At 55.4% G+C, this 57,671-nt stretch carries 52 protein-coding genes and 1 pseudogene (2 of these 53 cut by a window edge); 18 read left to right on the top strand and 35 right to left on the bottom strand.

Translation table 11 applies throughout. The annotated features are described in order from the left end of the window. A protein-coding gene (gene dsbA, locus CSK29544_RS04825) for a thiol:disulfide interchange protein DsbA (protein ID WP_004387681.1) crosses the window boundary here: on the top strand, positions 1-503 show its 3' portion. 121 nt of this gene lie to the left of the window's left edge; 503 of the gene's 624 nt are visible here — the last part of the coding sequence; the start codon falls outside the window, past its left edge; its stop codon occupies positions 501-503. 26 nt (positions 504-529) lie between these two features. Here dsbA and yihG read toward each other — a convergent pair whose 3' ends face one another. Continuing rightward, positions 530-1,438 (bottom strand): 1-acylglycerol-3-phosphate O-acyltransferase, YihG family, encoded by a 909-nt coding sequence (yihG, locus tag CSK29544_RS04830; protein WP_029039546.1) that lies wholly within the window; start codon positions 1,436-1,438, stop codon positions 530-532. Between the two features lie 429 nt (positions 1,439-1,867). On the opposite strand from yihG, the gene polA reads away from it, so the two are divergent. Both polA and spfP read left to right on the top strand, forming a co-directional pair. After that, complete coding sequence (gene polA, locus CSK29544_RS04835) at positions 1,868-4,651, top strand: DNA polymerase I (protein WP_029039547.1); 2,784 nt, start codon at positions 1,868-1,870, stop codon at positions 4,649-4,651. A gap of 164 nt (positions 4,652-4,815) precedes the next feature. Then, positions 4,816-4,863, top strand: coding sequence for a small protein SpfP (gene spfP / locus CSK29544_RS25210; RefSeq protein WP_071892919.1), 48 nt, complete (start codon positions 4,816-4,818; stop codon positions 4,861-4,863). Between the two features lie 90 nt (positions 4,864-4,953). Here spfP and yihA read toward each other — a convergent pair whose 3' ends face one another. After that, positions 4,954-5,589: a ribosome biogenesis GTP-binding protein YihA/YsxC gene (yihA, locus tag CSK29544_RS04840; protein WP_004387684.1), complete on the bottom strand. Its 636-nt coding sequence runs from the start codon at positions 5,587-5,589 to the stop codon at positions 4,954-4,956. A 590-nt stretch (positions 5,590-6,179) separates the two neighbouring features. Between yihA and yihI the strand changes: the two genes are divergently transcribed. Together yihI and hemN are read left to right on the top strand one after the other, a co-directional pair. Continuing rightward, positions 6,180-6,710, top strand: a complete 531-nt coding sequence (gene yihI, locus CSK29544_RS04845) for a Der GTPase-activating protein YihI (protein WP_012126211.1) — start codon at positions 6,180-6,182, stop codon at positions 6,708-6,710. Between the two features lie 184 nt (positions 6,711-6,894). Then, positions 6,895-8,268, top strand: coding sequence for an oxygen-independent coproporphyrinogen III oxidase (gene hemN / locus CSK29544_RS04850; RefSeq protein ID WP_007887582.1), 1,374 nt, complete (start codon positions 6,895-6,897; stop codon positions 8,266-8,268). Between the two features lie 27 nt (positions 8,269-8,295). Here hemN and CSK29544_RS24170 read toward each other — a convergent pair whose 3' ends face one another. From CSK29544_RS24170 to glnA, 4 genes are all read right to left on the bottom strand, one after another. Then, complete coding sequence (locus tag CSK29544_RS24170; RefSeq protein ID WP_004387688.1) at positions 8,296-8,418, bottom strand: YshB family small membrane protein; 123 nt, start codon at positions 8,416-8,418, stop codon at positions 8,296-8,298. A gap of 110 nt (positions 8,419-8,528) precedes the next feature. After that, positions 8,529-9,938, bottom strand: a complete 1,410-nt coding sequence (gene glnG / locus CSK29544_RS04855; RefSeq protein WP_004387689.1) for a nitrogen regulation protein NR(I) — start codon at positions 9,936-9,938, stop codon at positions 8,529-8,531. 8 nt (positions 9,939-9,946) lie between these two features. Beyond that, positions 9,947-10,996: a nitrogen regulation protein NR(II) gene (gene glnL, locus CSK29544_RS04860; protein WP_007797649.1), complete on the bottom strand. Its 1,050-nt coding sequence runs from the start codon at positions 10,994-10,996 to the stop codon at positions 9,947-9,949. A gap of 199 nt (positions 10,997-11,195) precedes the next feature. Beyond that, positions 11,196-12,605: a glutamate--ammonia ligase gene (gene glnA, locus CSK29544_RS04865; protein WP_004387691.1), complete on the bottom strand. Its 1,410-nt coding sequence runs from the start codon at positions 12,603-12,605 to the stop codon at positions 11,196-11,198. 378 nt (positions 12,606-12,983) lie between these two features. Between glnA and typA the strand changes: the two genes are divergently transcribed. Further along, positions 12,984-14,807 (top strand): ribosome-dependent GTPase TypA, encoded by a 1,824-nt coding sequence (typA, locus tag CSK29544_RS04870; RefSeq protein ID WP_004387692.1) that lies wholly within the window; start codon positions 12,984-12,986, stop codon positions 14,805-14,807. Positions 14,808-14,891: 84 nt separating this feature from the next. Here the strand turns inward: typA and ompL are convergent, their stop codons facing one another. From ompL to yihU, 9 genes and pseudogenes are all read right to left on the bottom strand, one after another. Further along, positions 14,892-15,578: a porin OmpL gene (ompL, locus tag CSK29544_RS04875; RefSeq protein WP_007872040.1), complete on the bottom strand. Its 687-nt coding sequence runs from the start codon at positions 15,576-15,578 to the stop codon at positions 14,892-14,894. Positions 15,579-15,652: 74 nt separating this feature from the next. Next, positions 15,653-17,083, bottom strand: a complete 1,431-nt coding sequence (locus CSK29544_RS04880) for an MFS transporter (protein ID WP_007887580.1) — start codon at positions 17,081-17,083, stop codon at positions 15,653-15,655. Between the two features lie 48 nt (positions 17,084-17,131). Beyond that, positions 17,132-18,538: an MFS transporter gene (locus tag CSK29544_RS04885; protein WP_029039548.1), complete on the bottom strand. Its 1,407-nt coding sequence runs from the start codon at positions 18,536-18,538 to the stop codon at positions 17,132-17,134. Positions 18,539-18,570: 32 nt separating this feature from the next. Then, positions 18,571-19,443 (bottom strand): sulfite exporter TauE/SafE family protein, encoded by an 873-nt coding sequence (locus tag CSK29544_RS04890; RefSeq protein WP_007777238.1) that lies wholly within the window; start codon positions 19,441-19,443, stop codon positions 18,571-18,573. Positions 19,444-19,455: 12 nt separating this feature from the next. Then, complete coding sequence (locus CSK29544_RS04895; RefSeq protein WP_007887576.1) at positions 19,456-21,486, bottom strand: alpha-glucosidase; 2,031 nt, start codon at positions 21,484-21,486, stop codon at positions 19,456-19,458. A gap of 49 nt (positions 21,487-21,535) precedes the next feature. Continuing rightward, on the bottom strand, positions 21,536-22,402 hold the full coding sequence (locus CSK29544_RS04900; protein ID WP_007887575.1) for an aldose-1-epimerase: 867 nt from the start codon (positions 22,400-22,402) through the stop codon (positions 21,536-21,538). Between the two features lie 28 nt (positions 22,403-22,430). After that, positions 22,431-23,672, bottom strand: a pseudogene (gene yihS, locus CSK29544_RS04905) (sulfoquinovose isomerase). A gap of 14 nt (positions 23,673-23,686) precedes the next feature. Further along, the gene (gene yihT, locus CSK29544_RS04910) at positions 23,687-24,511 is read right to left on the bottom strand and encodes a sulfofructosephosphate aldolase (protein ID WP_042391562.1); all 825 of its coding nucleotides are present in this window, start codon (positions 24,509-24,511) and stop codon (positions 23,687-23,689) included. Positions 24,512-24,585: 74 nt separating this feature from the next. Beyond that, positions 24,586-25,485 carry a sulfolactaldehyde 3-reductase gene (gene yihU, locus CSK29544_RS04915; RefSeq protein ID WP_007887569.1) on the bottom strand — a complete coding sequence of 300 codons (900 nt, stop codon included), beginning with the start codon at positions 25,483-25,485 and terminating at the stop codon, positions 24,586-24,588. Between the two features lie 211 nt (positions 25,486-25,696). On the opposite strand from yihU, the gene CSK29544_RS04920 reads away from it, so the two are divergent. From CSK29544_RS04920 to fabY, 6 genes are all read left to right on the top strand, one after another. After that, complete coding sequence (locus CSK29544_RS04920; protein ID WP_007887567.1) at positions 25,697-26,596, top strand: sugar kinase; 900 nt, start codon at positions 25,697-25,699, stop codon at positions 26,594-26,596. A gap of 36 nt (positions 26,597-26,632) precedes the next feature. Then, a complete protein-coding gene (locus CSK29544_RS04925; RefSeq protein ID WP_007887565.1) occupies positions 26,633-27,439 on the top strand; it encodes a DeoR/GlpR family DNA-binding transcription regulator in 807 nt (268 codons plus the stop codon). A 109-nt stretch (positions 27,440-27,548) separates the two neighbouring features. Next, positions 27,549-28,148: a glucose-1-phosphatase gene (yihX, locus tag CSK29544_RS04930; protein WP_004387703.1), complete on the top strand. Its 600-nt coding sequence runs from the start codon at positions 27,549-27,551 to the stop codon at positions 28,146-28,148. Next, entirely contained in the window at positions 28,142-29,011 is an 870-nt protein-coding gene (locus tag CSK29544_RS04935; RefSeq protein ID WP_007887563.1) for a virulence factor BrkB family protein, read from the top strand. Before yihX ends, CSK29544_RS04935 begins: the two co-directional genes overlap by 7 nt. After that, complete coding sequence (dtd, locus tag CSK29544_RS04940) at positions 29,008-29,445, top strand: D-aminoacyl-tRNA deacylase (protein WP_004387705.1); 438 nt, start codon at positions 29,008-29,010, stop codon at positions 29,443-29,445. The genes CSK29544_RS04935 and dtd overlap by 4 nt, the downstream gene beginning before the upstream one ends. 44 nt (positions 29,446-29,489) lie before the next feature. After that, the gene (fabY, locus tag CSK29544_RS04945; RefSeq protein ID WP_007853129.1) at positions 29,490-30,431 is read left to right on the top strand and encodes a fatty acid biosynthesis protein FabY; all 942 of its coding nucleotides are present in this window, start codon (positions 29,490-29,492) and stop codon (positions 30,429-30,431) included. Positions 30,432-30,624: 193 nt separating this feature from the next. On the opposite strand, the gene CSK29544_RS04950 is transcribed toward fabY, so the two are convergent. The 15 genes from CSK29544_RS04950 to gmk all read right to left on the bottom strand — a co-directional run bounded on the left by CSK29544_RS04950 (position 30,625) and on the right by gmk (position 48,670). After that, positions 30,625-32,307 carry an AsmA family protein gene (locus tag CSK29544_RS04950; protein ID WP_007887561.1) on the bottom strand — a complete coding sequence of 561 codons (1,683 nt, stop codon included), beginning with the start codon at positions 32,305-32,307 and terminating at the stop codon, positions 30,625-30,627. Positions 32,308-32,428: 121 nt separating this feature from the next. Then, positions 32,429-33,829 (bottom strand): nucleobase:cation symporter-2 family protein, encoded by a 1,401-nt coding sequence (locus tag CSK29544_RS04955; RefSeq protein ID WP_004387709.1) that lies wholly within the window; start codon positions 33,827-33,829, stop codon positions 32,429-32,431. A 270-nt stretch (positions 33,830-34,099) separates the two neighbouring features. Further along, on the bottom strand, positions 34,100-34,675 hold the full coding sequence (locus CSK29544_RS04960; protein ID WP_004387710.1) for a fimbrial protein: 576 nt from the start codon (positions 34,673-34,675) through the stop codon (positions 34,100-34,102). A gap of 57 nt (positions 34,676-34,732) precedes the next feature. Continuing rightward, entirely contained in the window at positions 34,733-35,293 is a 561-nt protein-coding gene (locus tag CSK29544_RS04965) for a fimbrial protein (RefSeq protein ID WP_029039550.1), read from the bottom strand. Positions 35,294-35,685: 392 nt separating this feature from the next. Then, positions 35,686-36,383, bottom strand: a protein-coding gene (locus CSK29544_RS04970; RefSeq protein ID WP_095033700.1) for an IS1-like element IS1B family transposase whose coding sequence is annotated in 2 segments (ribosomal slippage) — positions 35,686-36,134 and positions 36,134-36,383 — 699 coding nt in all. Because the reading frame shifts where the segments join, the coding sequence is not laid out codon by codon here. 385 nt (positions 36,384-36,768) lie between these two features. Further along, complete coding sequence (locus CSK29544_RS04975) at positions 36,769-37,332, bottom strand: fimbrial protein (protein WP_007894852.1); 564 nt, start codon at positions 37,330-37,332, stop codon at positions 36,769-36,771. Between the two features lie 118 nt (positions 37,333-37,450). Continuing rightward, entirely contained in the window at positions 37,451-38,425 is a 975-nt protein-coding gene (locus CSK29544_RS04980) for a fimbrial protein (RefSeq protein ID WP_007894849.1), read from the bottom strand. Between the two features lie 5 nt (positions 38,426-38,430). Continuing rightward, positions 38,431-40,893, bottom strand: a complete 2,463-nt coding sequence (locus tag CSK29544_RS04985; RefSeq protein ID WP_029039177.1) for a fimbria/pilus outer membrane usher protein — start codon at positions 40,891-40,893, stop codon at positions 38,431-38,433. A gap of 13 nt (positions 40,894-40,906) precedes the next feature. Beyond that, on the bottom strand, positions 40,907-41,614 hold the full coding sequence (locus CSK29544_RS04990) for a fimbrial biogenesis chaperone (protein ID WP_029039178.1): 708 nt from the start codon (positions 41,612-41,614) through the stop codon (positions 40,907-40,909). A gap of 84 nt (positions 41,615-41,698) precedes the next feature. Continuing rightward, positions 41,699-42,238, bottom strand: coding sequence for a fimbrial protein (locus tag CSK29544_RS04995; RefSeq protein ID WP_007871942.1), 540 nt, complete (start codon positions 42,236-42,238; stop codon positions 41,699-41,701). A gap of 559 nt (positions 42,239-42,797) precedes the next feature. Next, positions 42,798-44,879, bottom strand: coding sequence for an ATP-dependent DNA helicase RecG (gene recG, locus CSK29544_RS05000; protein ID WP_007894837.1), 2,082 nt, complete (start codon positions 44,877-44,879; stop codon positions 42,798-42,800). Positions 44,880-44,882: 3 nt separating this feature from the next. Further along, the gene (trmH, locus tag CSK29544_RS05005) at positions 44,883-45,572 is read right to left on the bottom strand and encodes a tRNA (guanosine(18)-2'-O)-methyltransferase TrmH (protein ID WP_007894836.1); all 690 of its coding nucleotides are present in this window, start codon (positions 45,570-45,572) and stop codon (positions 44,883-44,885) included. Between the two features lie 4 nt (positions 45,573-45,576). Continuing rightward, positions 45,577-47,697, bottom strand: a complete 2,121-nt coding sequence (gene spoT / locus CSK29544_RS05010) for a bifunctional GTP diphosphokinase/guanosine-3',5'-bis pyrophosphate 3'-pyrophosphohydrolase (RefSeq protein ID WP_007894835.1) — start codon at positions 47,695-47,697, stop codon at positions 45,577-45,579. Between the two features lie 19 nt (positions 47,698-47,716). After that, complete coding sequence (gene rpoZ, locus CSK29544_RS05015; protein ID WP_000135058.1) at positions 47,717-47,992, bottom strand: DNA-directed RNA polymerase subunit omega; 276 nt, start codon at positions 47,990-47,992, stop codon at positions 47,717-47,719. A gap of 54 nt (positions 47,993-48,046) precedes the next feature. Next, entirely contained in the window at positions 48,047-48,670 is a 624-nt protein-coding gene (gene gmk / locus CSK29544_RS05020) for a guanylate kinase (RefSeq protein ID WP_004387719.1), read from the bottom strand. A gap of 257 nt (positions 48,671-48,927) precedes the next feature. Here gmk and ligB point away from each other — a divergent pair, with 257 nt between their 5' ends. Continuing rightward, positions 48,928-50,613, top strand: a complete 1,686-nt coding sequence (ligB, locus tag CSK29544_RS05025; RefSeq protein ID WP_007894834.1) for an NAD-dependent DNA ligase LigB — start codon at positions 48,928-48,930, stop codon at positions 50,611-50,613. Positions 50,614-50,642: 29 nt separating this feature from the next. Here ligB and CSK29544_RS05030 read toward each other — a convergent pair whose 3' ends face one another. Then, positions 50,643-51,260, bottom strand: a complete 618-nt coding sequence (locus CSK29544_RS05030) for a trimeric intracellular cation channel family protein (protein WP_004387721.1) — start codon at positions 51,258-51,260, stop codon at positions 50,643-50,645. Between the two features lie 172 nt (positions 51,261-51,432). Next, positions 51,433-52,296, bottom strand: coding sequence for a YicC/YloC family endoribonuclease (locus tag CSK29544_RS05035; RefSeq protein ID WP_004388465.1), 864 nt, complete (start codon positions 52,294-52,296; stop codon positions 51,433-51,435). 125 nt (positions 52,297-52,421) lie between these two features. Here CSK29544_RS05035 and rph point away from each other — a divergent pair, with 125 nt between their 5' ends. Together rph and pyrE are read left to right on the top strand one after the other, a co-directional pair. Next, positions 52,422-53,138: a ribonuclease PH gene (gene rph, locus CSK29544_RS05040; protein WP_029039179.1), complete on the top strand. Its 717-nt coding sequence runs from the start codon at positions 52,422-52,424 to the stop codon at positions 53,136-53,138. A 64-nt stretch (positions 53,139-53,202) separates the two neighbouring features. Continuing rightward, positions 53,203-53,844, top strand: coding sequence for an orotate phosphoribosyltransferase (pyrE, locus tag CSK29544_RS05045; RefSeq protein ID WP_007894831.1), 642 nt, complete (start codon positions 53,203-53,205; stop codon positions 53,842-53,844). Between the two features lie 50 nt (positions 53,845-53,894). Here pyrE and slmA read toward each other — a convergent pair whose 3' ends face one another. The 3 genes from slmA to coaBC all read right to left on the bottom strand — a co-directional run bounded on the left by slmA (position 53,895) and on the right by coaBC (position 56,264). Beyond that, positions 53,895-54,491, bottom strand: a complete 597-nt coding sequence (gene slmA / locus CSK29544_RS05050; RefSeq protein WP_007894827.1) for a nucleoid occlusion factor SlmA — start codon at positions 54,489-54,491, stop codon at positions 53,895-53,897. Positions 54,492-54,616: 125 nt separating this feature from the next. Beyond that, positions 54,617-55,075, bottom strand: a complete 459-nt coding sequence (gene dut / locus CSK29544_RS05055; RefSeq protein WP_014727790.1) for a dUTP diphosphatase — start codon at positions 55,073-55,075, stop codon at positions 54,617-54,619. Beyond that, positions 55,053-56,264, bottom strand: a complete 1,212-nt coding sequence (gene coaBC / locus CSK29544_RS05060) for a bifunctional phosphopantothenoylcysteine decarboxylase/phosphopantothenate--cysteine ligase CoaBC (protein WP_029039180.1) — start codon at positions 56,262-56,264, stop codon at positions 55,053-55,055. Before coaBC ends, dut begins: the two co-directional genes overlap by 23 nt. A 182-nt stretch (positions 56,265-56,446) precedes the next feature. Here coaBC and radC point away from each other — a divergent pair, with 182 nt between their 5' ends. From radC to rpmG, 3 genes are all read left to right on the top strand, one after another. After that, positions 56,447-57,100: a RadC family protein gene (gene radC / locus CSK29544_RS05065; protein WP_029039181.1), complete on the top strand. Its 654-nt coding sequence runs from the start codon at positions 56,447-56,449 to the stop codon at positions 57,098-57,100. 214 nt (positions 57,101-57,314) lie between these two features. Further along, positions 57,315-57,551, top strand: a complete 237-nt coding sequence (rpmB, locus tag CSK29544_RS05070; RefSeq protein WP_004388471.1) for a 50S ribosomal protein L28 — start codon at positions 57,315-57,317, stop codon at positions 57,549-57,551. Between the two features lie 20 nt (positions 57,552-57,571). Beyond that, on the top strand, positions 57,572-57,671 hold the 5' portion of the coding sequence (gene rpmG / locus CSK29544_RS05075) for a 50S ribosomal protein L33 (protein ID WP_003024094.1). The gene runs 68 nt beyond the window's last position; 100 of the gene's 168 nt are visible here — the first part of the coding sequence; it begins with the start codon at positions 57,572-57,574; its stop codon lies beyond the right edge, outside the window.

Genomic DNA, 57,671 nt, shown 5'->3' on the forward strand with positions numbered 1-57,671 from the left:
TAATGGAGTTCTTCTCCTTCTACTGCCCGCACTGCTACCAGTTTGAAGAAGTGCTGCACGTTTCTGACAGCGTGAAGAAAAAACTGCCGGCTGGCACCAAAATGACCAAATACCACGTTGAGTTCCTGGGCCCGTTGGGTAAAGACCTGACGCAGGCGTGGGCGGTTGCGATGGCGATGGGCATCGAAGATAAAATTACGGCCCCGATGTTTGAAGCGGTGCAGAAAACCCAGACCGTACAGACACCTGCTGATATCCGCAAAGTCTTTATCGACGCGGGCGTGAAGCCGGAAGAGTATGACGCTGCCTGGAACAGCTTCGTGGTGAAATCGCTCGTCGCGCAGCAGGAAAAAGCGGCGGCTGATGTTGGCCTGCAGGGCGTGCCTGCCATGTACGTTAACGGCAAATACCAGCTGAACCCGCAGGGCATGGATACCAGCAATATGGACGTCTTCGTCCAGCAATATGCGGATACCGTTAACTACCTGCTCGGTAAAAAATAATCGAATGCGTTAAATGAAAAAGCCGGTCACTGACCGGCTTTTTTATATTGCTGATAAATGACCTCAAGCCTGGCGTCTTTCTCGCTCCACAGCCCGTTCAGCCACTGCTGGAAACCACGTTTAAAGTTTTTATCGTTAATGTAATCACCGTGCAGCGATGCCTCCACCGGCAATAAATCGATCTGCACCACAATACGCGTTAACTTTCCTGTGAGCATATCGTAAAACGGTGTGCGGTTATTTTCCGGGTAGCAGAGCGTCACATTCAGCATCTTATCGAATTGTTTTCCCAGCACATTCAACGCCATTGCAATGCCCGCCGCTTTCGGCGGTAGTAAATGCCGGAACGGTGAACGCAACTGGCGCTGTTTTTCTACGGTAAACCGAGAGCCTTCGACGAAATTCACAATCGTTGTCGGGTGATGGCGAAACTTTTCACAGGAACGACGCGTCGTTTCCACATCTTTGCCGCGTCGTTCCGGGTGACGCAGCAAATAGCTGCGGGAATAGCGGCGCATAAACGGCATATCCAGCGCCCAACAGGCGAGCCCAATAAAAGGCACCCATGCAAGCTGCTGTTTCAGAAAATATTTATTCATCGGAATATGCTTACGAAACAGCACGCACAGCACCACAATATCTGCCCAGCTATGGTGATTGCAGATAAGTAAATACCAGCTCTTTTTATTTAGCCCCTGGAGCCCCTGTACTTCCCATTTAAGATGCGGATTCAGGTGCAGCAGCAATGCCAGTCCTTCGCACCAGCAATACATCATAAAATTGCAGAAGCGGGACACCGTGCGCCATACCGCTGGTACAGGCAGCACCAGTTTAATTATTCCGGCAAGGATAATCGGCACGGAGCATAAAATAGTCACCAGAATAGTAAGCACGATGCTGAGCATAAGCGTCAGCGCAGCGAGTAATCTCGACATAATAATTTTCAGGCGGTTAGATAAAATGCCAGTGACGGCAGAGGGCGCAGATTCTAACAGAAAACATTCCGGCGTAATGAGCCGAAACGTAACGTGCGATGAATAACCGCCTGGTTTTAAGCGTGGCGTAAGCCAGACGGCAAAAGCCATTTTTTATATCCACAATAAAACTTTTCCGCTAAAAAATAATTAGCGGCGTCAGGGTTTTTATAAGCCACTGATTTTTTGGATTATTTACAGCGCTTCGCTCCTTTTTTATCTCACGTTATTAATAGCTTAGGTTTTTGTGCACAAAGTTATCCACAAGCAGCATTGCGAGCGATCGCGCGGATCGACAAAACTTTCCATGCGATCGGCCCTTTGGGTTTCATGTTTTGCGCCAGGCTATGGCATCCTTTATCCATAACTTCATTATCAGGCACGGACATTATGGTTCAGATCCCAGAAAATCCCCTTATTCTCGTCGATGGCTCTTCTTACCTGTATCGGGCGTATCACGCGTTTCCGCCGCTCACTAACAGTGCCGGCGAGCCCACGGGCGCGATGTATGGCGTGCTGAATATGCTGCGCAGCCTGATACTGCAGTACCAGCCGACCCACGCGGCTGTTGTGTTCGACGCGAAAGGCAAAACCTTCCGTGATGAACTGTTCGAGCACTACAAATCCCACCGCCCGCCCATGCCTGACGATCTGCGTGCGCAAATAGAGCCACTGCATGCGATGGTTAAAGCGATGGGCCTGCCGCTTCTGGCGGTCTCCGGCGTGGAAGCGGACGACGTTATCGGTACGCTCGCCAAAGAAGCCGCCGCAGCGGGCCGCGCGGTGCTTATCAGCACCGGCGATAAAGACATGGCGCAGCTCGTCACGCCAGACGTCACGCTTATCAACACCATGACCAATACCGTGCTGGGGCCGGAAGAAGTGTGCGCGAAGTATGGCGTGCCGCCGGAGCTTATCATCGACTTCCTGGCGCTGATGGGCGACTCGTCCGATAACATTCCGGGCGTGCCGGGCGTCGGCGAGAAAACTGCTCAGGCGCTGTTGCAGGGGCTTGGCGGTCTGGACGCGCTCTACGCCAACCCGGAGAAAATCGCTGAGCTCTCCTTCCGCGGTGCTAAAACCATGGCGGCGAAGCTTGAGCAGAATAAAGAGGTGGCGTATCTCTCCTATCAGCTGGCGACCATTAAAACCGATGTGGAGCTGGAGCTGAGCCACGATCGTCTGGAGGTGCAGCAACCGCAGGCTGATGAATTGCTGGCGCTTTTCCGGCAGTACGAATTCAAGCGCTGGACGTCCGATCTCGAAGCCGGGAAATGGCTTCAGTCCCGCGGCAAACCCGCCGCGAAGCCGACAGAAACGATTGTCGTCGAAGCCGAGCCGGAAGAAGAAGCCGTCGCGCTTTCGGCGGAGCGCTATGTAACTATCCTTGACGAAGAGACGCTTCAGGCGTGGATCGAGCGTATTAAAAACGCGCCGGTGGTGGCTGTGGATACCGAAACGGACAGCCTCGATAACCTGACAGCCAACCTCGTTGGCATCTCGTTCGCCACTGAGCCAGGCCTTGCGGCGTATATCCCGGTCGCGCATGATTACCTCGATGCGCCGGATCAGCTTTCCCGCGATCGCGTGCTGGAACTATTAAAACCGTTGCTGGAAGACGAATCGCTGGTGAAAGTGGGCCAGAACCTGAAATTCGACCGCGGCATTTTGCAGAATTACGGCATCGAACTGCGCGGCATCGCTTTCGATACCATGCTGGAGTCGTACATTCTGGACAGCGTCTCAGGCCGCCACGATATGGACAGCCTCTCCAGCCGCTGGCTTAAACACACCACCATCACGTTTGAGCAGATCGCCGGTAAAGGCAAAAATCAGCTTACGTTTAACCAGATCGATCTCGAACAGGCCGGGCGCTACGCGGCGGAAGACGCCGATGTGACGCTCCAGCTGCACCTGAAGATGTGGCCAAAACTGCAGCAGCATAAAGGCCCGCTGAATATCTTTGAACATATTGAGATGCCGCTGGTGCCGGTGCTGTCGCGCATCGAGCGCAACGGCGTGAAAATCGATCCGGCAGTGCTGCACGCGCACTCGCAGGAGATTGCCCTTAAGCTCGCCGAGCTTGAGCAAAAAGCGCATGAGATCGCGGGCGAGCCGTTTAACCTCTCCTCCACCAAACAGCTGCAGACTATTCTGTTTGAAAAGCAGGGCATCAAGCCACTGAAGAAAACGCCGGGCGGCGCGCCATCAACCTCAGAAGAGGTGCTGGAAGAGCTGGCGCTCGACTACCCGCTGCCGAAAGTCATTCTGCAATACCGCGGCCTTGCGAAGCTGAAATCGACTTACACCGATAAACTGCCGCAGATGATTAACCCGAAAACCGGCCGCGTGCATACCTCTTACCATCAGGCGGTTACGGCTACCGGACGTCTGTCGTCCACCGATCCGAACCTGCAAAACATTCCGGTGCGTAACGACGAAGGCCGCCGTATCCGCCAGGCGTTTATCGCGCCGGAGGATTATGTCATTGTCTCGGCGGACTACTCGCAGATTGAGCTGCGCATCATGGCGCATCTGTCGCGCGATAAAGGGCTGCTCAGCGCGTTTGCGGAAGGCAAAGATATCCACCGCGCAACGGCGGCGGAAGTATTTGGCCTGCCGCTGGAGAGCGTCTCTAACGAACAGCGCCGCAGCGCCAAAGCGATTAACTTCGGTCTTATTTACGGCATGAGCGCGTTTGGCCTGTCGCGCCAGCTCAATATCCCGCGTAAAGAGTCGCAGAAGTATATGGATCTCTACTTCGAGCGTTACCCTGGCGTGCTGGAATATATGGAGCGCACCCGTAAGCAGGCGAAAGAACAGGGCTATGTCGAAACGCTGGACGGGCGTCGTCTCTATCTGCCGGATATCAACGCCAGCAACGCGGCGCGGCGTGCAGGCGCTGAGCGTGCGGCGATCAATGCCCCGATGCAGGGAACGGCCGCAGACATCATCAAACGTGCCATGATCGCGGTCGATGGCTGGCTGCAGAAAGAGCAGCCGCGCGTGAAAATGATCATGCAGGTGCACGATGAACTGGTGTTTGAAGTGCATAAAGATGACGTGGAAGCCGTGTCGCAGAAAATCCATGAACTCATGGAGAACAGCATGCAGCTTGACGTGCCGTTGCTGGTGGAAGTCGGCAGCGGTGTGAACTGGGATGAAGCGCACTGATGCCCAAACACGCGTAGTCGCTTTTGTAACTTAGCAACATAACTAATAGATTTTTGTGATAGTCATTAGAAATTGCTATGTAAACTATGAAAAGAAATTACAAAAAGTGCTTTTTCCCGTCATAAAAAAAGGGTAGAGTTATCGACGTAGGGTACAGAGGTAAGATGTTCTATCTTTCAGACCTTTTACTTCACGTAATCGGATTTGGCTGAATATTTTAGCCGCCCCAGTCAGAAATGACTGGGGCGTTTTTTATTGCGTCGGAAAGTCAGACGCGCGAGCCAGGCCCGCGCCGGGGAGGATTACGCTTGCGGGGCGGCGTCTTCGGCCGCAGGCGGCAGATCGTTAAACCAGCTGTCCAGCTTGATGCGCAGCTTATCCACGCCGGTTTTCTTCAGGGAAGAAAACGCTTCAACCTGTACGTCGCCATTAAAGGCAATCACCGCTTCACGCACCATATTCAGCTGCGCTTTACGCGCACCGCTCGCCAGTTTGTCGGCTTTGGTCAGCAGCACCAGAACAGGAATACCGCTGTCCACGGCCCACTCAATCATCTGCTGGTCGAGATCTTTCAGCGGATGGCGAATGTCCATCAGCACCACCAGCCCTTTCAGGCACAGGCGTTTTTCCAGGTATTCGCCCAGCGCGCGCTGCCATTTGCGCTTCATCTCTTCCGGGACTTCGGCGTAGCCGTAGCCAGGCAGATCCACCAGGCGCTTGCCGTCGGCGACTTCAAACAGGTTAATCAGCTGCGTGCGTCCCGGCGTTTTACTGGTGCGCGCCAGGCTTTTCTGATTGGTCAGCGTATTGAGCGCGCTGGATTTTCCGGCGTTGGAGCGGCCTGCGAAAGCCACTTCAATGCCCGTGTCGGAAGGCAGGTGGCGAATATCCGGCGCACTGGTCACAAAGTGCGTCTGTTGATAGTTCAACTGAGTCAAAACGGTCGTCTCCGTCAGGATAAGCTTAAGCAATAGCCGCGATTATACCTGAACAGGGCTAAAAGGCTGTTGTTCTCTCCAGCGGCTTACAAAACACCCGCGAGGTCTGTAAGAGATCTGCCCGTTTTACATTGAGATATCATCGGCTTGAAAGGCGGACGTTTTAATTTTAGTTAAGTAAAAACAGTCAGTTAACCTTGCAGAAATGTCCTAAAATGGGCTTTTAAGGCCGTTTGCGCCTTGAGCCCCTCGTTCAGGCTGGTAAAGTAATAGGCACGGGCAACGGAGTGTCGCAACGGATAATAACTCAGGATGAGGGGTCTGGAGCGTCAGGGCGACGAAGCACACAGCATACCAGGACTGTCAACGTCGGAGACGTTAACAAGGATAAAGGAACGCGACACGGAGCGTTGTCGGCTGAAGGAAAAACAGGGCGGGTTGTAAGCGCACCAGGATGGTGGATACCGATGACCGGTTAAAAAGTCAGGAAAAAAGGCGACAGGTTTACCTGTCGCCTTTTTTCTTTACTTGCTTTCTGCTAGATTCCGCCGCAATTCTATACTGTTTAAAACGGCCCAAGACGAAAAATTATGAAGCAACCCTCATCCTCTGTGCGCGGCAAAGGCCCCGCCAAAGCTAAAGCTCGCCGTAAAACGCGTGAAGAATTAAATCAGGAAGCCCGCGATCGCAAGCGCGATAAAAAGCACCGCGGCCATGCGCCGGGTAGCCGCGCTACGGGGGCCAGCGCGTCCGGAAAATCCTCCGGTCAGTCGACACAGAAAGATCCGCGCATCGGCAGTAAAAAACCGATTCCGCTTGGAGTGAGCGACGCTCAGGAAACCCGACCTCAGAAGCACCAACCACAACCTAAAAGTGAGAAACCTATGTTGTCACCGCAGGAAGAGCTGGACATGCTGGAGAATGACGAGCGCCTGGATGCGCTGCTGGAGCGCCTGGAAGAGGGGGAAACCCTGAGCGCGGACGATCAGGCGTGGGTTGATTCCCGTCTCGATCGCATTGATGAGCTGATGCAGCAGCTCGGCCTTTCTTACGACGACGAAGAAGACGAAGAAGAAGAGCAGCAGGAAGATATGATGCGCCTGCTCAAAGGCGGGAACTAACCCTTCCGATGGGGCCGACCGTCCTGCTTATACTCCTTCCGATAGTATGTTATCTGGTGTGGTTATTCGTTAAACTACACCGGCTGTCGCGGCGCCAGAAGTGGCTGCGCAGCCGGCTTATCACCCGCCATCCGGGTGGGCCAGTTCGCCGAACGCGTCGGCGAAACCGTCGGAAGGAGTAAGCATGTCTGAGCAGGTAATCGACTGGGATCTGGCCCTCATCCAGAAATATAACTATTCCGGGCCGCGCTATACCTCATATCCCACGGCTCTTGAGTTTTCTGAAACGTTTGGCGAGCCTGACTTCGCGCGCGCGGTCGCGCGTTATCCCGACAGGCCGCTCTCGCTCTACGTTCACATCCCTTTCTGCCACAAACTCTGCTACTTCTGCGGCTGCAATAAAATCGTCACCCGCCAGCAGCATAAAGCCGATCAGTATCTCGACGTGCTGGAGCAGGAGATTATTCATCGCGCGCCGCTGTTTGCCGGGCGTCGCGTCAGCCAGCTGCACTGGGGCGGCGGTACGCCGACTTACCTCAGCAAAGCGCAAATCAGCCGCCTGATGGGCCTGCTGCGCGCGAATTTCCGGTTCAACGACGACGCCGAAATCTCTATTGAAGTCGACCCGCGCGAAATCGAGCTGGACGTGCTGGATCACCTGTATGCGGAAGGCTTCCGCCGTCTCAGCATGGGCGTGCAGGATTTTAATAAAGAGGTGCAGCGTCTGGTAAACCGCGAGCAGGATGAAGACTTCATCTTTGCGCTCATCAAACGCGCGCGGAAAGTGGGCTTCACCTCGGCCAACATCGATTTAATCTACGGTCTGCCGAAGCAGACGCCGGAAAGCTTTGCCTTTACGCTACAGCGCGTGGCGGAGCTGAACCCGGACCGCCTGAGCGTCTTTAACTACGCGCATTTGCCGACGCTCTTTGCCGCGCAGCGCAAAATCAAAGAGGCGGATCTGCCCTCGGCGCAGCAGAAGCTCGATATCCTTCAGCAGACTATCCAGTCGCTGACCCACGCGGGTTATCAGTTCATCGGCATGGACCACTTCGCGAAGCCGGATGACGAGCTGGCTATCGCCCAGCGTAACGGCGTGCTGCATCGTAACTTCCAGGGCTACACCACGCAGGGCGACACCGATCTGCTCGGCCTGGGCGTCTCGGCGATTAGTATGATCGGCGACTGCTACGCGCAGAACCAGAAAGAGCTTAAGCGTTACTATCAGGCGGTGGATGAGCAGGGCAGCGCGCTGTGGCGCGGGCTTGAGCTGACGCGCGACGACTGCATCCGCCGCGACGTTATCAAAGCGCTAATCTGCAATTTCCGGCTCGATTTCGCTGAGGTAGAAAAAGCGTGGTCGCTCCGTTTCACCGACTATTTTGCCGAGGATTTGCAACTGCTGGCGCCGCTGGCGAAAGACGGGCTGGTGGACGTAAACGCGCGCGGTATCACCGTGACGGCGAAAGGGCGGTTGCTGATTCGCAACGTCTGCATGTGCTTTGACGTCTATCTGCGCCGCAAAGCGCGGCTGCAACAGTTCTCACGCGTGATATAAAAAAAGCGGGCATAACGCCCGCTTTTTTTAACTAAAGAAGTTGACCAGCGCTGCGCACAGCAGGGCGGCAATCGCCGTCTGGGGCGTATGGCCTGCGGCGGCGCCCGCCTCTGCGCTTTGCGTGGCGATATGGATCAGTGATTCCAGCATAACAACTCTCCCCCATAACCGCGCCCGATCATACTCAAGCCTGGCGGACAGTAAAGTATAAAATTAGAGCAATTTGCAGGCGACAGCGCTTTTTTACACAACGCTGCCGCTTACTCCATTCCCAGCTCTTTTAGCTTGCGCGTCAGGGTGTTCCGGCCCCAGCCCAGCAGACGCGCAGCCTCCTGTTTATGCCCTTGCGTGTGCCGCAGCGCCGTGGTCAAAAGCGTGCGCTCCATTTCCGGTTGCGCTTCGGAAAGCAGGTTTTGATGACCGGAACGCAGCGCCCTGTCGGCCCACTGCGCGAGCAGCGTCGCCCAGCTCTCCGGCAGCGCCTGCGACGGCGCGTCCGGCACGCTGGTTTCAAACAGCTCGGCAGGCAGATCCTGAATCAGCACTTCCTGGCCCGCGGCCATCACGGTGAGCCAGCGGCAGGTATTCTCCAGCTGACGCACGTTGCCGGGCCATGCGAGACGCGTCAGCGCGGCTTCCGTCTCCGGGTGCAGCTGTTTGGCTTCCACACCCAGCTCGCGCGCCGCTACCTGCAGGAAATGGCGCGCCAGACGCGGGATATCCTCGCGGCGCTCGCGCAGCGGCGGCAGATGCACGCGGATAACGTTCAGGCGGTGGAATAAATCCTCGCGGAATTTTCCTTCCTGAACGCGCAGCTCCAGGTTCTGATGCGTCGCCGCGATAATGCGCACATCCACTTTTACTGGCGCATAGCCGCCGACGCGGTAAAACTGACCGTCGGCCAGCACGCGCAGCAGACGGGTCTGCACATCCAGCGGCATGTCGCCGATTTCATCAAGAAACAGCGTGCCGCCGTCAGCCTGTTCGAAACGGCCCTGACGAATCTGGTTTGCGCCGGTGAACGCGCCTTTCTCGTGCCCGAACAGCTCCGATTCGATAAGGTCTTTGGGAATGGCCGCCATATTCAGCGCGATAAACGGCGCTTTGACGCGCGGGCTGTGGCGGTGCAGCGCATGCGCCACCAGCTCTTTACCGGTGCCCGATTCGCCGTTAATCAGCACGCTGATGGAGGAGCGGGAGAGGCGGCCGATAATGCGAAACACATCCTGCATCGCCGGCGCTTCGCCGATGATGTCGGTGGTCGGGCCGAAAACCTGCGCGCTGCGCGGCTGCTGTTGCTCCTGGTAATGGCTGATGGCACGTTCGACCAGCGCCACCGCCTCGTCAATATCAAACGGCTTTGGCAAGTAATCAAACGCGCCCTGCTGATAGGCGCTCACCGCGGCGTCGAGATCGGAATGCGCGGTCATAATGATGACCGGAAGCATCGGATGACGCTGTTTTATCTGCTTTAACAGCGTCAGGCCGTCCATGCCCGGCATACGAATATCCGACAGCAGTACGTCCGGGGTTTTTGTGCTCAGCGCGTCCAGCACCTCGTTACCGCTTTCAAAGGTGGTGCAGCTTAAGCCTGCTCCGGTGAGCGCGCGCTCAAGCACCCAGCGAATGGAGCTATCGTCATCGACGATCCAGACAATCCCTCGTTGCATAATCACCTCTATTTCCGAATAGGCAGGAAGACCGAGAATTCGGTATGGCCTGGCCAACTGTTAAATTCGATTTTTCCCGAATGCTGATCGATAAGATTTCGGGCGATGGACAGCCCCAGCCCGGTGCCGCCCTCGCGGCCGCTGACCATCGGGTAAAACAGCGTATCCTGCAGATGCGCCGGGATGCCTGGCCCGTTGTCTTCCACGTCGATACGGGCGGCCAGGCGGTAGCGCACGCCGTGCAGCGTCAACTGAAACGCGGTGCGGGTGCGCAGCGTGATCTCGCCGCCGTCCTCGCCCAGCGCCTGGAGCGCGTTACGCACGATATTCAGCAGTACCTGTTCTATCTGGTCCGGGTCGTGGGTAAATTCCGGCAGGCTCGGATCGTAGTCGCGCAGAAGCCGAACGTTTTCCGGCAGTTCCATGGAGACCAGCTTCACCACGCGCTCGGCCACTTTATGGATGCTTTCGGTGACGTGCATGCCCGGCTGCTGCGGCCCTAACAGGCGGTCCACCAGGTTACGCAGGCGGTCGGCCTGTTCAATGATGACTTTGGTGTATTCCGTCAGCGACGGGTCGGGCAGGGCGCGGCTCAGCAATTGCGCTGCGCCTCGCAGGCCGCCGAGCGGATTTTTGATTTCATGCGCCAGGCCGCGTACCAGATCGCGCGCGGCGACTTGCTGGGCATGCTGGAGCTGTTCCTGGCTTAAACGCCGCTGATTATCCATCGGGGCCATCTCCAGCAGGATCAGGCCATCCGGCAGACGTTGCGCCGTCAGGGAAAGAATGTGTGAGCGGCCATCAATGACCAGCGTCACTTCGTTATCGGTAAATCCCTGGCCCGCGTTCAGGCTCTCCTGCATCAGGCTGATATTCAGGGAAAAATAACTCAGCAGCTCCGGGAGTGGCGTGCCGTAAAGCTTACGTGAACTTTGCGCGAGCAACTGCTGCGCCGCCGGGTTGGCGTAATGCACCGCCAGCTCGTCGTCGACCAGTAAAATGCTATTGATTAATGCGTTAAGGATCTGCCCAGCATCGGGCAGCGTGCCTGTTGCCATTCAGCAGTCCCCCAGGGTTTGCACCATTTTAGTGCATTATAGCGTTTTAACGCTAAAAAGGGCGTTAAAACCGGTTTCGGGTGGTGAAAAAAGCCCATCCGAAGATGGGCTAAAGTTTCCACGGCAACAAAAAAACATTCGCGGATTTCACGCAGTGGCGACAACCTGAAATCCGCTGGCTATCAACATCAATAAATCATTACACGCTGTAGTAGAGTTCGAACTCTACCGGGTGCGGCGTCATGCGAACGCGGTCGTTCTCTTCCATACGAAGCGCGATGTAAGCATCGATCGCATCGTCAGTGAACACGCCGCCTGCGGTCAGGAACTCGCGGTCTGCGTCCAGCGCCTGCAGGGCTTCTTCCAGAGAACCGGCAACCTGCGGGATCTCTTTCGCTTCTTCCGGCGGCAGGTCATACAGATTTTTGTCCATCGCTTCGCCCGGGTGGATCTTGTTCTTGATGCCGTCAAGACCGGCCATCAGCAGGGCAGCGAAGCACAGGTACGGGTTAGCCGCCGGGTCCGGGAAGCGCACTTCGATACGACGCGCTTTCGGAGACGCAACCACCGGGATACGGATAGACGCAGAGCGGTTACGCGCGGAGTAAGCCAGCATTACCGGCGCTTCGTAGCCTGGTACCAGACGCTTGTAAGAGTTGGTGGTCGGGTTAGACAGGGCGTTGATGGCTTTGGCGTGTTTGATTACGCCGCCGATGTAATACAGCGCCTGCTCAGACAGACCCGCGTATTTGTCGCCAGAGAACAGGTTGGTGCCGTTCTTGGACAGAGACATATGGCAGTGCATACCGGAGCCGTTATCGCCGAACATTGGTTTCGGCATAAAGGTCGCGGTTTTGCCGAAGCGGTGCGCGACGTTATGCACGACATATTTGTAGATCTGAATTTCGTCCGCTTTCTTGGTCATGGTGTTGAAGCGGGTCGCCACTTCGTTCTGACCGGCGGTGGCCACTTCGTGGTGGTGCGCTTCAACGACCAGGCCCATCTCTTCCATGGTCAGACACATCACAGAACGGATGTCCTGAGAAGAGTCAACCGGCGGAACCGGGAAGTAACCGCCTTTCACGCCCGGACGGTGGCCTTTGTTGCCGCCTTCGTATTTGGTGGAGGAGTTCCATGCGCCTTCGATGTCGTCAATCGCGACATGAGAGCCAGAAATGGTGCTTCCGAAGCGGATGTCGTCAAACAGGAAGAACTCAGGTTCCGGCCCGAACAGGACGGTGTCGGCGATACCGGTGGAGCGCAGGTACTCTTCTGCGCGCTTGGCGATGGAGCGCGGGTCGCGATCGTAGCCCTGCATAGTGCCCGGCTCGAGGATGTCGCAACGAATAATCAGAGTAGGTTCTTCGTAGAACGGGTCAATGACAGCGGTGGAGGCGTCCGGCATCAGCACCATGTCAGATTCATTGATGCCTTTCCAGCCACCGATGGACGAGCCATCGAACATTTTACCTTCTTCGAAGAAGTCGGCGTTCACCTGGTGGGCTGGGATGGTGACGTGCTGTTCTTTACCTTTAGTATCAGTGAAGCGCAGATCCACAAACTTCACTTCATGTTCATTCAGCATCGTCAGAACGTGTTCAGCGGACATACTTAACTCTCCCGGATTTGTCATTGTCGTCGTGGTAACGAGGTCTTCAGTACTTATTAAAATTGGCGTTGCCGCCCTGAATTCTTTAAAGCGAAATCTGTGCCAACTTTCAAATTCCCCCAAAAAGGCGCTATGATGCGCGTCATAGTGCAAAAGGGCTGCACCACGATGGAGAGATTGCACCAATATAGTGCCTGTGTGTAAAAAACAAGCACTGTGTTGGTGCAATTTACGTTTAATAGCCCTTTTACCGCTGCGTGAAAAGGATCACAAAGCTTGGCGACAACACTTGTTTGCGTCAGATGATTGTGATCCTGTTTAGTCCTTCGATTAATACGTGTACAATAACGCGCTATTTCTAATGCCTGAGGCAAAGTTGTGATCGAAAAATTGCGTAACATCGCCATCATTGCGCACGTTGACCATGGTAAAACGACCCTGGTTGACAAGCTGCTGCAGCAATCCGGTACGTTCGACGAGCGTGCTGAAACTCAAGAGCGCGTGATGGACTCCAACGATTTGGAGAAAGAGCGTGGGATTACCATCCTCGCGAAAAACACCGCGATCAAATGGAATGATTACCGTATCAATATCGTTGATACCCCAGGGCACGCCGACTTCGGTGGTGAAGTTGAACGTGTAATGTCCATGGTTGATTCCGTGCTGCTGGTGGTTGACGCATTTGACGGCCCCATGCCGCAAACGCGCTTCGTGACCAAAAAAGCATTTGCCCATGGCCTGAAACCTATCGTGGTTATCAACAAAGTTGACCGTCCGGGCGCGCGTCCTGACTGGGTTGTGGATCAGGTGTTCGACCTGTTCGTCAATCTCGACGCGACCGACGAGCAGCTGGACTTCCCTATCGTTTACGCGTCCGCGCTGAACGGTATCGCAGGTCTGGATCACTCTGATATGGCGGAAGATATGACCCCGCTGTACCAGGCGATCGTCGACCATGTACCGGCACCGGACGTTGACCTCGACGGCCCGCTGCAGATGCAGATCTCCCAGCTGGACTACAACAACTACGTTGGCGTCATCGGCATCGGCCGCATCAAACGCGGTAAAGTGAAGCCGAACCAGCAGGTCACTATCATCGATAGCGAAGGCAAAACCCGTAACGGTAAAGTCGGTAAAGTGCTGGGCCACCTGGGTCTGGAGCGTATCGATACCGATCTGGCGGAAGCTGGCGATATCATCGCTATCACCGGTCTTGGCGAGCTGAACATCTCCGACACCATCTGCGATCCGCAGAATGTCGAAGCGCTGCCGGCGCTGTCCGTTGACGAGCCGACCGTTTCTATGTACTTCAACGTCAACACCTCTCCGTTCTGCGGTAAAGAAGGTAAATACGTTACCTCTCGTCAGATCCTTGACCGTCTGAACAAAGAGCTGGTGCACAACGTGGCGCTGCGCGTTGAAGAAACCGAAGACGCTGACGCGTTCCGCGTGTCTGGCCGTGGCGAACTGCACCTGTCTGTTCTTATCGAGAACATGCGTCGTGAAGGTTTCGAACTGGCGGTTTCCCGTCCGAAAGTTATCTTCCGCGAAATCGACGGCCGTAAACAAGAGCCGTTCGAGAACGTGACGCTGGACGTTGAAGAACAGCACCAGGGTTCTGTGATGCAGGCGCTGGGCGAGCGTAAAGGCGACCTGAAAAACATGAATCCGGACGGCAAAGGCCGCGTACGTCTCGACTACGTGATCCCAAGCCGTGGCCTGATCGGCTTCCGTTCTGAGTTTATGACCATGACCTCCGGTACGGGTCTGCTGTACTCCACCTTCAGCCACTACGACGATATCCGTCCGGGCGAAGTGGGCCAGCGTAACAACGGCGTACTGATCTCTAACGGTCAGGGTAAAGCGGTCGCGTTCGCGCTGTTCGGTCTGCAGGATCGCGGCAAGCTGTTCCTGGGTCACGGTGCGGAAGTCTATGAAGGCCAGATCATCGGTATTCACAGCCGCTCTAACGACCTGACGGTAAACTGCCTGACCGGTAAGAAACTGACCAACATGCGTGCGTCCGGTACGGACGAAGCCACGGTTCTGGTTCCGCCTATCAAAATGACGCTGGAGCAGGCGCTGGAATTCATCGATGACGATGAACTGGTCGAAGTGACTCCGCTGTCTGTACGTATCCGTAAACGTCACCTGACGGAAAACGATCGTAAACGTGCCATGCGCGGTGCGAAAGAAGACTAATACGGTGCATCCGTAAACCAGGCAGGCGTTCGCGTCGCCTGGTATGAATAAAAAGCCGCTGAATTTTCAGCGGCTTTTTTTATATCAGAACGAATACCTTAACCCGAGACGTAGCCGGTACTGTTCACGGTGATACTCATTCCAGCGGTCCAGCCACTGCAGTTCGACATAGGGCAGCCAGTGCTGATCGAGCTTATAGCGAAAGCCGTTGGTAATTTCCCAGTGATGGTCTTTGCCGTTTTTACTGTGGTAATCATTTACCCGCTGAAAGAAGTGCGGCTCAAACGTATACGCGAGTTTATCCGTGACTTTAAAATTCCAGTAATTGGCGAACTCGTGCGTGTCGTTTTTATCCATCTTCCCGTTAAAATCCGGCGTGTCGTAATTATTGTGGTTATAACGATAGCGAACCGTCAGATTAAACCAGGGCGTAAATTTATAATTAGTGTCTAAATAGAGCGCGCCGCCGGAGCCGTCGATACTGTCATTAATCAGCCCGCCGGGCTGGAACGTCAGGTTTTCTGTTGGTTTAAATAAGGGATACCAGCCTTCGATTTCATTATAGCTATGCTTAATCTCGTCCCATTTCCCCACATTGTAGGCGTTGGTGGCCATCAGGCCGGCACCCATATCAAAGTTATAGCCCGCGCGCAGGATAACCTCGTGTAATTCCGAGGCGGTGTTATATGCTTCACGGGTTTCGACATAGGCACCCGCGAAAGCCGCGCAGGGCACAGACGAACAGAGCAGTGCGGTTGCGATTCTCTTCATAGTATTTCCCTATAACAGGTACAGAAAGGCCGCCCCTTCTGTAAACAGAAGGGGAGGAGCGAAGATGGTTATCGTTATAACGTGACGGCTGACGCTTTATTGTCGGCGCTGACTTTTGGGGCGGCGGCGACATATTTCTTCCGCCTGGCAATTTCCTCAATAATAAAGGCGAAGCGCTGTTCATTGAGCTTATAAAACAGCCCCATCGTGACGGCTGCGATTATCGCGAGCCCGCAGGGCCAGAGGAAAATCAGCTGGCGCAGGCCATCAAGCGTCGCAGGCGTTTGCAGCGCATTCGGCACATAGCCAATCTCCGTGAGCATAATGCCGGGCAGAAACCCCGCCAGCGCCGCGGAAATCTTGCGGGAGAAGGTATAGCCGGTATAGACCGATCCCTCGGCGCGAATGCCGGTTTTCCATTCGCCGTAATCCACCGTATCCGGCACCAGCGCCCAGTTCAGACTGTTCACAAACGCGGTGCCGAAAAACGCCATGCAGGAAAACAGCACAAAACTGAGCGATGTCGTGCCCCAGACGTAATTGAAAATATCGCCCAGCGCCCAGAGCGTCAGCCCGCCGAGATAGACCTGTTTTTTGCCAAAGCGCTTCACCGCGCCCGGCACCATAAACACGCCCACCAGAATGCAGCCCATGCTGAAAAAGCCCATCCACGACAACAAATGTAGGTCGTTTAGCACGTACTGCGTGTAGTAGACCTGAATGGCGAGCTTGATATTAAATGCCGCCAGCGTGCAGAGATTGGCGATGCACAGCACCAGCAGCGGCGGGTTCTGGAAAATCGCGCAGAACGATTTCAGCATGCCGGGTTTATGTCCGGCGGGCACCACTTCTACATAGCGCTCGCGCACGCCGCGGTAGCAAAAGAACATGCTGATAAGCCCGACGAGGGCGAAAATCAGCGCTGCCGTCAGGTAGCCCAGCGACGGGCGCGCGGCAAACAGCGACTGGATCGGCATAAAGCCAACGGTACAGAGCAGCAGCCCGAGCGTCGCGCCGCCCTGACGCCACGCGGCGAGATGCGCGCGCTCCTGCGGGTTTTTAGTGATGGCGGGCACCATCGCGCCATAGGAGCAGTTCATCAGGCTGTAAAACAGGCCGAACAGCATAAACAGCACCGTGGCGAGCGCGGTTTTCATCGCAAGCGGCAGATCGTTTGCCACAAACTGCGCCGTCGCCACCAGCGCCACCGGGAAGGAGGCGAAAAGAATAAACGGCCGGAATTTGCCGCGTGGGCCAGGCGCTCGCCGTGAATCCACCAGCACGCCGGTGAGCATATCGGTCAGCGCCGTGAAAAACTTCGCCACCAGAAAAATCACGCCGCCGTAAAAGGCCGGCAGGTGAAGCTCGTCGGTATAAAATTTCAGAAGGTAGAGCGTCCCGATGCACAGCATCAGGTTGGAGCCAAAATCGCCCATGCCGTAAGAAAACTTCTCCCGCAGGCTCAGTCGCAGCGTCAGCGGGTCCTGACTGGTGAATGTCGTCATAGCCGTTCCTCAAAGCGAGGGCCCGCGCAGGCGCGGGCACCGTGATGGTTATGCGCCAGGCGAAAACGCCCGCTTACGGTTTTCCAGCTCATCCACAATCCGCACGTACATCTTCTCGTTAAGGTTGTAGAAAAAGCCCATCGCGACGATCGTCACCACCGCCAGCACGCACGGCCAGATGAAAATCAGCTCGCGCAGGCCTTCGGTCGTAGCGGCCGACTGTACGGCGTTCGGCACATAGCCGATTTGCGTCAGCATCATGCCGGGGAAAAACCCGGCCAGCGCCTGGGAGACTTTGCGAAAGAAGGTGAAGCCGGTGTAGACCGTGCCCTCTGAGCGCACGCCGGTGCGCCATTCGCCATACTCGACCGTGTCTGAAACCAGCGCCCAGTTGAGGCTGTTTACAAACGCGGAGCCGAAAAACGCGAGACACGAGAACGCCACAAAGCTCACCGAACCGTTGCCGAAGGCGTAATTGAGCACGTCGCCCGCCGCCCAGATCAGCAACCCGCCGATATAAACCTTCTTCTTGCCAAAGCGCCGCACCGCGCCCGGCATCAGGAACACGCCGATAAAAATGCAGCCCATGCTAAAAAAGCCCATATAGGACAGCAAGATAGGATCGTTCAGCACGTACTGGGTGTAATAGACCTGAATGGCGAGCTTGATGTTAAACGCGCCGAGCGTACAGAGGTTGGCGATGCACAGCACGAACAGCGGCCGGTTGCCCGCAATGGCGCGAAACGACTGCAACAGCCCAGGCTTATGCGCGGCGCGTGCGGCAGGAGCTTCCACATAGCGCTCGCGCGTTCCCGCATAGCACCACCACATAAAGAGCAGGCCAAAGAGCGAAAACAGCGTGGCGGCGAAGATATAACTCAGCTGCGGGTTGCCTTCGATAAGATTCATCACCGGCACAAAACCGACGGTACACAGCAGCAGGCCAAGCGTCGCGCCGCCCTGACGCCATGCGGCAAGCGACGCGCGCTCATCCGGGTTTTTCGTAATGGCAGGCACCATCGCGCCATACGAGCAATTCATCATGCTGAAGAACAGCCCGTAGAGCATAAACAGCACCGTCGCCATCACGGCTTTGCCGGTTATCTCAAACGGCGTGCCGACGAAGTTTGCGATAGCGAGCAGCGTCACCGGAAAAGCGGCATACAGCACAAAGGGCCGGAACTTGCCCTTCGGCCCAATCCGGCGGCGAGAATCGAGCATAATCCCGGTGCCCATGTCCGTAAACGCCGTAAAAAACTTGGCAATCAGAAAGATTATGCCGCCATACGTGCCCGGCAGCCCCAGCACGTCGGTATAAAACTTCAGCAGATACAGCGTGCCGATATCCAGCAGGATATTGGAGCCCAGATCGCCCATTCCATAGGCGACTTTTTCTCTGAACGGCAAACGCAGCGTGGCTACGTCGTTATTCTGAACGGTATTTGTCTGAGACATTGTTTTTCTCCATCGCACACGAAGGCGACGCGTTATGTCTGATCCGCGGCCCGGATGGCCGCGACCTTTTTGCCAAACAGAAGCTGCAAAACCGCGAGGACGCCAAAAGGCGGCGCCAGCGCGCTCAGCGTGGAAATCCCCAGCGCGCCTTTGATGAGCATCGCTCCGGAGGCTATCAGCAGCAGAAAGACCATCACCCGGAAGACCCTGACGGAAATACGTTGATGAACGTACTGGCCCACAAACGAACCGAGCACCATGGTGGGAATACAGAACAGTACCAGCTTGATAGTCGAGATCGTTAAGATCCCGCTGGTGGCGAGCCCGCCGATAATGGCGGCGTTGTTGGCCGTGAAAAAGGCGTTGAGCGTGCCGCGAAAGGCGGCGGGTGCCAGATTTCGCAACATGCCGTAGACCACCACCGGCGGCCCGTTGGTGGAGAATGCCGAGCCTAACGCGCCCGCGATAACGCCGGTCGGCATCGCCAGCCAGTTTTTGTCATAGACCGGCAGCCTGGGAATAAACAGGCTGTAGAAGGAATAGAGGATCAAAAAGCCGCCGAGCCCGATTTTCATTATCTGATCGGGCAGGCTGGCGAGGGCGTAAAGACCCACCGGCACGCCGACAAACGAAAACACAATTAGCACCAGCGCCGGTTTCCATTGCGTCTCCTTACGCGAAAGCCAGGTGGCGTACAGCGCGGTGGCGGTGCCCACAATCACCGACATAGGCGCTGCCATTTTTAATGGCAACAGCAGCGTTATCAGCGGCATCGTGGTGAGTGCGCCGCCAAAGCCAGCGCAGATCCCAACGAAGGTATATAAAAACATGATGCCGATAATCACGATCACCGTACCGTTGCTGAGCACGAGACCATCCGGGGTCAAAAGGGTGAAGAAGCCCATGATGTGTCCTTTTTACATGGGGTTTATCTGACGCAGCGTGGCGAAAAGGGACTGCCATTCGCTGCCCTCGCGGTAGAACACCGGCGGTTTGCCGAGCGGCGCGTCCACGGTGATGTCGCCGCCGCCGTGCGTTTCGCCCGTCCAGACGTTTACCCAGCGATCGTCCGGCAGCCACAGCGTCCAGTCCTGGCGGCCTTCCTCATACACCGGCGCCACCAGCAGATCGCGGCCAAACAGATACTGATATTTCAGCGTGTAGGCGCGGGGTGCATCCTCATAGTGCAAAAATAGCGGGCGCATCACCGGCAGGCCTGTGCGGGCGTTCTGCGCCACCGCCTGTTTGATATAGGGTTTAAGCGTGGTGAAAATTGTCGTCATGCGGGCGAAATGCGCGATAGTTTGCGCGTCACCGTCGAACTGCCAGTTATCGCCGGGACGGTTGCCTTCATGGGTGCGCATCATTGGCGTAAACGCGCTGAAATCGCACCAGCGTAGCAGTAGCTCTTTGCTGCGTTTCATTTCAAACAGCGTGGTGTAACCGCCGATATCGCTGTGGTGCAGGCCGTGCCCGGACATCGCCAGCGACAGCGCGGCGGGGATCACCGAGGCCAGCCCGTCGTCGAGGCTCCAGTCAACGTTCTGATCGCCTGCCCACATCATCGTGGAATATTTCTGGCTGCCGGTATAACCGGCGCGCATAAAGAACAGCACCTCGCCGAGTTTGCCGGTCTCCTTAAGCGCCTCGTAGTTGCACTTCGCCCACAGCGCAGGCCAGGCGTTGTGCATAATTTCCGCGCTGACGCCGTTATGCAGGTGCGTGTCGGTCGGCAGATACTCGCCAAAATCTGCCATCCAGCCGCCGCAACCCAGTTCGATCAGCTGTTTTTTGATGACTTCTTTATACCAGGCATACGCTTCCGGGTTGGTCAGGTCGACGACGCCCGCGTAGAACTCGCCAAACTCGACGTGATAATCCTTGCCTGAAGCATCTTTTGTCAGATAACCACGCGCCGCCGCTTCTTCGCACAGGTCGCGATCGCTTGCCACGTACGGGTTGATATAAGCGAGAAACTGCACGCCTTCGCGTTTCCACTGTGCAATGCGCGTATCAAGCTGCGGGTAGAGGTCGCGGTTCCATTTCCAGTTCCACATTACGCGCTTGCCGAAGGAAGTCATGCGAATGCCGGACCAGTCCTGCGCCCAGATGCCGTTTACCTTCACGCCGCCGCGGCGCATCACGTCGAGTTTCTGCTGGCAGACTTCGGTACCGCCCTGAATGCCGAGCGTCACGCCATCGTAAACCCAGTCCGGCAGCTCCGGCTGGCGGCCCAGCAGGGCGGTGAGTTTTTCCAGCAGTTCGATGTAGGTCGGCGCGCATTCGAAGCGCAGCGTGGCATGGTTTTCCCAGAACGCCAGCTCATGATAGTGCGGCGCGCTGAAATCGAAGTTCATATAGCCGCTGTTATCGACGTGGCAGTAGTACTTCTGGGTGCTGACGAACGTTGGCTGCGGAAAGAAGGTCCAGTAGTAGTTGCCGCCCGCGTTCTCTTTACAGTCGGCAAGCCAGGTAACGTGGCTCTGTTTATTACGGCCCACGCCCTGTTCGCTGGTCCACAGCGGGAACGGTTTACCGCGCAGATCGAAATAAGAGAACTGCTCGCCGCAGCCGTAAATATGATCTTCTGGCTGCGCCGCCAGCCGCAGCCAGAGACGGTTGTGCGCGACGGCGTCGTTGTTGAGCTTCAGCACCAGACGATCGTGGTCATCGGTACTCACCTCAAGCGTGGCGCCGACTGCATCGCCGCGGGTAAAGCGAATCACCCAGCCTGAGGGGCGCTCGCTGATGGTCGCCTGCGTCAGGGCGATTTTTTCATTTAACCGGTCTTTGATGCTGAAGTTGCCGCGGAACATTTCGATATCCGCGTCGCCTGCGCCCGCCCACAGGCAGGGCGTTTGTGGGGAGTGGTGCAGGATCGTTCTTTGCTGGTACGACAGCGTAAATTCGCCGTCGCGGGAAAGCAGTTTAATGTGTGACGAAGCCATGAAGACCTCCGGTGTAGGGTAATCAGTCAGTAAGGCGGTGTTGTTTTGCTTATTCGCCGCCGATGTCCATATTCAGGGTGTGCGTCTCGCCGGGCGCGAGCCTGACCACATCAATGCCGGAATTAAACGCATTGGGCGGGCAGCTCATCGGCTCAACGGCAAGCCCGACGCGGCCCAGCTTTTCGCCGGTATAGACCTGTATCCAGGGCGCTTCGGCCCGTAGCCAGACGGACATCGTCGGATGCGCAAGCCTTGCCTCCCAGCGTGCGGAAGACGGCGCTTTGAAGGTGTGGTCAATGTGCGTATCGGCAATGCGGCGCGGCGTGCGGAAATCGAGCCCCTCGTCCCCGGCGGGATGAAGCTGCGCGGCGTCAATCTCCAGGATTTGCGCGGCAGGCAGCGTGAGCTCGCAGGCGCTGATGTCATGCAGATTGCAGGTCAGGTACGGATGAATCCCGACGCCATAAGGCGCCGGGGTATCACCGGCGTTTGAGCCTGATATACGCACGCGCAACCCCGCCGCTTCATCAAGCTGATAAGTGACGTCCGCCATCAGCATAAAAGGGTAACCATAGGTCGGCGGCAAAAAGGCGCTCAGCACGACGTGCGTGGGGCTTTGCTCCCGAATCGCCCAGTTGTGCCACGCCAGCAGCCCGTGAATGGCCGTACTGCCGACGCGATCGTTAATCGCGGGCGTCAGCGTCTGACCCTCAAAGGTGAAGCGCCCGCCGGTGATGCGATTCGGCCAGGGGATCAGCACTTTACCCAGATGCGCGAGCGGCATCTCCTCGGGGGCGTGCGGGATAACGACGTGGCGTTGCCGCCGCGTCAGCGAGGCTAACCCCGCCCCGACCGTCACGATAGTCGCCTGCCATTCCCCTGCCGTTAACACTATGGTGGTTCCGCTTTTATGCATGTCCGTCTCCTCGCGTGGGGTCAGCGCGTTATTTCGCGAGGCTGTCGAGCAACCCGGCGGCGACCGCAGGCGCCAGACCCGGCGCGAGCGGCAGGCGAGGGATCACCAGACAATGCAGCAGATGGTAGATATCCTGTTTGCCGTCCCAGACTTTGGTGGTCACCTGATTGTTCTCGTCCAGCTCCTGCCACCACGAGCCGTTTTCGTAATCCATCAGGTATTTCATGCAGTAGTCCCACCATTTCTGATACTAGGCTTCATACTGCGGATCGCCCGTGACGTTATAGAGCGCCCAGGCGGTGCCCATCGCCTCCACAATCGGCCAGCGCACGCGTTCGCGGACAATCGGTTTGCCGTCCCAGCCGACGGAGTAGACAAAACCGTTTGCGCCGTCCGGCGCCCAGGCGTCGCGGATCGTGGCGTTAAACAGGCCTTTGGCGTCTTCCAGCAGCCATTCCGGAGCCGCGTCGCCACGCGCCAGTAGTGCGGCGCGCAGGTGCAGCATCAGGCGGCCCCATTCAATCCAGTGGCCCGGCGTGCCGCCGTAAGCGCGGAACCGGTGAGCCGGGTTCTCTTTGTTGTAATCGCGGATGGGGTTCCAGCGGGTATCGAAGTGTTCATTGACGCGGTAATCGCCTTTACGGGCGACATCGTGAATGATGACCGAGGCGACGCGCAGCGCGCGATCCAGCCATTTCTTGTCCTGAGTGACGTCGTAGACGATAAGAAACGCTTCGACAGCATGCATGTTGGCGTTGCCGCCGCGGTAGTTTTCCGTCTCGGTGAAGGCTTCATCCCAGGACTCCAGGCACATCTGCTCTTCTTCGCTCCAGAAATACTTCTCGATCACCGCAATCGCGTCATCCAGCAGCGCGCGAGCGGCGGGATGGCCGGTGGTGACGGCGCTGGCGGCGCCAAGCAGCACGAAGAAATGCTGATAGCCCTGTTTGGAGGCGTCCATCACGCCCTTGTCATTCACGCAGGCGTACCAGCCGCCATATTTTTTATCACGCAGCGGGCCGTTAAGGGCGTTGATGCCATGCTCCACCAGCGCGTACGCGCCAGGGCGGCCCATCAGGGCGGCGACGGCGTAAACATGCAGCATACGGGCGGTGATCCACAGATGCGTGCCCATCTCTTCTTTCACCTGGCCGTTGTTCCCCAGCCAGCCGAAGCCGGTGGGTACGGCGGCATTGCGGCCAAACGCGAAAATACGGTCGGTTTCCTGTTCCAGCCAGCGGTGGTGACTCAGTGTGTTAAACCATTTCATTGTTTGTTCTCCTTTCAGCGGCGAGCCATCATGTCGTCCACAATTTCCCCTAAGCGGCGTAGCTTCGGCAGCGCCACGTCGCGCAACATCATGTCGGTATCCGGCAGCCCGATAACCGTTGACCAGACAGCGCGACCGGCGAGGAAACCGCTGGCGCCCGCGCTCATCGCGATGCGCACGGCTCGCGGGAAGAGCTTTTCGTCGACGCCGGAGGAGAGGATCACCCACGGCATGTTGATCTGGTCATTCAGTTTTTGCGACGCGCCAAGCAGCGTGCTGGCATCGCCGCGTCCGGAAAGCGGCATCTCGACTTTATAGAGATCGGCTCCGCTATCACCGAGCTCTTTCGCCGCCGCGATAATCGCCTGTTCACGGTCGAACTTATCGCCGCGGCGCGGCGGGCGTACCACCGGTTCAATGATGCTAAGCAGCCCCTGCGCGTGGCATTTCTCGTTAAAGGCTTTCACCATCGCGAGGCGCTGCTGAGAGTCTTCATCGCTGCGCCACAGCACCAGCAGCTTGAGCGCTTTGCCGCCCTGCTGGCGCACCGCCTGCGCGTCGACGGCGTCATCCAGCGTCACGCTGTCGACGGGGATACCGTTACCGGGGATAAACTGGTCGGCGGCGACAATCATGGCGCAGTTCTCTGCGATGGCCTTTTGCTCCACCACCTGCGGGTAGCAGAACTGGCGGTCCACCAGAATGGCGGATGCGTAGGGCGAAAGAACGCGCGCGGCGTTGAGCTTAAAGTCAGTCAGTACGGCATCGGCGACCGGCGTCGCCGCGCCCGCGGCGGCGAACATCAGGCGCATCGCTTCGCGCTGATCCACCGCCAGCATGGCGAATCCGCCAGACGGGCGGGCAATCTCTTTCAGGGTGTATTTTCCATCAACGTTTTCCTTAAGGGTGAATGTCAAAGCGTGGCCTGGCGCGGCGTCAGCCCGGCGCTGACGCGAACCTGTTCTAAAATGGCGGACCAGTCCTGGCGGCCGCGCCCGCTGGCGCGCGCCTGGCTGTAGACTTCCCGCGAGGCAGCACCAAGCGGCATCGGCACATGCAGCTGATTCGCCACGTCCAGCGCGATGCCTAAATCTTTATGGGCAAGATCAATCATGAAGGCGGGCGAGAGATCGCCTTTGAGCACTTTGTTCGGCCAGGAAGTGGTGAAGTGGCCTTTACCAGCAGGCGTACCGCTCATCACCTGCAGCGCCACATCGAATGAAAGCCCGAGCGCTTCACACAGCACGGCGGCTTCGGCCGAGAGCGCGTTGAGCGCGATGCTCATGTAGTTATTGATAAGCTTGACGCGAATGCCCATTCCCGGCCCGCCTGCGCAGATAAGCTCTGAACCCATCGCCATCAGCACCGGTTCGGCACGCGTCACCTGCTCCGGCGTACCGCCCGCGAGCAGCAGCAGCGTGCCGGATTTCGCATGATCCGAGGTACGGCCTACCGGCACATCCATCATGCTAAAGCCGCGCGCGGCGAGATCGCTTATCAGCCTGTCGGTTTGCAGCGGGTGAATGGTGGACATGTCGATAACCAGCGCTTCGCGGGAGAGCGACTGGCAGACGCCGTTATCGCCAAGCAGCACCTCGCGCACCAGATCGCCGTTCGGCAGCATGGTAATCACGAATTCCGTGCCCTGGGCGGCAGCCTGTGGCGTGGCGCACGCCATCGCACCCTGGGAGGCCAGCGTCTCCACGGTGGTGGTGTTTACGTCGCAAACCTGCAAACGGTGCCCGTGGCGCAGAAGGTTTGCCGCCATCGGCGCGCCCATCTGTCCCAGTCCGATAAATCCAATCGTCGCCATAACATGCTCCTGTCAGCGTAAAAGCGGGATGTCAGTTTTGTCATTCATGGTGGATTATTTTTGTCTGTTTATGAGCGTATTTGTAATTTAAAGTCAAAAAATTGACAGGTATCACTTTTTTACGATCCGGGAAAATTAAAATGCCGCTATGTTGATTGACAGGAATCGTGACGGACGCAGGCCCGTCCTGAGCGCAAACAGAGAGGAAGCTATGGTTCGCATCGCGTGTGTGGGTATCGCCGTACAGGATCGCATTTATACACTGGAAGCCTTGCCGCATGAGGGCGGCAAATATGTGGCGCAACAGTACCGCGAAGTGGGCGGCGGCCCGGCCGCAACGGCGGCCGTAGCGGCCGCGCGACTGGGCGCGCAGGTGGATTTTATTGGCCGCGTCGGTAATGACGCGACGGGCGCGCAACTCTTTGCGGAGCTGGAATCGCTGGGCGTTAACACCTCGCTGGCGCGCCAGATTACGGGCGCGCGTTCGTCGCAGTCGGCCATTCTTGTTGATGCCGCGGGCGAAAGAGTGATTGTTAACTATCCGAGCCCCGATTTGCCTGACGACGCGGACTGGCTCGATGGCATCGACTTCGGCCGTTACGACGCCGTGCTGGCGGACGTACGCTGGCATGAAGGCGCGACCCGCGCGTTAACGCTGGCGCGCCGGGCGGGTGTGATGACGCTGCTGGATGGCGACGTGACGCCACAGGATATTCGTTCGTTGGTGGCTTTAAGCGATCACGCCGCGTTCTCCGCGCCGGGGCTGGCGCGCCTGGCGCCGGGGTTAGCGCCGCAGGACGCCCTTAAAACAACAAAAACGCTCACGAACGGTCATGTTTACGTCACGCTTGGTAAAGAGGGCTGTCTGTGGCTTGAAAATGACGACACGCTGCACCGTCAGGCGGGCTTTACGGTCGAGGCGGTGGACACCACCGGGGCAGGCGATGTTTTTCACGGCGCGCTGGCGGTAATGCTGGCTCGCGGCGAATCGCCGCAGGAGGCGGTGCGCTTCGCCAGCGCCGTTGCCGCGCTGAAATGCACCCGCCCTGGCGGGCGCGCCGGGATCCCCGACTGTGATCAAACCCGCTCTTTTCTGTCTCTTTTTGTATAAAATGCCCGGCGAGCAATGATTTTAAGGGGATCGTTCATGAGCCTTACCGGAGTGACGGGCAATCCGCGCCACGATCAGCTGATCGGGCTTATCGCCGAGCGGGGATATATGAATATCGACGAACTGGCGCAATTGCTGGATGTTTCCACCCAGACGGTGCGGCGCGATATTCGCAAGCTAAGCGAACAGGGACTGATTACCCGACATCACGGCGGCGCGGGGCGGGCGTCAAGCGTGGTGAATACCGCGTTTGAGCAGCGCGAGATCTCCATGACCGGAGAGAAAATCGCGATAGCTCAGGCGATCGCCGACTATGTGCCGGACGGCTCCACGCTGTTTATCACTATCGGCACGACGGTAGAGCAGATAGCGCGCGCGCTGCTGAATCATAATCATCTGCGCATTATTACCAACAGCCTGCGCGTGGCGCATATTCTCTATAAAAACAGTCGGTTTGAAGTGATGGTACCCGGCGGGACGCTGCGCCCTCACAACGGCGGCATTATCGGCCCGGGGGCTTCTGCGTTCATAGAAGGATTTCGTGCGGATTATCTGATAACGAGCGTCGGTGCCATTGAGAGTGACGGCGAGCTGCTGGAGTTTGACGTGAACGAGGCGAACGTGGTGAAAACCATGATGGCCCACTCGCGGCACATCTTACTGGCGGCCGATCATACGAAATACCACGCCTCGGCGGCGGTCAGTATTGGCAACCTTTCGCAAGCCACAGCGCTCTTTACCGACCGCCAGCCTGGCGCATCACTGAACACGATTTTAAAAGCCCATCAGATTGAGCTGGTGCAGGCGGAATTGCCGTCTGGCGACGACGACACCGACCACTGATTTTCTTACGTCGCGCGCGGGCGATGCAAAACCCGCGCGTTAGCACATAGTCAAAGTTCGCCTTTCTCGCTACAGTTAACATTCACATGGCCCGAAAGGAGAGTGAGTCATGCTCTATATCTTTGATTTAGGTAATGTCATTGTAGATATCGACTTTAACCGCGTGCTGGGCGTCTGGAGTGATTACAGCCGCGTGCCGCTGGCGAATCTGCGCCAGAGTTTCTCCATGGGCGAGCCGTTTCATCAGCACGAGCGTGGCGAGCTGAGCGACGAGGATTTCGCGAAGGCGCTATGCGAAGAAATGGCGTTGCCGCTGAGCTTTGAGCAGTTCTCCGCGGGCTGGCAGGCGGTGTTTGTCGGGTTGCGCCCGGAAGTGATTACTATCATGCAGCAACTGCGCGAGCAGGGGCATCGTGTGGTGGTGCTCTCCAACACCAACCGGCTGCATACGACATACTGGCCGGAACAGTACCCGGAAGTGCGGGCTGCCGCCGACGCTATCTATCTTTCGCAGGAGATGGGGATGCGCAAGCCGGAGCCGGAAATCTACCAGAAAGTGCTGGAGCAGGAAGGCTTTAGCGCCCGCGACGCCGTGTTTTTCGATGATAACGAGGCGAATATCGACGGCGCGCGCAAAGTGGGCATTACCAGCGTGCTGGTGACTGACCGTAAAACTGTGCCCAGCTATTTCTCGAATCCCGCATGTTAAAATCCGTTCATCAAAAAGTGGCCCGTCGAACCGGGCCGCTGCTCGCCTGGCTTAAGCTGCTGTGGGTGCGAATCGATGAGGATCATATGACGACGCTTGCCGGTAATCTGGCGTATGTGTCGTTGCTCTCGCTCGTGCCGTTTGTCGCGGTCATTTTTGTGCTGTTTGCCGCGTTCCCGATGTTTTCTGACGTCAGCGTTCAGCTGCGCCATTTTGTGTTCGCCAATTTTATGCCCGCCACGGGCGACATCATCCAGCGTTATATCGAACAGTTCGTCGCTAATTCCAGCAAGATGACAGCCGTTGGCGCGCTGGGGTTGATTGTTACCTCGCTGCTGTTGATGTACGCCATCGACAGCGCGCTTAACACTATCTGGCGCAGCACCCGTCAACGACCAAAAGTCTACTCCTTTGCCGTTTACTGGATGATCCTGACGCTCGGCCCGCTGCTCGCGGGCGCGAGCCTGGTGATTAGCTCGTATCTGCTGTCACTGCGCTGGGCGAGCGGCTTTAACACTATGATTGATGAAGTGCTGCGTATTTTTCCGCTACTGCTGTCGTGGCTTTCGTTCTGGCTGCTTTACAGCGTGGTGCCGACGACGCGCGTGCCGGCTCGCGACGCGCTGATTGGTTCTCTGGTGGCCGCGCTGCTCTTTGAACTGGGCAAAAAGGGCTTTGCCCTTTACATCACGATGTTCCCTTCTTATCAGCTGATTTATGGCGTACTGGCGGTGATACCAATCCTCTTTCTCTGGGTCTACTGGACGTGGTGCATCGTCTTGCTTGGCGCGGAAATTACTGTCACTCTCGGGGATTATCGCAAATTACGACAGGCCGCCAGAGAAGAAGCTGAATCAGTATGATTGCATTAATTCAACGTGTGACCCACGCCAGCGTGCGCGTGGGAGACGAAGTGACGGGTGAGATCGGGCCGGGACTTTTAGTGCTGTTAGGTGTCGAAAAAGACGACGACGAGCAGAAAGCGAACCGCCTGTGCGAGCGCGTGCTCGGCTACCGAATTTTTAGCGACGAACAGGGCAAAATGAACCTGAACGTGCAGCAGGCGGGCGGCAGCGTGCTGGTGGTATCGCAATTTACGTTACCGGCAGATACCGAAAAAGGCCTGCGCCCGAGCTTTTCGCGCGGCGCGCCGCCAGAGCAGGCGCAAGCCCTTTACGACTATTTTGTCAGCCGCTGCCGGGCCGCGGGCATGACCACCGAAACAGGACGTTTCGCCGCCGATATGCAGGTCTCACTGACGAATGATGGCCCCGTGACGTTCTGGTTGCAGATATGAACCAGATGCCATCGTGGCCGCGCACAACAAGAGAGAGTACCGCTATGTATCACCTTCGTGTACCCGAAACAGAAGAAGAACTTGAGCGCTACTACCAGTTCCGCTGGGAGATGTTACGCAAGCCGCTGCATCAGCCGAAAGGCTCAGAGCGGGACGCCTACGACGCGATGGCTCACCATCAGATGGTGGTGGATGAAGAGGGCAATCCTGTCGCCATCGGGCGGCTCTATATCAATGCCGATAACGAAGGCTCGATCCGGTTTATGGCAGTCGACCCGGCGGTGCAGGAGAAAGGGCTCGGCACGCTGGTGGCGATGACGCTGGAGTCGGTCGCGCGCCAGGAAGGCGTGAAGCGCGTGGTCTGTAGCGCGCGCGAGGATGCCGTGGAATTCTTCGCCAAGCTGGGGTTTGTGAATGAAGGCGAGATAACCACGCCGCAAACCACGCCGCTGCGCCACTTTCTGATGATTAAACCGATAGCCTCGCTGGATGATATTCTCCACCGTGCCGACTGGTGCGCGCAGTTGCAGCAGGCGTGGTATCAGCATATTCCGCTTAGCGAAAAGATGGGCGTGCGCATTCTGCAATATACCGGGCAGAAATTTATTACCACGATGCCGGAGACCGGCAACCAGAATCCGCACCATACGCTGTTCGCAGGCAGCCTGTTTTCCCTGGCGACGCTGACGGGCTGGGGGCTTATCTGGCTGATGCTGCGCGAGCGGCATCTGGGCGGGACGATTATTCTGGCCGACGCGCATATTCGTTACAGCCGACCGATTACCGGTAAGCCCGGCGCGGTGGCCGATTTAGGGTCGCTCAGCGGCGATCTCGACCGTCTGGCGCGCGGGCGCAAAGCGCGCGTGCAGCTGCAGGTGGAACTCACGGGCGACGAGACGCCCGGCGCGGTGTTTGAAGGCATTTATATTGTGTTGCCCGCCAAACCTTTCGGGCCGCTGGAAGAGGGCGGTAACGAGGAGGAGTAGGCGTCAGGGCCGGGTGTTTTTTGATCCGGTGGGTGCGCTGCGCTTACCCGCCCTACAAGAGTTTGGGCTGGTTGTTTGGTGGGTGCGCTGCGCTTACCCACCCTACGATCCCTGACATTAAGGCGATAACGTAGGGCAGGTAAGCGCAGCGCACCTGCCGTCGCTTCCTACATGCCCTACACCATAAGGGCCATCACGCCCCCGGCACCACGCCGTTCTGCATGGTTTGCTGGACCTGCTGCCCGCTTTTCCCTGTCGCCTGCAACTGCCCGTTAACGCTTGGGCGCAGCGGCGCGTCTGCCGCCAGACTGCCGCTCGCGGTGAGCTGTAAATTACCGTCACCCTCCAGCGGCACCTGCGGCCATCCCCAGTTATGCAGCACGTTAATCGGCACCGCGCGACCATTCAGGCTCACCGTTGTCATTCTCTGCGGTAGCTGAGAAATCGTCGCGGTGGCCTGCAACATGCCCTGGCCCGCAAATGCGCTCAGCTCGCTAATGGCGATGGTGGAAGGGTTCGCGTTCAGCGTCAGCGACGGGCGGCGCACATCGACGCGGTTAAACGTCGCGGCGGCGGCGTTCAGCGTGGCGTTGCCGCCCCAGATCCCCCATTCGCCGTTACGTGCCAGTTGCAGATTATTGCCCCACGCGTCCAGTGCGGTGAGCTGGAACGGCCAGTCAGGATCGATATCGATAATCAAATTTCGGCTGCCGGAGAGCTTTTTCACCGTCACGGTTTGCAGCCACGCGGGCAGCTTCTCCTGCCAGCGCTTTTTCCAGTCGGCAGGCAGCGTGTATTCAAGCCCCGCCAGGGCCAGCTCGTCGAGCGTCAGCGCGTTGCCTGCCCGCTGCCAGTCGCCGGAAGTTCTCACCATGCCGCCTTCCCAGCGCGAGCTAAACTGTCGCAGCGCCACGCCCTGCGCTGACAAATCGGCGTTCACGATAGGGTCGAGAAAATGCAGCGAGCCGTAAACCACCTCGCTGGCGTTCATCGACACCTTGCCGTCATCGCTCTGCCAGCTGCCGTTCACGAGCGTCAGATTGCGCAGGCTGATATCCAGATCGGTTGCCGCCCAGCCTGGCCCTTCAAGCCGCGCGTCAGTCACGTCAACGCGGCCAAGCGCAAGCGAGGGGAGCGTCGTCAGCGGTTGCAGCAGATCGCTTACCGATTTCGCGGTTTGCAGACGGATATCGCTTAAGCGCAGGTTATCCACCACCCAGCCGCCGTTCGCTAACCGACGCGCGTTGCCGGTAAGCGCGCCGCGGGCGATATCGGCACCGAGATTGGTGATAGTCACTTCGTCATTGTTAATTTCGCCCTGCACCAGCACATTGCTGGCGGGCATGCCATTTAGCGTCAGCGAGCCTGCGCTCAGGGCGATATCCGCTTTGCTGCCGAGGATTTTCCCGGCCTCCGGCAGCCACGGGCTGATACCTCCGCTAACGCGCTGCGCGCTGAGATCCCAGCCGGTTTTCGGGCTGTTAAACGCCATATCGCTTAGCTGAAGGCGGTCGGCACGAAACGGCAGCGGCGCGGTGGAAGGGGATAAATTCAGCGTGCCTTTGTAGAGCAAAATGGTATCGACGTGCATCGGCTCGGTAACCTGTCGGCTGCTCAGCCCGATATCGACCTTTTGCGCCACCAGCGTGGCGGGCTGGCCGCTGCGCCCGAACGTCACATTTTTGAGCACCAGATGCGAAGGCGCGGAAAAGCTGTGGTCCATTTCATCAAAGGTGATGTGATAGCCGCTGTGCTGGTTCACCCAGCCGGTGAGCCAGCCCGCGCCCCAGCGCGTCTGCAACAGCACGTAAAGCACGAGCAGAATCAGCAGAACGGCGGCGATCAGCGCAATGATGAGCTTTCCGAGAAATTTCATTGTCTTCCATCCTGTGAACTTCCGATGATGGATTTATGCACTATTCAGGCGAATTGCTCAAGGCGGGGATTGTCAACGGAGGTGTCGGCGATGGCGGCGTGGCGCCGCCATCGGCAGGGGATCAGTCGTTGGTCTGTTTTTCCGGCGGGAAAATCAGATTCAGCACAATGGCGGTGATGCCGCCCGCGGCGATGCCGGAGGAAAGCAGGTTTTTCACCCAGTCCGGCGCGAACTGCAGGATCAGCGGCTGCTGAGAAACGCCGAGGCCCACCGCCAGCGACAGCGCGATAATCATGATCGCGCGGCGGTTTAACGGCTCGCGGGAGACGATACGCACGCCGGACGCCGCAATGGTGCCGAACATCACAATTGTCGCGCCGCCCAGCACCGGCTCAGGGATATGCTGAACGAAACCGCTCACCGCCGGGAACAGGCCGAGCACAATCAGCATCAGCGCCACCACAAAGCCGACATAGCGGCTGGCGACGCCTGTTAACTGGATAACGCCGTTGTTTTGTCCAAAGCAGGAGTTCGGGAAAGTGTTGAACACGGCGGAGACAAACGAGTTCAGCCCGTTCGCCAGCACGCCGCCTTTCAGGCGCTTCATATACAGCGGGCCGGAAACGGGCTGTTCGGAGACGTCAGAGGTGGCGGTGATATCGCCGATGGTTTCAAGCGAGGTGATCATAAAGACCAGCATCAGCGGCAGCAGCAGGTTCCAGTCGATGCCAAGCCCGTAATGCAGCGGGGTGGGGATCATAATCAGCGCGCTCTGCGCAGGTGCCACGCTTTGCGGCAGCATGTCCATCGCCCAGGCCAGCAGATAACCCACCGCCATCGCAATCACCAGCGAGGCGACGCGCAGGTACGGGTTACGCTGGCGGTTAAGCAGAATGATTACCGCCAGCACTGCGCCTGCCAGCAGCAGGTTTTTCGGCGCGCCGAAGGTGTGATCGCTCATCGCAGCATAGCCGCCGCCAATTGACGTCAGCCCGACCTGAATCAGCGACAGACCGATAATCATCACCACCACACCGGAAACCAGCGGCGTGATAATGCGGCGCGCCAGGTGAAGAACGCGGGAGATGACCATTTCGGTGCAGCTTGCCAGCATTAGAGTGCCGAACAGTGCGGCCATCATGGTTGGCACGTCCGCGCCGCCGGTCTTCAGCGCCGTCCCGCCCATAATGAGCGGTGCCACAAAGTTAAAGCTGGTGCCCTGAATGGAAAGCAGCCCGGAGCCGACCGGCCCCCACGCTTTAATCTGAATAATCGATGCCACACCGGAGGCAAACAGCGACATGCTGATGATGTGCTGGGTGTCCTGCGCGGGCAGCCCAAGAGCCTGACAAATCAGCAGCGCAGGCGTAATCACCGCAACGAACATCGCCAGAAGATGCTGGCAGGCGGCAAACAGCGTTTGCGGCAGCGGCGGCCGGTCTTCCAGACGATAGATGAGTTCGCTATTTCGCGCGGGCGCAACCGATTGCGCGTTTTCAGACTCAAGGGTGTTAATGGACATTGACATAATCCCACGGTGGAAAAGCGGACATTCTAGCGAAGTGCATCACAAAAGCAAACGATTGCAAACGGCGAGCATACCTGCCTGAAAAAACGGAAATCCGTATCCATGACGCGATTTACCGCCATCAGTCTGTGCTGCCTGACAGACATTCATGACACGAACAAAGTTAATGTCTGCGCATCGTTACTGCTGACACGCATTAAAAAATGAAGTGAGTTTTAGGGCGAACAGGAAAAACCGCCTTTCCAGTGGAAAGGCGGTAAAAAATTAAAGCCGTTCGATCTGTACCGTGACTGCGCCTGAAACACCGCCAGCGGTGACATTTTGGTTAGCCAGCTTAACCGGCTGGACGCCGAAGCTGACTTTACCTAAATGCGATAAAGTGATTTTGCTGACCTTTAACAAGTCATTATTAATAGCAAGAGGCGTGTCATCTTCTGCAAAAAAACCAATGCCCACACCGCTGGCTGCGTTCCCTGAGGACGCATATTGATTTGCTAAAGTTGTGCCTTCAGCATTATCAGCTTGCCCCATAAATTTCACCGCGATATGACCGTTTGAAACGGCATCGGCGCAGGCCCCGTCTTTATCAGCACCATTGATAAAAACGGAAATGGCCTGGGGAGCGGTAGCGTTATCTCCCTGCGATACCAGTTGTGACGTGTCAACCGTAAAAGAAACACTCTCCTGAGAAAGTGTCACTCTGCACCCTTGATTTACAGAAGAAAGTTTTCCGGTGACAGACAGTGAGGCGGGCATATCCTCAGACGAAACACTTGCCTGAGCCGCGCCTGCGAAGAGCAAGCCAGTAATCATTAATCCTGTGATTTTATTTAATTTCATGAGTTTCTCCTTGACATGAATATCAATAGGTAAATATGTGTTTCAGTAAATAATGGATTAAAGACGCTCTATCTGGAACGTAATATTGCCTGTGACGGAGCCGGAAGTAACCGTCTGGCCTTTCAGTTTTACTAACTGTATCCCAATAAAATTGGTGGAATAATTTGTCTTATCCGCAATGGTATAAGTTTCACGTACATCAATAGGTGTTTTATCACTCTTAAATAAACCAATACCTACACCAGAGGCGGCATTTCCACTTGTGTCAGTATTCGAAAAAACATTACCGTCAGCATTGTCAAAGCTGCCGGTAAATTTAATGGCAACTTTCCCGTTGTAAACTTCTTCACTGCATTGCGTAAAGTCATCCGAACCCTTAACCGAAAAGGTGATGAGGGCTGGATCGGTGGCATTTTGCCCTTGTTCAATTAGGCTGCCGGATGTTGAATTAAGAGTGATGACGTTTTTTGACAAAGTCACCTCGCAGTCTGCCGCCGTATTACTGAGTTTGCCAGTGACAGCGAGGGTTGCGGATTGATCCTGTGTTTCCGCTATAGCATGGGCTGTACTTGCCAGCAGCAGAGCAGAAAGCGTTATTTTAAAAAAATTTTTTTTCATGTTGTTCCCTTACAGTTGTTTATACAGATGGTAAACGTATTCAAATATTCGAAATTCAATGCCGGTCAGGCGTGAGATCCTCCATGTTTAACTTTTGAATTTAACATTTTGAAAATAAGTCATATTTAATCATGTAGATATGTTAGGGTATTTACCTGGTTTCTAAGGCTGTACGGCATCAACGCTAACGTCGCCGATACATTGCAGTCATACGGATGTCTGCATAAATTATTCGCGTTCTTTTAAGTGTGGGTATTAAATTCTGGCAATAAGACGACCACGGGACGAATCGCCTTAGATGATGCTTAGAATCTATGGCTCAACAATGCCCCTGAAATACTATCTTCAGCAGTAAGACGGAAATCTTTAACCCTTGCGGTAATGACTCCAACTTATTGATAGTGTTTTATGTTCAGATAATGCCCGATGACTTTGTCATGCAGCTCCACCGATTTTGAGAACGACAGCGACTTCCGTCCCAGCCGTGCCAGGTGCTGCCTCAGATTCAGGTTATGCCGCTCAATTCGCTGCGTATATCGCTTGCTGATTACGTGCAGCTTTCCCTTCAGGCGGGATTCATACAGCGGCCAGCCATCCGTCATCCATATCACCACGTCAAAGGGTGACAGCAGGCTCATAAGACGCCCCAGCGTCGCCATAGTGCGTTCACCGAATACGTGCGCAACAACCGTCTTCCGGAGCCTGTCATACGCGTAAAACAGCCAGCGCTGGCGCGATTTAGCCCCGACGTATCCCCACTGTTCGTCCATTTCCGCGCAGACGATGACGTCACTGCCCGGCTGTATGCGCGAGGTTACCGACTGCGGCCTGAGTTTTTTAAATGGCGGAAAATCGTGTTGAGGCCAACGCCCATAATGCGGGCGGTTGCCCGGCATCCAACGCCATTCATGGCCATATCAATGATTTTCTGGTGCGTACCGGGTTGAGAAGCGGTGTAAGTGAACTGCAGTTGCCATGTTTTACGGCAGTGAGAGCAGAGATAGCGCTGATGTCCGGCGGTGCTTTTGCCGTTACGCACCACCCCGTCAGTAGCTGAACAGGAGGGACAGCTGATAGAAACAGAAGCCACTGGAGCACCTCAAAAACACCATCATACACTAAATCAGTAAGTTGGCAGCATCACCAACCCTTGCTTCAGAGTGCCTTGCCCGGGGTGTCGTCTTTATACAAGAAGGTAGAGAGCGTTCCGGGAAAATCGCTTGCTCTTAATGCTTTAAGGCGGTGTATTTTCTTAATCTGCTGCCAGATTACTTACATTATGCATTGGAAGTCAGGCACTTCCGGCCATCAGTTGTCAGCCAGTATAACTGTTTTATATGCTGCGGTTGCTGACCTAAAAATTAAACAAATTTATTAGGTGCAACTTTAAAAATGCAGTGCACCCCTGTAAGGGTGCCTGCATTATTATATTTTCAGAATAGTTTAAAACTTAACTACACTGCGCTGTAATTAAATCACAGACGTTCAATTTCAATCGTTAAGGAACCCGCTACGTCACCCGCAACGGCTTTCTGACCATTCAGTTTAACCATATTGATGGCCAGAATGTCGCCACCTACGTTAGACGTTGCAGTCATGGTGTCTTGGTTAATTTTGATTGGCGTGTGATCAACCGTAAACAGGCCGATGCCTACACCCGTCGCTGCGCCAGTGGAAACATTGCCATTGGCCAGTACGGTGCCATCAGCGTCATCTGCAGTACCGGTGAATTTATATGCCATTTTTCCCTGAGCAACCTGATCCTGGCATTCGCTACCGCCATTAATAGACAGACGAACGGTTTTCACACCGGCCGCATTGATCAGCGTTGCGTCGCCCTGGTTGACCAGGTCAGCTACATCGCTTTCAAGGTTAATGCTGTTGGTAGAAAGGTTTACGGAACACAGTTCGGAAACACTTTCTACAACTGTACCGGTTACGCTCAGTGTCGCGGAAACATCGTTCGGGTTAGTTTCAGCCTGAGCTGCGCCAACCATAAACAGTGCATAAACGGCTAATCCTAATACAGACTTTTTCATAATTTTATATCCTTTAAAATTTTCAGATTGAAATAGGCGAAAAGCAATCCTGCACATAACGCGCAAGAATACTTTTCCATATTTCTGGCAAATAAATTCTATATGCTTATTAACATTGTTAAAGATAGTTTATACGCAAGGTGATTTGCGCTTTTACTTTACCTCCTGTCAGATTGTTACTGGTTTTTGCATAACGAACAGAAAGCGGTAATGGATAACTGTTTTGGTTAGGCAATGATAAATCCAGCGGGGAATTAGGACGCATTACTGTGCCATTAAATAACATTTCAATACCGACATTCTCGGCATGACTATCTGGCGCTACGTTTTTGAATACGGTCGGGTTGTTCGCATCGGTTAAACCTTCAATATTGATGCTGGCCCTGCGGGTATTCATACACAATAAATTTACATTGACCGATTGCGCTGTTATTCCGCTATTAGACTTGAGCTCGCTGATTTTGACAGGCGGCAAGTCAATCTGAGGGTTCACCACCTGAATCATGCAGTGCGCTTTCGGTGAAATAAGGGCCATCGCCAGATTGACGACAAAAGAGTTGTCATTAAGCGTTATCAGAGAAGGAATACGAAAACTGAGTATGCCGCCCGACGTTATTGTCCCCGTTTTTATCGCTTCCAGCCGCAGTTTAATATCATCAGACGTAATCGTTTTATTACTTAAGTCACGCGTTTGCGCAGAAAAGGGCAATATCCACTCTCTGTGCGCGGAGCCCGGTTTGTCATAGATCATCGTGATGCGAATACCCAGGCCTGGTAATGCCGTGGCATAGGTGTCTTGCCCATTTTGTCGGCCTGGCATCTTTCCATTAAGGAGCTGACTAATTTCAGCTTTACACGCTGTGCTAATAATATCGTGTGATCCACTGAGTTCGGCCAGACTCGCTTCTTTTTTATAAATAACGCTGCCGACCGGCATCATTGTGATGTTGTCTGGCAACTGGATCGTAACAGGTATTGTCACATTCGACGGCTTTTGTTTCAGGTTACAGTCGCTGGCATATACTGGCGCTATCAGACCTTTTATTAACATGACTATTGCGGCGCTTTTCGCCAGTCGAAAATAGATGTTCATAATCTTTACTGACAGTTGAGAGTGAGTAAAACAATCGGTAATGCTGGCGTCTGGTTTACCGGCATCTCAAAGGGAGTAGAACAGCTTTTATCTTCACCCCATTTAAAAGTTAATATGCCTTTATCCGGTACGGCGTTGAGATAAACCTGGCTTTTATCGCCTACGTAATAGGCGTTATCCATACCTTCAATATGCGCTCTTGTGCCAAAGGGCAGAACTTCACCTTTATAATTAATCGTAAATACCGCTTTGCGACCGCGGATAGCGGTAAATTCAGCCAATACGACGGCGTCTTTTGTAGGTACAAGCTGAGTTGACGTACTGGCGAAATCGATATCTTTACCTGCCTTTTGCGTATCAACGCTCAGGCTGTTGCGGTGGTAAGAACGTAAATCCGTAGCCAGCGCATAGCCACGTGAGTCAGTATGTAAATCCTGCCCACCTTCCAGCGGTACGTCTGGTACACCAGGTATAGATACCAGCGCCATACTGCCTGTGGAGTTACGCCCAAATGTCACGCCATGACGATGCCCTACCACGCTGCCCGAGGCATTCCAGGAAATATAATTATTTTGATCGGCGTTGTAAGTAACGTTCAGATCGCCGTAGTTGCCCTGGTAATCGAACCCGGCAGAGCCAGATTTTGTGCTCGATTCGCCATGTTTTGCCGCGTACGAGAGTTGGGTGTTCCAGTGCATATCCTGGCTATCGCCAAATTTTCCGTTAATGCCCAACTGATTATTAAGGTCCCTTTCCAGGCCTGAGGTTGCCGTGTAATTGACCATTGGCTGCGTCGTAGGGAAGGTTTCGCTCAGAGGGATCGACAGCGTTAACGCCAGTTGTTTATCCCAACGGGCTTCACTCTCGCTACGAGACATACTGTAAGCTAAGGAAAAGCTCACCGTTTTCAATGAACCATTCCAGCCGATTTGCCACATGCGAGACACAGAGTTATCCATGTTTTCGCTACGACTCAGCGTGGTATAGAAGCTATTGGTGTCATCAAACGACTGGTTAATCGACAGATTATATTCCCGACGCCTGCGCGTATCTGCAAACAAATCTTCTGCTGTTGCCCAGTCGCTGAAAGAAAGGTAATCGCCAGTGTAATAGCGGTTATCTACCTGAATCTGTGTATCACTATCAGGAATGTAATTACGGTACGTCAGGCGTATCATTTTTCCGTCGGCTTCCTGTGAATTACCACGGCGACCTTTACTCTCGGTGAGATCGGCTGCGATACCTCCCAGGCTTTTCATATCCATGCCCAGACCCAGGCTAAATGCCCGGTAGCGGTCATGATATTGCGCACCACCGTAGAGCGTAGTATTCAGCGGCAAGCCACGACTTATGACCGCTTGTATAACATCAGGTTTATGCTCAAACGAACTGGTACCGGACATATAACGCCCTGCCGACAGGTTGTACTTCATCTGTCCGGTTCGTAATAACTGCGGCACACTGGAATAAGCGAGGGTGTTATGTGTCTCCGAACCATCCGCTTCCGTTACGACAACGTCTAATTTTCCGCCGTCTGACACCGAGGCGAGATCGCTGATGACGAAGGGCCCCGGCGGCACAGAGCGCTGATAAATTACGTAACCATTTTCGCGTACCGTGACTCGTGCATTGCTTTTGGCGATACCGCGAATAATGGGCGCAAACCCATTGAGTTGGTCAGGCAGCATATCGTCATCGGAAGAAAGCTGTACGCCCCGAATCAGCAAGCTGTCGAAGACATCGCCGGGTGTGCTGGAATCCCCAACGGTCAGTTCGCTTTTCAGTGTATGGATCGCAGTTTCAACGTAATTGGTGATGCTCTGCCAGCCTTCGCTGTTACTGATCGCCGAGTTATTGCGATAACGCCACGCGCCAATGTTCACGCCATTTGTCAGGTTGGCGTAGGTGGAGTCTTCCGTGCCCTCGCCTTTTTTAAGGTATTGCTGGCCTGATAGCTGATAATTACTAATAATCGCCGGAATGCCATCATCCCACTCTTCTTCAGGAACTCCCTGAACACTTTCATCACGTAGTACTGTTTGGGGTAGGGTAATGTCCAGCTGCAGCTTTGAGAAATCGAAAGACGATTTAGCCCCTGGAACTTGCTCTTCCATAGGCACACAGGTGTTTTTGAGTTCGTTGTCTTCTGCTTTAGAACTAACCTTGCTCATATCCACCCCAAGCTTTTGGTACGCTTTGAAAGAAAGGCAGGCAACCAGCTGCTTATTTTTATCCGACTCAAACCGCACGCTGCTCATCATTATCGGTTTTTCGTTCACGTTGATATGAACGCGATACGTTCCGGCGGGCTGATAGCCCTGACTCAATAAGCTTGTGTCGCTTAATGCGGCTTTCCCATCAATATTCTGGAGCAGACCAGGATCAAAATACTCTCCTGCTGTCACCGTTCGGCAAAAAATGGCTGACATGACAAACGAGGCGAGCCATTTTACTTTGCTACCACGCATAGCGCCCTTTCATTTATTCAAGGTGCTGAGAATAAGTTTGAGAGGTCACGCCAAAATCGTTAATACCATCCCACTCAACGCTGGAACCGCTCGCTGGAGTATGTTTGAGCGTGTATGACTTTTCTCCAAAAGGTGGGATCACTGTATTATTATCTACAACAGAAACCTTAATAGATTCTTTATCAGCAATAATTTTGCTTAATACCAGGTAATAAGGTGATGAGTTTTTAACAGATAATTTATTACCTGAGTGGCTCCAGTGAGCATTTTTTACGCCATCGCCAGGGTCGCCTTGCAGGCCTGCGGGCCGGTAGAAAAATTTAATGCGATTATTGATTGCCAGTACCATGCGGTTGGGTACTTTCGACTCTTCATCAGTTAATCCAGGTACGCCCTTTACATCCAGCCAGAAAAGGCTTTCGCGATCGGCTGGCAAACCATTACCCAGGTAAACGATACGAATAACGTTGTCGCTTTTGGGCGCCAGGCGAAACAGCGGTGGTGTCACCACAAAGGGCAAATCTTTTTTTACCGTACTGTCGCCGGCATCCAGCCAGGACTGCACTAAATAGGCGCGATCTTCATTACTGTGAATAGTGATGGACGCATCGCCATCTTTTTCACTATAAACCAGACGATCTGCGCTCAATGTCAGGGCAGCATGGCCCATTCCTGACCAGCAGCTTGCGGCAAGAATTGTCGTCAGGATCAATTTTCTCATTTTATAAAACCTAAAATACTTACAGTGAATGCAAACCCGATGATGAATAAACATCACCGGGCCTGATGGTTTAAAAATAACGTTTTACAGTGATTCTATCTGCATGGTTAATGATGACTGAACCTGGCCCGGTGTCGGGGTAGCACCGTTAAGTTTCACCATGCCTATATAAAACATGGTGCTCTCTTTACCGGTACCTATAACAGGACTACCGTTAGGCGTAATCACATTGCCTGCATAAGAGTAAATGCCAACGCCTAATCCTGTCGCTGCGGTAGAACCGGTTGCAGTGTTAACCAGTGCATTACCCTCTGCATCATCAACGATGCCGGTAAATGAGAGGTTCGGAGCTAACTGGCCATCTTTGGTACAGTTGCCGATAAAGTTTGCTGTGACCGCGGTGAGTTGAGCTCCATCGACATGATGTCCCTGCAATGGCAAAGAATCGATATCACGGCTTCCCATATCGACAGTCGGCTGAACAAATTCAATTGTACAACCCACGGACGCATCTTTAACTGTGCCTGATACAGAAAGCGTCGCTGAAACATCATTTTCTGCAGCCTGAACCACTCCCGCTGCGAGAATGGCATTCAGCGCAAGCACTAATGCATATTTTTTCATAATAACCACTCCCTTATTGTAAATAGCCTGAAAATTCAGACCACATATCATCCTGAATTAAAATTTGTGCGCTGGCAGGAAGGCTACGAAGCCAATATTGATTCTGGGTAGTGATATCGCACAATTAATTGTGAGGTGGATTATTGGCAATGCGGTCTTTTTGTTTCTTGACTAATTGTGCTTTGCCATTAAATCAGAGGGGGAATGTATTATTTGACTAATGAATGTGTTGTGTTACGTGGTTATGGATTTAAGCTTTATTTTCTGAAAGCGGGCAGGCAAAATTCTCATTTTTATCTCTCTTTTCCCGCTTGCAGAATAATATAAATGAAGTGATACATATAATAGATATATGTTTATGCGCTTATATAAGATTTTAAATGTGAATTATTAAAAAGTGATTTTATGCATTCAATGAATGCTCACAGGGCTTTTATTGAGAAAGAATAGGTTCCGTCTTGGCGGCAGCGACAACAAGCTGAAGGGGTAAACATATAAAATTCCAGAGCATAGAACCGAAAAACGAATAAAATTAGCGATGATAAAAGTACAAGTCACTTCAGGCGTTAGAATACCGCTCGGTTTCCGGCATCCAGCGCTCGATCAATGCTGCTGCCTGCTCGGGATAACGCTCATGAATATGTCGTGCGATTCGCTGCACTTCAGGAATAACTGCCTGATCGCGTAACAGATCCGCCACTTTGAATTCGGCATTGCCCGTCTGACGAGTGCCGAGCAGCTCTCCAGGCCCCCGTATCTCGAGATCTTTTTGTGCTATCACAAAGCCATCGTTGCTGTCGCGAAGCACCTGCAAGCGAATCTGCGCTGTCTTCGAGAGCGGAGATTTGTAGAGCAGTACACAATGCGAGGCCACCGCGCCGCGCCCGACGCGCCCGCGCAGCTGATGAAGCTGCGCAAGGCCGAGTCGCTCCGGGTTTTCGATAATCATCAGGCTGGCGTTAGGAACATCCACGCCGACTTCAATAACGGTGGTCGCGACCAGAAGATGCATCTCGCCCTGCTTAAACGCCTGCATCACGGCCTGTTTTTCGGCAGGTTTCATACGGCCATGCACCAGTCCGACGTTAAGTTCAGGCAGCGTGGTTTTCAGTTCTTCCCAGGTCGCTTCCGCGGCCTGCGCTTCCAGCAGCTCCGACTCTTCAATCAGCGTACATACCCAGTATGCCTGACGGCCTTCTTCCAGACAGGCGCTGCGTACGCGCTCAATAATATCGCCGCGACGTGTGTCAGGAATGGCAACGGTGGTGACGGGTGTGCGGCCTGGCGGCAGTTCATCGATAACGGACGTATCCAGATCGGCATACGCCGTCATGGCCAGCGTGCGGGGTATTGGCGTGGCGGTCATGATCAGCTGATGCGGATGAAAGCCTTGCTGCTGTCCTTTTTCCCAGAGCGCCAGACGCTGATGCACGCCAAAGCGGTGCTGTTCATCAATGATGACCAACGCCAGGCCATTAAACTGTACCTGTTCCTGGAAAATCGCATGTGTGCCGACGACCATAGAAACCTGGCCGCTGGCGATGGCTTCCTGCTGCGCCTGGCGCGCTTTTCCTTTTTGCTTGCCCGCCAGCCAGCCCACTTCAATCCCGAGCGGCGCGAACCAGTTGCGGAAATTGTTGGCGTGTTGTTCGGCGAGCAGTTCCGTGGGTGCCATCAGCGCCACCTGCTTGCCATTCGCGATCGCGCGCAACGCGGCAAGTGCTGCCACCAGCGTTTTGCCGGAGCCGACATCGCCCTGAACCAGCCGCATCATGGGAATATCCAGCGCCATATCGCGCTCGATTTCCGCCACCACGCGCGCCTGCGCGCCGGTGGGTTTGAACGGCAGCGAGGCGAGCAGCTGTTGCTTAAGCGCATCACGAGCCTCAAGCGGCTGTGCGTGGTAGCGCTGTGCGCCGGCGCGAAGCGCCAGCATGCTCAGGTTATGGGCCAGCAACTCTTCCAGAATTAAACGACGCTGCGCAGGGTGCTGGCCGCTCTCTAAATCTTCGAGCTTCATATCTGGCGGCGGGCGATGCAGCGTACGCAACGCTTCCGGTAGGCTCATTAGCCCCTGTGACAGCTCTGGCGGCAACAGCTCGGTAATGGCGCACGTTTCCAGCAGCTCCAGCGCCTGATCGGTCAGCTTACGTAGCGTTGCCTGACGCACCCCTTCAGTGGTTGGATAAACGGGCGTCAGGGTTTCCTGCATTTCCGGCGTGCTGACATCACCCTGAATACGGTACTCAGGGTGAATCATTTCCGCGCCATATTTACCGCGTTTTGCTTCGCCATAGGCCAGCACGCGGCGGCCCGTCGCCAGGCTGTTTTTCATCGCGGCGTTGAAATTGAAAAAGCGCATCGTCAGGATGCCGGTGCCGTCGCTGATCTGGCAGGTCATCATGCGGCGGCCGCCAAACGTAATATTGCAGTTCAGCACTTCGCCTTCCACCGTGGCGTATACGCCAGGCAGAAGATCACTGATGGGGTAAAGATGGGTGCGGTCTTCGTAGCGCAGGGGAAAATGTAGCAGCAGATCCTGAATAGTATGCAGGCCGATTTTTGCGAGCTTTGCGCTCTGGCTGGCGCCCACGCCGGTCAGTGAGCTTAGCGGTATGGCATCCAGCAAACGGCCGCGCATCGTTTACTCCGCAGCCTGCATAGTGGCCCACCAGTCCTGTGGCGCGTCGATTTCACCGTGCTCGTTCACGCGAGGGTAGGGCAGGCCTTTACGCTTCGCCACTTTCGCCAGCACCGGGTAGCCGCCTTCAAACAGCAGGCGCTGTTGTTCTTCTTCAGGCAGAGTGCTGTTGGCGCGCTGGTACATGCCCGCGTTCTGCCGCTGGCGTTGCGCCTCATAAAGGATAAGTGCGGAGGCGACAGAAACGTTCAGCGACTGCACCATGCCTGTCATCGGAATGATAATATCCTGATCCGCGAGGCTTAGCGCCTCTTCGGTAATACCGGTTTTTTCCTGGCCCAGCAGGATGCAGGTCGGGCGCGTATAGTCGATTTCACGAAAATCGACCGCTTTATCAGAAAGGTGAGTCGCGAGAATCTGCATGCCTCGCGCTTTCAGGTGGCTCACCGCATCGCTGATGTTGCGATGGGTTTTCACTTCCACCCAGCTGTTGCTGCCAGCGGCGGAAGAGGCCATGGTACGCATGCGGTTGCCAGGCCAGACTGCGTGGACTTCGTGCACACCCACCGCGTCTGCGGTGCGGATGATTGCCGAGACATTATGAGGCTTATGCACCTGCTCCATGCAGACCGTGAGATCGGGCTGACGCCGGGCCAGCATCTCGCAGATACGCGCGTAACGCTGAGAATTCATACAGTTAGTTTCTGTTACGGGTGACTTTAATCACGTCCGGCATCACGCGGATTTTACGCATGATATTCGCCAGATGTACGCGATCGCGCGCCGTGAGGCGAATGAAGGCGCTGTACACGCGGCCATCTTTCTCTTCGGTATTCAGGCTCTGAATATTTGAACCGGCAGTGTTAATCGCCGCCGTCAGGTTTGCCAGCGCGCCCTGGTGGTTAAACATATCCACCTTGATCTCGGTGATAAACTCCTGCTCGGTCTCTTTATCCCATTCGACCGCCATAAATTTCTCGGGCTCTTTCTGATAGCCACGGATGTTCCGGCAGGATTCATGATGGATAACGAGGCCTTTGCCCGGGCTGACATGTGCCACGATCGGGTCGCCTGGAATCGGGCGACAGCATTTAGCGAAGGTAATCAACACGCCATCCGCGCCTTTGATAGGCAAGTGGCTATGTCCGGTTGCGGGCACGTTCGGCTGGTTGCTGGCGGTGGCTTCACCCTGCAACAGGTTTTTCGCGACCACCACGCTCATGGCGTTGCCCAGACCGATTTCCGCCAGCAGATCGTCAAGTGTTGCGAGCTTCATACGCTCAAGCTCACGCTGGATATGCTCCGGCGGGATTTCTGCAAGCTTGCGGCTGCCACCCAACGCATGATTCAGAAGACGGCGACCAAGGCTCACAGAGTCATCGCGCTTGAGGTTTTTCAGCATCTGGCGAATTTTAGCGCGTGCTTTGGAGCTGACGACAAAATTGAGCCATGCGGCGTTCGGGCGAGCGCCCGGGGCAGTAATAATTTCTACCGTCTGGCCGCTGGAGAGTGACTGAGACAGCGGATAGGGCTGGCGATCGACGCGTGCGCCGACGCAGGCGTGCCCGATATCGGTGTGCACCGCATAGGCGAAATCGACAGGCGTCGCACCCGCAGGCAACTCGACAATGCGCCCTTCCGGCGTGAAAACGTAAATCTCATCCGGGAAGAGATCGGATTTAACGCTCTCGATAAATTCAAAGGAACTGCCTGCGCTCTGCTGCAGCTCCAGCAGGCTCTGCATCCAGCGCTGGGCGCGGATCTGCGCGGTAGTGCTGCTCTCGCCGTGCTCTTTATAAGCCCAGTGCGCCGCAACCCCCATCTCCGCCATCTGATCCATATCCTCGGTGCGGATCTGCACTTCGACCGGTACGCCGTGCGGACCAATCATTGAGGTATGAAGCGACTGATAGCCGTTCGCCTTGGGGATAGCGATGTAATCTTTCATACGGCCGGGACGCGGCTTATAAAGGCTATGCATCTGACCAAGCACGCGGTAGCAGGTGTCAACATCTTTCACGATCACGCGAAACGCGTAGATATCCATGATCGAGTGAAAACGCTGCTCTTTAAGCACCATTTTGCAGTAGATGGAGTAAAGATGTTTTTCGCGGCCGCTGACGCGGCTCGGAATGCCAGCTTCCTGCAAACGCCCTTCGATTTCAGAAAGGATCTTCTGAATCATCTCTTTACGGTTGCCGCGCGCAGCCTTAACGACCTCTTTAATAACGCGGTAACGGTTAGGGTAAAGCGCCTCGAATCCCAGCTCTTCCAGTTCGGTTTTCAGGTGATGAATACCCAGGCGGTGAGCGAGCGGGCTGTAGATTTCAAGAGTTTCACGGGCGATGCGGCGACGTTTATCCGGGCGCAGAGAGCCCAGCGTGCGCATATTATGGGTGCGGTCAGCGAGTTTGATCAGAATGACGCGGATATCCTGCACCATCGCCATGATCATTTTGCGAAAGTTTTCGGCCTGCGCCTCTTTCTTGTCGCGAAATTTCAGCTTATCAAGCTTCGATACCCCTTCCACCAGCTCGGCAACGCTTTTACCGAACAGCTGTTCCATGTCCTGGTAGGTAGCAGGTGTATCTTCAATCACATCATGCAGTAGCGCAGCCATGAGCGTTTCATAGTCGAGCTTCATCTCGGCCAGAATACAGGCCACGGCTACTGGATGAGTGATGTAAGGTTCGCCACTTGAACGTGTCTGTCCCTCGTGAGCATCACGTGCAACGAGATAGGCCTGCTGCAGACGCTTAATCTGGTCCGCAGGCAGGTATTGTTGAATCAGTTGATTCAGGCTTTCAAACAGATACAAGGGCTACCCGCACTAGTGATTAACGACGGCCTTCAGCGATAGCGGTAACGGCCTGCAGTTCTGCGGCTTCCTGCTCCTGCTGCTCCTGGCGCTCACGCACGTCGAGGATCTGGTTGTTAATCAGGCCTTCTTCGATTTCACGCAGCGCAATAACGGTGGTTTTATCGTTTTCTTCCGGTACCAGCGGATCTTTACCGCCCACCTGCATCTGACGAGCGCGACGCGCGGCGACCAGCACCAGGTCAAAACGGTTACCAATTTTCTCTACAGCGTCCTGAACAGTTACGCGTGCCATATTTAAAAAGCTCCACAGGTGAAGAAATGACTGGGCATGATACTGAAACTACGCTCAGTCTGCCAATAGTTTGGTGATTAAAGCGTCATGTCGCTGCTTCTGGCGGCTCATACGCAGACGTTCGGCGCGCAGGATGATTTTTAAGTCAGCCAGCGCGGTATCAAAATCGTCATTCACGATAAGGTAATCGTACTCCGCATAGTGGCTCATTTCCGCCACGGCCTGCGCCATACGTTTTGCAATCACCTCTTCGCTATCCTGACCACGCCCACGCAGGCGGCGGTTCAGCTCTTCCTTAGACGGCGGCAGGATGAAAATACTGCGCGCCTGCGGCATTTTTTCGCGGATCTGCCGCGCGCCCTGCCAGTCGATATCCAGGAAAATATCGACGCCAGTCGCCAGTACCTGCTCAATCGCAGCGCGTGACGTGCCGTAATAGTTGCCAAACACTTCCGCATGTTCAAGAAACGCGTCTTCAGCAATCATCGCCCTAAACTGGTCGTGATTAACGAAATAGTAGTGCTCGCCATGAACTTCGCCAGGACGCGGATTGCGCGTGGTATGCGACACCGACACCTGAGAGTCATAAAGCGGTTGCGTCTTCAAAAAAGCCTGAATAAGGCTGGATTTACCCGCGCCACTGGGAGCGGAAACAATATAAAGCGTGCCTTGAGCCATGTGGTTTTACGTCTGTTGGTATGCGAAAAGAGGTGCGTATACCGCCTTATTATACACGTCGCGCTACGCTGGCGTAGTCTTTGTCGCAGGGTTCACGTCGCTTTGCGCAATTTTGCGAGGCAATATCCAGAAAAATTGTCTCGTTTATGCAATCAGCGAAAATCCCTGGAAAACCTCTCGTAAAACGTAACAACTCCCATCGCGGCCAGACAACGTCATGTATTACCGTCCCGGCAGGAAAGCGAAGGGGGTGAAATGTGCGTATTACGATTTTCTTACTGCTTATCATTCTGGCATCCGCAGGCGCTTATGCGGCCTGTCCTGACTGGACGCCGCAGCAGGCACAACAGGAGGTCGCGGCGCTGGAAAACCAGCTGACGCGCTGGGATGAAGCGTACTGGCTGCATGGAGAAAATAAGGTCAGCGACGCGGTATATGACAGCATGCGCCAAAGGCTTCGTGCATGGCAGACCTGTTTTGCGCTGCCAGTAGTCAACGACGCGCCAGTGGCGCTTGCCGCAGGACGCACGCGCCATCCTGTCGCGCATACTGGTGTGCAAAAGCTCAAAGATGCCACCTCACTTTCGCAATGGATGCACGGCAAAACGGATCTATGGGTACAACCAAAGGTAGATGGTGTGGCGGTTTCGCTGGTGTACCGGAAAGGCAAACTGCAACAGGTTATCAGTCGTGGAGACGGCGAGCAGGGCGAGGACTGGACGGCGCGGGCCCGACATATTCCGGCAATACCTTTGCAGGTAACAGGTGAGCTGGCTGACAGCGTGTTACAGGGCGAGCTTTTTCTGCGCCAGACAGGGCATCGTCAGCAGCAGGATGGTGGCATCAACGCACGAGGGCAGGTGGCGGGGGCAATGATGCGCAGTACGGTATCATCAGTGCTAAACAATCTGGATCTGTTTATCTGGGCGTGGCCGGACGGGCCGAAAGCGATGGAGGCGCGGTTGTCCACTCTGGCGGAAGGTGGGTTCCCGCTGGCACAAGCCTGGAGTAAGCCGGTACATTCAGTTTCGGACGTTGCACGCCTGCGGGAGCAGTGGTTCAGCGAGCCGCTGCCCTTTGTGACCGATGGTGTCGTAATTCGCGAAGGCAGGGAGCCGCCCGGAAAAAGCTGGCGTCCGGGCGAAGGCTCATGGGTTGTGGCATGGAAATATCCGCCTGCGAAACAGATAACAGAAATTAAAGCGCTACGTTTTGCTGTTGGTCGGACCGGCAAAATAAGCGTTGTGGCTCAACTGGAGCCGGTAACGCTTGATGATAAACAGGTGTCTAAAGTGAGTATAGGTTCGCTGGCGCGCTGGGAAAAACTCGATCTGGCTGAGGGCGATCAGGTGGAAATCAGTCTTGCTGGTCAGGGAATTCCGCGGCTGGATGCGGTTATCTGGCGGCCAACGCAGCGTATTAAGCCAGTGCCGCCAACCGCACGTTTCGATTCGCTAAGCTGTCTGTACGTCACTACCGGTTGCGAAGAGCAGTTTATTTCACGTCTGGCCTGGCTTAGCGGAAAGCCCGTATTTGATCTCGCGGGCATGGGTGAAGCAACGTGGCGTCAGTTATCAGAGCACCATCATTTTGAGCATCTCTTTTCCTGGCTTGCGCTCAGCGTTGATGCCTTAAAACAAACACCGGGTTTTAGCGCGCAGCGCGCGGCACAGCTCTGGCATCAGTTCAACCTGACCCGTCAGCAGCCTTTTCAGCGCTGGGTAAAGGCGCTTGGGTTACCTTTACCCGCACGGGCCTGGCAGGCGCTGACAGATAGCAAATGGCAACAGCTACAGGCACGTGATGAGCGAAGCTGGCAGACGCTTCCTGGTGTTGGTGCCGAACGTGCGCGCCAGCTTGTCAGTTATATCCACCACCCGGATATCGCTGCGCTGGCCGAATGGCTGGCAGCTCAGCGAATTGACGGCTTCGCGTTGCCATAAATTACAGGTGCGACGATGCGGACAGTCTCTCAGTGTGTCCCGGCGCGGTAATGAAAAACCGGTAGCCCGAGGCGAAAGCGCAGCGCTAACAGACGAGCGGTAAAGCCGAACAGCAGAGTTGCTATCACCACAACATCGTGGCTTGAGACATAGTGCTCCAGGGCGATATACAGCACCGCGGCGGCGAAAGAGATGCCTGCGTACAGCTCTTTTTGAAAGACGAGCGGGATACGTTTACAGAACATGTCGCGTAATACGCCGCCAAAGACGCCCGTTACAACAGCGGCTATCGAGGCGATGATTGGGCCTTCGCCCATATCCAGTGCGATTTGCGCGCCGATAATGGAGAAAACGACAAGCCCCAGCGCGTCCAGCACCAGAAAAAGACGCCGCAGGTGAGGCATCACGGGCGCGGCAAACGTGGTGATCACCGCAGCAGCGGCGACAATCACGACATATTCCGGGTGTTTTACCCAGCCCAGAGGATAGTGGCCCAGTAAGATATCCCGGACGGACCCGCCGCCAAGTGCGGTTGCCGTCGCGATGATAATGACGCCGAAAGTATCCATGCGGCGACGGCCGGCCGCCAGAGCGCCGGTCATCGCCTCTGCGGTAATGCCAATTAAATAAAGTACATGCAGTAACATCGTTCCCCCCAAATCGGCTGCAAAGGGTAACGATTCGTGAATGGCATCACGATTGAGATTTTCTAAGGCAAGCGCTTTCGGATTAGTTTTTTTAAGGCAAAATGAGAAGTGAGTAAAAGGCGAGAATGGGTGTGGCTGTAAGGAAAAAAGGCCCTGACGGGCCTTTTAAAACTTATTCGATATTCTGAATCTGCTCGCGCATCTGCTCAATTAATACTTTGAGCTCAATAGCGGAATTGGTCACTTCAGCGTTAATTGACTTCGACGCCAGCGTGTTCGATTCGCGGTTAAATTCCTGCATCATGAAGTCCAGCCGACGACCGACGGCCTCTTTTTTCTTCAGGATGTTATAGGTTTCTTTAACGTGCGCTTCGAGGCGGTCGAGTTCTTCCGCGACATCAATACGCTGCGCCATCATCACCAGCTCTTGCTCCAGGCGGTTATTTTCAAGCTGCACCTGCGCTTCTTCGAGCTTTGACACCAGGCGCTCGCGCTGCCACTGAAGGATTTCCGGCATATGCGCTCGTACTTTGGCGACTTCAGCACTGACGCCTTCGAGACGTTGTTCGATAAGCGCTTTCAGCGCCTGGCCTTCGGTTTCACGCGCCACGATGAAATCGTCAAGCGCGCCGTCGAGTGCGGCGAGAATATCGGCAGCGATAGCATCAAGGTCCTGCTCCTGAGCGGCCATCACGCCCGGCCAGCGCAGAATATCAACCGGGTTGATTTCGCCTTCGTCGCTTTGCAGTTTTACCCAGTTAGCGGCGGAAACCAGCTGCTTCGCCAGTTTTTCGTTAAGGATAAGCTCGCCCTGCGCGCTGGCATCAGGCTCAAAACGCAGGCTACACTCGATTTTACCGCGTGTCAGACGGGTACGGATGCGCTCGCGCACCACGGGTTCAAGGCTGCGGAACTGCTCCGGCAGACGGAAATAGGTTTCCAGGTAGCGCTGGTTTACTGAACGCAGCTCCCAGGTGGCGCTGCCCCAGTCACCCTTAATTTCTCGCCGGGCGTAGGCGGTCATACTGCGGATCATAGAAGTACCCGTTTTCTGATGTGAATGAGGGGATTATAGCTACCGCAGGTCTGACAGGATAGGAATAAGCGCTTTCAGCCCGTATAATGCGCAGCCACATTCGTTAACAAGCCGGAGATATGCCCATGCGTCCAGCAGGCCGTAGCGCATCAGCAGTGCGCCCAGTAACCCTGACCCGTCATTACACTAAACACGCAGAAGGCTCCGTGCTGGTTGAGTTTGGCGATACTAAAGTGCTCTGCACCGCCTCCATTGAAGAAGGCGTGCCGCGCTTTCTGAAAGGCCAGGGGCAGGGCTGGATCACAGCCGAATATGGCATGCTGCCGCGCGCCACCCATACCCGTAACGCCCGTGAAGCGGCGAAAGGCAAACAGGGCGGCCGTACCCTTGAAATCCAGCGCCTGATTGCACGTTCACTGCGTGCGGCAGTGGATCTGAAAGCGCTCGGCGAGTTTACGATAACCCTCGACTGCGACGTGATTCAGGCTGATGGCGGCACCCGCACGGCATCCATTACTGGCGCCTGCGTAGCGCTGGCTGATGCCCTGAACGCGCTGGTTGCGGCAGGTAAGCTGAAAACCAACCCGCTGAAAGGAATGGTGGCGGCGGTCTCCGTGGGTATCGTCAACGGTGAGGCCGTATGCGATCTGGAGTATGTGGAAGATTCCGCCGCCGAAACCGATATGAACGTCGTCATGACGGAAGACGGTCGTATGATTGAAGTGCAGGGCACGGCGGAAGGCGAGCCATTCACCCATGAGGAGTTGCTCGACTTGCTGGCGCTGGCCCGTGGGGGAATCGAGTCGATCGTGGCGTCGCAGAAGGCGGCGTTAGCAAACTGATTTTTAAGGCGACTGAAGAGTCGCCTTTTTTATGCCTGTAATATGCTATTTGAGGAGCAAAGCCATGAAACCGTATCAGCGCCAGTTTATTGAATTCGCCCTTAACAAACAGGTGCTTAAATTTGGTGAGTTCACGCTGAAATCCGGGCGCCAGAGCCCTTACTTTTTTAACGCTGGTTTATTTAATACCGGGCGCGATCTGGCGCTGCTGGGCCGTTTTTATGCTGAGGCGCTGGTCGATTCCGGCGTCGATTTCGATCTGCTGTTCGGCCCTGCTTATAAAGGCATTCCTATCGCCACCACGACCGCCGTCGCGCTATCTGAGCATCACGAACGCGACGTACCGTACTGCTTCAACCGTAAAGAAGCCAAAGACCACGGTGAAGGCGGCAACCTGGTCGGCAGCCCGCTTCAGGGCCGCGTTATGCTGGTGGATGATGTGATTACCGCGGGTACCGCGATTCGTGAATCGATGGAGATTATCCAGGCGAACGGCGCGACGCTTGCCGGCGTGATGATTTCTCTCGACAGGCAGGAGCGCGGACGTGGCGAGCTTTCCGCCATTCAGGAAGTGGAGCGCGATTACGGCTGTCAGGTGATTGCGATTATTACGCTGAATGATCTTATCGCCTATCTGGCAGAGAAGCCGGAGATGGCCAACCATCTGGCTGCCGTAGAGGCATATCGCCAGCAGTACGGCGTCTGACAGAAATGCAAAAGGCCGGATATCCGGCCTTTTGCTAATTTGCGTCGTTTTTATTGCAGCTGCGCGGCCAGCAGTGGCCAGCGGGCTTCGAAATCCGCCGTCGGGCTGTAGCGGAATTCGCTGCGTACAAAGCGCGACAGCATCCCTTCGCAAAACGCCAGCAGCTGGCTTGCAAGCAACGCCTCATCAGTTACGTAGCCTTCACCTTCGCGCATTTTTTTCTCGCGCAGCACCTGGCGCAGCTGAGCTTCAATACGCTCAAACAGCTGGTTAATACGCCCCTGCAGACGATCCTGTTCGAACATCAACGCATGGCCGGTGAGAATGCGGGTCAGCCCGGGGTTGCGTTCGCCGAAACCGAGGATAAGTAACACAATCAGACGCAGACGGTTAAGCGTCTCTTTTTCATCCTTCAAAATCAGATTAATGCGGGTGATCAGGCTGTCTTCGATAAACTCAATCAGGCTGTCGAACATGCGGGTTTTGCTGGGGAAGTGGCGATAAAGCGCCGCTTCGGAAACGCCAACGGAGGCCGCAAGTTTCGCGGTCGTAATGCGTTGGCTGCCATCGCTGGATTCAAGCATCTGCGCCAGAGACTGAAGTATTTCTTCGCGACGGTTCCTTTTCGCGGTTTGTTTTTCTGCCATGTTTTAAAATACCCCTGAAAAATAATCACTTGCCAGGCGAGCATCCACAAAGCGTCCGCAGGCTTTCGCCTGCGGTAATCATTTCGCTTTATTTTACTTAAGGAATGCGCGGTTACGCGGGCGGCTTATTTACGCCCGGAGTGCCCGAAGCCGCCTTCGCCGCGATCGGTGGCGGTAAAGTCTTCCACCAGATTAAATTCCGCCTGCACGACAGGTACAAACACCATTTGCGCGATGCGCTCGCCGGGTTCAATCGTGAAGCTCTGCTGGCCGCGGTTCCACACGGAAACCATCAGTTGCCCCTGGTAGTCAGAATCGATAAGCCCGACCAGGTTGCCCAGCACTACGCCATGTTTATGCCCAAGGCCCGAGCGCGGCAGAATCACAGCGGCAAGCGAAGGATCGGCGATATGAATCGCCAGGCCGGTTGGCAGGAGCGTTGTCGCACCCGGCGCCAGTTCAACGGACTCGTCCAGGCAGGCGCGCAGATCGAGACCTGCTGAGCCGGAGGTGGCATACGTTGGCAGCGGGAATTGCTCGCCCACGCGCGGGTCCAGAATCTTAACGTCGATTTTTTTCATCATAACGGGTAACAATCTCGTCCAGTAAACGTTGGCCAAGGAGCGCCTTCCGCTCAAGCGGTAAGACTTTATCTCCCTCCTGCCAGAAAAGATGCAAAGCGTTGGTATCACTATTAAAGCCATGACCGGCTTGCGACACATCGTTCGCGCAAATCAGATCAAGGTTTTTGCGCTGGCGTTTTTGCCGCGCATATTCTTCCACATTATTTGTTTCGGCAGCAAACCCGACAACATAAGGGCGATTTTGCGAGAGCGCCGCGACGCCTGCGACAATATCGGGATTTTTCACCATTTTCAGCGTCAGCTCATCGCCCTGTTTTTTTATTTTTTCGGAAGAAATCGTCTCGGCCCGGTAGTCCGCCACGGCTGCGCAACCGATGAAAATCTGCTGCTGCTGGGCGCGCTGCTGCACGGCGGCTTCCATCTCCAGCGCGCTCTCGACGTCGATTCTCTCAACCCCTGGCGGCGTCGGCAGGGCGACTGGCCCTGCGACCAGCGTAACGCGCGCGCCGCGGGCGCTCGCCGCTGCTGCAATCGCGAACCCCATTTTGCCGGAGCTGTCGTTAGTGATGTAGCGCACCGGATCCAGCCGCTCACGGGTCGGGCCCGCGGTAATCATGATGTTGAGATGTTGCAGATCGTTGACAGGCGCGAAGTGCTTAACGGCGAGCTCCACAATCTCCAGCGGGTCGAGCATACGGCCTGGCCCCACATCGCCGCAGGCCTGGCTGCCGCTGTCCGGCCCCCAGATGCGCAGACCGCGCGAGGCGAGCCGCTCAATATTCTGCTGCGTCGCGATATTACGGTACATCTGCTGATTCATCGCCGGGACGACCGCGACAGGCGACGGCGTGGCGAGGCAAATTGTCGTCACCAGATCGTTTGCCATACCCGCGGCGACACGCGCGATGAGATCGGCGGTGGCAGGCGCGAGAATCACTAAATCCGCCCATTTGCCGAGTTCAATATGGCCCATAGCGGCTTCGGCTGCCGGGTCGAGCAGGCTGTCTGACACCGGGTAGCCGGAAACGGCCTGCAGGCTCAGCGGCGTTATGAACGCTTTTGCGGCTTCGGTCATTGCGACGCGCACTTCCGCGCCGCGCTCGCGCAGACGGCGTACCAGTTCCGGCGTTTTATACGCCGCAATGCCGCCGCTGACGCCCAGAACGATTTTTTTACCGGCAAGGCCCATGGTCTTCTCTTCCTGTCACTTTCTGGAAAGCGGGCATTTTATCACAATCCCAAAACCTGCGCGGCGGTATGAAATTTAAACTTTGCGAGACGTCGCGCAGGGATGAAAACCCGCTGTCGCCAGGCTCTGACCACAAGTGGATAATGGCGGCGCGACACAGGGCAGGGAAGACCATAGTGAAAATGGACAACGGGCCGCGGGAAAAGCTGATGCGTTATGGCGCGGCCGATTTAAGCGATGAAGAACTGCTGGCGATTTTCTTGCGTACCGGGACGCCAGGCATCGATGTCATGACGCTGGCAAAACGGCTGCTGGCGCATTTCGGTTCGCTCTACGGGCTGTTGTCGGCGGATATTCGGCCATTTCGGGATATCGGCGGCGTCGGCATGGCGAAATATGCGCAGCTTAAAGCCATCGGCGAACTGGCGCGCCGCTACTATCGCTCGCGCCCTTGCGAAGAGACAGCGCTGCTGAGCCCGACGATTACGCGCGACTTTCTGGAAAGCCAGCTTGCGGAGCAGGAGCGCGAAGTGTTTCTGGTAATTTTTCTCGACAGCCAGAACCGCATCATCAGGCAGAATACGCTGTTTACCGGCACGCTCAGCCATGTGGAAGTGCATCCGCGTGAGATTGTTCGAGAGGCTGTGCGGCTCAACGCCGCCGGAATTATCCTTGCGCATAACCACCCTTCCGGGCGTGCCGAGCCCAGCCGGGCGGATAAAATGGTGACCGAGCGCATCGTGAAAAGCTGCCAGCTGGTGGACATTCGGGTACTTGACCATCTGGTCATTGGGCGTGGAGAATACGTTTCTTTCGCCGAACGTGGGTGGATATAAGCCAGACGTGGCGATCCTTAGCGATCTTTATCTGTTCGGGACTTGAGCAGACGGCCCCGGCAGCGTATACTACGCCACCTTTGAGAATCTCGGGTTTGGCATGTGGGCCTGGCAATGCGAGTTCCATTGAACCGCCAGACTGGGCCATCAGGCCTGACGAGGCTGCCAACACCCTATACGAAGCTCGAGCTAATTTGATTTTTGGAGAATAGACATGTCCCGAGTCTGCCAAGTAACTGGCAAGCGTCCGGTGACCGGTAACAACCGTTCCCACGCACTGAACGCGACTAAACGCCGTTTTCTGCCGAACCTGCACTCTCACCGTTTCTGGGTTGAGAGCGAAAAGCGTTTCGTTACTCTGCGCGTATCTGCTAAAGGTATGCGTGTAATTGATAAAAAAGGCATCGATGTAGTTCTTTCTGAACTGCGTGCCCGTGGCGAAAAGTACTAAGTACTTAGAGGAAATAAATCATGGCTAAAGGTATTCGCGAGAAAATCAAGCTGGTTTCTTCTGCTGGTACTGGTCACTTCTATACCACCACGAAGAACAAACGTACTAAGCCGGAAAAAC

The sequence above is a fragment of the Cronobacter sakazakii genome (assembly GCF_000982825.1).
Taxonomy (GTDB): Bacteria; Pseudomonadota; Gammaproteobacteria; order Enterobacterales; family Enterobacteriaceae; genus Cronobacter; species Cronobacter sakazakii.

Coding starts and splice junctions, on each gene's coding strand:
- CSK29544_RS04985 (WP_029039177.1), bottom strand. CDS start 40,893: ATGCGTGGTAGCAAAGTAAAATGGCTCGCCTCGTTTGTCATGTCAGCC.
- rph (WP_029039179.1), top strand. CDS start 52,422: ATGCGTCCAGCAGGCCGTAGCGCATCAGCAGTGCGCCCAGTAACCCTG.
- dtd (WP_004387705.1), top strand. CDS start 29,008: ATGATTGCATTAATTCAACGTGTGACCCACGCCAGCGTGCGCGTGGGA.
- CSK29544_RS04960 (WP_004387710.1), bottom strand. CDS start 34,675: ATGAAATTAAATAAAATCACAGGATTAATGATTACTGGCTTGCTCTTC.
- yihI (WP_012126211.1), top strand. CDS start 6,180: ATGAAGCAACCCTCATCCTCTGTGCGCGGCAAAGGCCCCGCCAAAGCT.
- ompL (WP_007872040.1), bottom strand. CDS start 15,578: ATGAAGAGAATCGCAACCGCACTGCTCTGTTCGTCTGTGCCCTGCGCG.
- CSK29544_RS04890 (WP_007777238.1), bottom strand. CDS start 19,443: ATGGGCTTCTTCACCCTTTTGACCCCGGATGGTCTCGTGCTCAGCAAC.
- gmk (WP_004387719.1), bottom strand. CDS start 48,670: ATGGCTCAAGGCACGCTTTATATTGTTTCCGCTCCCAGTGGCGCGGGT.
- CSK29544_RS04965 (WP_029039550.1), bottom strand. CDS start 35,293: ATGAAAAAAAATTTTTTTAAAATAACGCTTTCTGCTCTGCTGCTGGCA.
- CSK29544_RS04995 (WP_007871942.1), bottom strand. CDS start 42,238: ATGAAAAAATATGCATTAGTGCTTGCGCTGAATGCCATTCTCGCAGCG.
- glnL (WP_007797649.1), bottom strand. CDS start 10,996: ATGGCAACAGGCACGCTGCCCGATGCTGGGCAGATCCTTAACGCATTA.
- CSK29544_RS04900 (WP_007887575.1), bottom strand. CDS start 22,402: ATGCATAAAAGCGGAACCACCATAGTGTTAACGGCAGGGGAATGGCAG.
- fabY (WP_007853129.1), top strand. CDS start 29,490: ATGTATCACCTTCGTGTACCCGAAACAGAAGAAGAACTTGAGCGCTAC.
- CSK29544_RS04935 (WP_007887563.1), top strand. CDS start 28,142: ATGTTAAAATCCGTTCATCAAAAAGTGGCCCGTCGAACCGGGCCGCTG.
- glnA (WP_004387691.1), bottom strand. CDS start 12,605: ATGTCCGCTGAACACGTTCTGACGATGCTGAATGAACATGAAGTGAAG.
- CSK29544_RS04920 (WP_007887567.1), top strand. CDS start 25,697: ATGGTTCGCATCGCGTGTGTGGGTATCGCCGTACAGGATCGCATTTAT.
- CSK29544_RS05030 (WP_004387721.1), bottom strand. CDS start 51,260: ATGTTACTGCATGTACTTTATTTAATTGGCATTACCGCAGAGGCGATG.
- yihG (WP_029039546.1), bottom strand. CDS start 1,438: ATGTCGAGATTACTCGCTGCGCTGACGCTTATGCTCAGCATCGTGCTT.
- yihX (WP_004387703.1), top strand. CDS start 27,549: ATGCTCTATATCTTTGATTTAGGTAATGTCATTGTAGATATCGACTTT.
- yihU (WP_007887569.1), bottom strand. CDS start 25,485: ATGGCGACGATTGGATTTATCGGACTGGGACAGATGGGCGCGCCGATG.
- pyrE (WP_007894831.1), top strand. CDS start 53,203: ATGAAACCGTATCAGCGCCAGTTTATTGAATTCGCCCTTAACAAACAG.
- polA (WP_029039547.1), top strand. CDS start 1,868: ATGGTTCAGATCCCAGAAAATCCCCTTATTCTCGTCGATGGCTCTTCT.
- glnG (WP_004387689.1), bottom strand. CDS start 9,938: ATGCAACGAGGGATTGTCTGGATCGTCGATGACGATAGCTCCATTCGC.
- recG (WP_007894837.1), bottom strand. CDS start 44,879: ATGCGCGGCCGTTTGCTGGATGCCATACCGCTAAGCTCACTGACCGGC.
- radC (WP_029039181.1), top strand. CDS start 56,447: ATGGACAACGGGCCGCGGGAAAAGCTGATGCGTTATGGCGCGGCCGAT.
- hemN (WP_007887582.1), top strand. CDS start 6,895: ATGTCTGAGCAGGTAATCGACTGGGATCTGGCCCTCATCCAGAAATAT.
- CSK29544_RS04980 (WP_007894849.1), bottom strand. CDS start 38,425: ATGAACATCTATTTTCGACTGGCGAAAAGCGCCGCAATAGTCATGTTA.
- rpmB (WP_004388471.1), top strand. CDS start 57,315: ATGTCCCGAGTCTGCCAAGTAACTGGCAAGCGTCCGGTGACCGGTAAC.
- CSK29544_RS05035 (WP_004388465.1), bottom strand. CDS start 52,296: ATGATCCGCAGTATGACCGCCTACGCCCGGCGAGAAATTAAGGGTGAC.
- CSK29544_RS04990 (WP_029039178.1), bottom strand. CDS start 41,614: ATGAGAAAATTGATCCTGACGACAATTCTTGCCGCAAGCTGCTGGTCA.
- CSK29544_RS24170 (WP_004387688.1), bottom strand. CDS start 8,418: ATGCTGGAATCACTGATCCATATCGCCACGCAAAGCGCAGAGGCGGGC.
- coaBC (WP_029039180.1), bottom strand. CDS start 56,264: ATGGGCCTTGCCGGTAAAAAAATCGTTCTGGGCGTCAGCGGCGGCATT.
- CSK29544_RS04950 (WP_007887561.1), bottom strand. CDS start 32,307: ATGAAATTTCTCGGAAAGCTCATCATTGCGCTGATCGCCGCCGTTCTG.
- trmH (WP_007894836.1), bottom strand. CDS start 45,572: ATGAATTCTCAGCGTTACGCGCGTATCTGCGAGATGCTGGCCCGGCGT.
- slmA (WP_007894827.1), bottom strand. CDS start 54,491: ATGGCAGAAAAACAAACCGCGAAAAGGAACCGTCGCGAAGAAATACTT.
- CSK29544_RS04885 (WP_029039548.1), bottom strand. CDS start 18,538: ATGTCTCAGACAAATACCGTTCAGAATAACGACGTAGCCACGCTGCGT.
- yihT (WP_042391562.1), bottom strand. CDS start 24,511: ATGCTGGCGGTGGATCAGCGCGAAGCGATGCGCCTGATGTTCGCCGCC.
- dut (WP_014727790.1), bottom strand. CDS start 55,075: ATGATGAAAAAAATCGACGTTAAGATTCTGGACCCGCGCGTGGGCGAG.
- rpoZ (WP_000135058.1), bottom strand. CDS start 47,992: ATGGCACGCGTAACTGTTCAGGACGCTGTAGAGAAAATTGGTAACCGT.
- CSK29544_RS04925 (WP_007887565.1), top strand. CDS start 26,633: ATGAGCCTTACCGGAGTGACGGGCAATCCGCGCCACGATCAGCTGATC.
- CSK29544_RS04880 (WP_007887580.1), bottom strand. CDS start 17,083: ATGACGACATTCACCAGTCAGGACCCGCTGACGCTGCGACTGAGCCTG.
- CSK29544_RS04955 (WP_004387709.1), bottom strand. CDS start 33,829: ATGTCCATTAACACCCTTGAGTCTGAAAACGCGCAATCGGTTGCGCCC.
- CSK29544_RS04975 (WP_007894852.1), bottom strand. CDS start 37,332: ATGAAAAAGTCTGTATTAGGATTAGCCGTTTATGCACTGTTTATGGTT.
- CSK29544_RS04895 (WP_007887576.1), bottom strand. CDS start 21,486: ATGGCTTCGTCACACATTAAACTGCTTTCCCGCGACGGCGAATTTACG.